The following is a 57,671-nucleotide window of genomic DNA, read 5'->3' as shown; positions in this document are numbered from 1 at the left end:
TCAACGACATCAAGCAGGAACTGGTCGACAAGGGCCTGGCCGCTTACAAGGAAGCCGGCATCGACGCTCACGGCTATGTCTGCGACGTCACCGATGAGGACGCCGTCAACGCCTTCATCAAGAAGGTCACCGAGGAAGTCGGCCACATCAACATCCTGGTCAACAACGCCGGTATCATCAAGCGCATTCCCATGTGCGACATGACCGCCGCGCAGTTCCGTCAGGTCATCGACGTTGACCTGAACGCCCCCTTCATCGTCTCCAAGGCCGTCATCCCCGATATGATCGAGCAGGGCGGCGGCAAGATCATCAACATCTGCTCCATGATGAGCGAGCTGGGCCGCGAGACCGTCTCCGCCTACGCTGCTGCCAAGGGCGGCCTGAAGATGCTGACCAAGAACATCGCTTCCGAGTACGGCGCTTACAACATCCAGTGCAACGGCATCGGACCCGGCTACATCGCCACCCCGCAGACCGCTCCGCTGCGTGAGATCCAGCCCGACGGTTCTCGTCATCCCTTCGACCAGTTCATCGTCTCCAAGACGCCGGCCGGCCGCTGGGGCGAAGCCGAAGACCTGGGCGGCCCCGCCGTCTTCCTGGCTTCCGATGCTTCCAACTTCGTCAACGGCCTGGTCCTGTACGTCGACGGCGGCATCCTGGCCTACATCGGCAAGCAGCCCGGCTGATCCTTTTCCCTCTCTTCTGTCTGACACAAAAACAGCCGTTCCCCGCCGGGAACGGCTGTTTTTTATTGTATGCCTGCCAGTATGGTGCACACATCCTCCGGGTTGACCCCGAAATAGTCTGCCACATAATAATAGTCGGCGGTGGGCCAGGCCACCACGCTGCCCTCTTTCAGGGCGTCGGGGGTCAGGTCGTCGGCGCTGTCCAGCACCACATAGTCCCCCATCACCTGTTCCACCGGGTCCAGGTCTTCGGGCAGTGTTCCGCCCACCTTCTCGATCTTATACCCTTGCCCGCAGTCCAGGGCGTACTTCCACACCACCAGCCGGTGCTCCCTGTCGGGGGCGTCGATGGTCACCGAGGCCCATCGGTCCCCGGGGTCGGAATGGCTCTCCACAATGGCGTACCCTTCCGGCAGCGCGGCAAAGGTGATGCCGGTCACCGGCGGGGCGGTTTCTGCGGGTTCCTCCACCTCCAGGGCAAAGGAGTTCCGGCCGGTGCGTTTCAGTTCCAGTTTGGGCCACACCGCCGCCACCCCCAAAACCAGCAGTCCGGCACACACGGCGGCAATGAGCGCCGCCCGCAGAATCTTGCGGGGGAGGAGAATCATCCCGGCGGCCCGGACTTCCGCCTCACTCTGGCGCAGGCAGGCGGTTTGCAGCAGCGCGTCAAATTCACGGTCGGTCATGGTATCCCTCCTGTTCCATCCATTGCCGCAGCCGTTTCCGGGCCCGGTGGGCCCGCTGGCGCACCGCCCCTTCGCTCATGTCCAGCAGGGCGGCGGTTTCGGCGGCGGAAAAGCCGTACCCGTACCGCAGCAGCAACAGATCGTGGTCCACAGCGGGCAGGGTCTGCAGCCCCCGCTGCAACACCGCCACCGCATCGGCCCGCTCGGCGGCTTCGGCGGGGCCGGGAGCCGGGTCGGGCAGAACCGCCCAGCCCTCCTCCGGCAGGGTCAGTTCCCGGCTGTCCCGACGCAGGTTGCGGGCGGCGTTGCGCACCGTCACCAGCAAAAGCCCCCGCAGCCGGGTTTCGTCCTCCGTCTCGATGCGTTCCCGCACCCCGGGGGCGCTGAGCCGCAGCCAGGCATTCTGCACCGCGTCCTGGGCCAGGGCTTTGTCCCCGCCCAGCACAGCGGCAGCCACCGCACACAGCCGGCGGTACTGCCGGTGGTACAGCCGGGCCAGGGTCTGTTCCCGGGCATCACGGCCAAACATGGTCAGCCCTCCTTTCCTCGGTTTTGAGGTTCCTCACCTGCTGTACACCCGAACCTGCCTTTTTGTGACAGGATTTTGCCGAAAAAACGGCCGCCTTCCGCGGGCTGGACCCCGGAAAGCGGCCGTTTTGGCATTGTTTTATTCTTCTGTCTGGGTGAGGATGCCGCTGTCGGCGATGGCCTGCACCGCCTGACGGATGACCTCCTCGGTGAGGGTCAGGGCAAAGCGGACGTAGCCTTCCCCCGACGGCCCGAAGCTGGAACCCGGGGTGCAGATGACACCGGCTTCCTGGATGAGGGCCATGCAGAAATCCATGCTGCTGTGCCAGCCGGAAGGCAGCGGCGCCCAGACGAACATGCTGCCGTGGCTGTCCGGCACCGGCCAGCCGATGGACCGCAGCCCGCCGCACAAGGCGTCCCGCCGGGCCTGGTAGACGGCGCACTGGGCTTTCACCCCGTCCAGGGGGCCTTCCAGGGCCGCCACGGCGGCTTTCTGGATGGGGGCAAACATGCCGAAGTCGATCTGGGTGCGCAGCTTCTTGCAGGCGGCCACCACGTCCGGCCGCCCCACCAGGAAGCTGATGCGGGCGCCGGTGACGTTGAAGCTCTTGCTCAAAGAGAAGAACTCCACCGCCACATCCTCGGCGCCGGGGGTGTTGAAGACGCTGTGACCTTCCGCCCCGTCGAAGATAATATCGCTGTAGGCGTTGTCGTGCACCAGCAAAATGTTGTAGGTGCGGCAGAAATCCACGATTTCCCGGTACAGTTCCGGGGTACCGATGCTGCCCACCGGGTTGGCCGGCAGAGAAACGATCATCAGCTTGGCCTTGCGGGCCACCTCCTCGGGGATGCTGTGCACGTCGGGCAGGAAGTGATTCTCCGCTGTCAGGTGGTAGAACCAGGGCACGCCCCCGCCCAGCCGCATGCCGGTCATGAAGACGGGATAGCAGGGGTCGGGCAGCAGCACAGTGTCGCCGTCGTTGAGCAGGGCCAGGCCCAGGTGGCCGATGCCGTCCTGGCTGCCGGAAAAGCTCATGACCTTGTCCGGGGTGATGTCCTTGACCCCGAACCGCCGCTCATAGTAGTGGCCCACGGCTTCCAGCATCTCGGGCAGGTCACGCAGGGTGTACTTCCAGTTTTCGTCCTGGGCGGCCGCGTCCAGCAGGGCCTGCTTGATGTGGGGTGCCGGGGGAAAATCCGGCGTGCCCACCGACAGGTTGTACAGGGTGCGCCCTTCGGCTTCCAGCGCAATTTTTTTGTCGTTCAGTGCCGCAAAGATTTCCGGACCGAACAGGTCCAGCCGCTTGGAGAATTCCATCTGCATGGTCTCCATGATACAAAAGCCCCCTCGTTGCCTTTTCAGGAAAAATTTGTCGATTGCTTTATTGTAGCACTCTCACCCCCGCCATGCAAGGGCGGCGGGTAGGCAGAGGCGGGTATCCGTGGTATAATAAGGTACAATTCCAAAAATGGGGAGGTGTTTGCCGTGGTACAGGTGACATTGCTGGGCAGCGGGGCCACAAGACCCCTGCCCCACCGTGCCCTGGCGGCCCTGTGGCTGCAGGTGGGCGGCCGGGGTCTGCTCTTTGACTGCGGGGAGGGCACCCAGGTATCGGCCCAGCGGTTCGGGGCCAGTCTGTACAAGCTGGACACTTTGCTGCTCACCCACTACCACGGGGACCATCTCTTCGGGCTGCCGGGGCTTTTGCAGTCCATGGCCGCCCTGGGCCGCACCGAACCCGTGACCGTGGCCGGGCCTCCGGGTCTGGACGGGGTGCTGGACGCGGTGCTGACCCTGGCCGGACCGTTGCCCTTCGCCCTTTGCCGTCACACCTTCGGGGACTGTCGGGGCAGCCTGGCGCTGCCGTCGGGCGCGGTGGTCACCGCCTTTCCCGCCCGGCACCGGGTGCCCTGCTGCTCTTATCTCTACACCTTACCCCGGGCCGGGCGTTTCGACCCGGACAAGGCCAAGGCCCTGGGCATTCCGGTGGCTTTGTGGCGCAGTTTGCAGGCGGGGCAGCCCGCCGGGGGCTTTACCCCCGACCAGGTGCTGGGCCCCGCCCGCCGGGGGCTGCGCCTCCTCTACGCCACCGACACCGAGCCCACCGCCGAGCTGGCCGAACTGGCCCGGGGGGCGGACCTGCTTTGCATGGACGCCACCTACGCCGACGACGCCGACGCCCCCAAGGCCCGACTGTACGGCCACGCCACCTGCGCCGAGGCCGGGGCCCTGGCCGCCGAAGCGGGGGTGCGCCGGCTGTGGCTGACCCATTACAGCGCCGCCGTTACCGACCCGGAGGCGGGTCTTGCGGCCGCCCGGCGGCAGTTCCCGGCGGCGGAAGCGGGGTTTGACGGCAAGACCCTGACCCTGACCTTTGACGATTCCCGAAAGGACACCCCATGAAACCATCCACCAAGCAAAATCTGATTTTTCTGGCCGTGGTGCTGGTCGTCATCGGCGGGCTGCTGGTCTGGCGGTATGCCGGGCGGCAGACCGCAGGCACCGAGGCGGTGCTGCAATACGGCGACCCCGCCCAGGAGATGCGCATCCCGCTGGACAAGGACGCCGTCTACGACATCGACACCGGCTTTTACACCATCCATCTGCAGGTGCAGGACGGGGGCATCGCCTTCATTGACAGCCCCTGCCCCGACCATCTGTGCGAAGGGTTCGGCACCCTGCGCAAGGTGGGGGACTGGGCGGCGTGCCTGCCCGCCCGGGCCAGCCTGACCATCGTTGACTGAACAAGAAAGGACCAACCATGAACGCCACCTACAAACAAGTGACCAAAGCCCGCTACATCCGCCAGGTCAGCGACCTGGCCCGGGAGATCTTTGTGCAGCATTACACCAAACTGACCCCCAAGGTTGCGGCCCAGCTGGCCGAGGCCTGGCAGAACGAGGACCTGACCGACGACGAGATCCACTGCGGGGCGGTGAACTACTTCCTCATCTACCTGGGCAGCGAGGCGGTGGGCTATTTTGCCCTGGATCTGCGCCCGGTGGGGGCGGTGTGCATCAGCCGGCTGTTCCTGCTGGAAAAAGCCCGGGGCCGGGGCATCGGCCGCAGCGTGGTGGCCTATGCCCAAAAGCTGGCTGAGGGCGACGGCCGCAGCCGCCTGTTCCTGCAGGTGTGGGCCAAGGACCTGAAGGCCGAGGGCTTCTGCAAACGGTGCCGGTTCCGTCCCGCCGGGGTGGAGCCGGTGGAGGTACTGCCCGGGGTGACCCTGGACATCAAGACATGGGAGAAACTGTGGCGATGAAACTGCTGCATCTGGGGGACCTGCACCTGGGCAAGCGGGTGAACGGGTTTGATTTTCTGGAGGACCAGCGGTTCATTCTGGACCAGGTCCTGGCTTTGTGTGAGGAACACGGGGTGCAGGGGGTCATTCTGGCCGGGGACATCTACGACGCCCCGGTGCCCCCTGCCGCCGCCGTGACCCTGCTGGACTGGTTCCTGACCCGGCTCACCGGCCGGCACATCCGGGTGCTGGCGGTGGCGGGCAACCACGACAGCGCCGACCGCCTGGACTACGCCGCCGCCCTGCTGGCCCGGCAGGGGGTGCATATTGCGGGGCGGTTCACCGGGGAAATCCGGGTGGCCCGGTTGGAGGGGGATCTACCGGTGGAAGTGTGTCTTCTGCCCTTTGTGCGCCCGGCCACCGTGCGGCATTTTCTGCCCGACACCCCCATCACCGACCAGGACACCGCGGTGGCGGCGGCCCTTTCCACCCTGCCGCCCCGGCAGGACGGCGTGGCCCGGATTCTGGTGACCCACCAGACGGTGCTGGGCGGCGGGGCGCTGCCCCAGTGCGCGGGCAGCGAGAGCATTGCCCCCGATCTTGTGAACGCCGGGGCCGGTGTGAACATCGGCACGGTGGACGCGGTGAACGCCGCCCGCTTTTCGGAAAACGGGGGTTTCGATTATGTGGCCCTGGGCCACATCCACCGCCCCCAGACCGCCGGGGCGCCCCACATCCGGTATGCCGGGGCGCCCTTGTGTTACAGCCTGGACGAGGCCGGGGCCCAGAAGAGCGCCGTGCTGCTGATCCTGACCCCCGCCGGGGCGTACACCGAACTTTTGCCCCTGCATCCCCGCCGGGCCATGCGGCACCTGACCGGGCCGCTGGCCGAACTCACCGACCCCGCCCGGGTCACCGAGGCGGAGGATTACATCTGGGCCACCCTCACCGACGACACCCCCCAGCCCGACGCCATGGCGGTGCTGCGGGCGGCCTACCCCAACGCCATGCGGCTGGACTACGCCCCCCGGGGCACCGGCCCCGACTGGCAGACCGAAACCGCCGAGGCGGTGCGGAAGAAGAGCTTTGACGAACTGTTTTCCGCCTTTTTTGCCCAGATGCACGGCCGTGACCTGACCGAGGAGGAGCAGACCGTCCTGGCCGAGATGAAGGAGGAGGTGGATTGCCCGTGAAACCCTTGCGGCTGACCCTGTGCGCCTTCGGGCCCTATGCCGGGCGCAGCACCCTGGACCTGACCGGTTTCGGCCAGGGCGGGCTCTTCCTCATCAGCGGCGACACCGGCGCGGGCAAGACCGCCCTGTTTGACGCCATCACCTTTGCGCTGTACGGCGAGGCCACCGGGGCTTATCGCTCCCCGGACATGCTGCGCAGCGACTTTGCCGATCCCAAGGACGAGACCGCCGTGGAGCTGGTCTTTTTCCACCGGGGCCGGACATACACCGTGACCCGCTCTCCCGAACAGACCCGCAAAAAGCAGCGGGGGGAGGGCTTTACCACCATTCCCGCCAAGGCCACCCTGGTGCGGGAACCGGAAGAACCGGTGACCGGCAGCAAGGCGGTGACCGCGGCGGTGAACCAGCTGCTGGGCATCGACGCCAAACAGTTTGCCCAGATCTCCATGATTGCCCAGAACGACTTTGCCCGGCTGCTCAACGCTTCCAGCGCCGACCGGGCGGAGATTCTGCGCCAGGTCTTTGACACCGGCGCCTACCAGAAGCTGGGGGCCGCCGCCCGCACCCGGGCCGCCGAGGCCGCCCACCGGGCGGACACCGCCGCCGAGACGGTGCTGCTCCAGCTGGGGCGGCTGCAGCCGGTGCCCGATGCCCCCGAGAGCGCGGCCCTCACCGACCTGCAGGCCGCCCGCGACCCCTACAAGGCCGCGGGAGCCCCCGCCCTGGCCCGGGCGCTGATTGCCGCCGACGAGACCGCCAGCACCGCCGGGGAGGCGGAGCTGGTCCAGCGGGACGCCGCCGTGACCGCGGCCGCCGCCAAGGCCGAGACCGCCCGCAGTGCCGCGGCCCTGCAGGGGCGCCTGCAACAGGCCCGCACCGACGCCAGGACCCTGCTGGAGAGCGCCCCTGCCCGGCGGCAGGACTGGGATAAAACCGAGGCCCGCCGCCCCGAGCTGGAGACGCTGGCCGCCCGGCTGGCCGCCCTGGAGGAGCTGGCACCCAAGTACGCGGCCCTGACCGATGCCGAAACCGCCGTCCGCACTGCCCAAAAAGCCCTGGCCAAAGCCCAGGCCGATGAGGCCAAGGCCCGGCAGGCCGTGCAGGACTGGGAGCAGCGCAAAGCGGACACCGACAAGGCCCTGGCCGCCTGCGAGGCGCCGGAGGCGGAAGCGGCCCGGGCCCAGGCCATGGAGCAGACCGCCGAAGGGCTGCGCCGGGACTGCGACGCCCTGCTCACCGACTGGAACGTGTGGCAGCGGGCGGAAGCCGCCCGGGCCGACCGCCAGGCCGCCTACTTAGAAAAGCAGCGCACCGCCGACGAAACCGCCGCCCGCAGCGCCGCCCTGCAAAAGCAGCTCAACGCCGCCCGGGCGGGGCTGCTGGCCCAGACCCTCACCGAAGGGGCCCCCTGCCCCGTCTGCGGCGCCACCCATCACCCGGCGCCGGCCACCCTGGAACCCGGCCATGTGACCGAGGCGGACTGCGACGCCGCCGCCACCCTGGCCGCCCAGGCCGCCCGCACCGCCACCGACGCCAGCGTGCAGGCCGGGCAGGCCACCGCCCGGTGCAAGGCGCTGCGTGACAACCTGTACAAATCCGCCGATGCCTTTTTGGGCAAACGGCGAAAAGTCTACACCGGCGCCCCGGCGGCCGAGCTGGACGCCGATGCCCTGCGGGCGGTGCTCAGCGACCAGGCCGCTGCCCTGCAAGCCGGTCTGGCCAAGGTGCGCACCGCCCTGCAGGATGCCAAGGCCCGGGCCGACCGCAAGGCCGACCTGTCCAGACAGGCCGCCGCCCTGCAGGGCAAGGGTCCGGCGCTGAACCAGGCCCTGCAAACCGCCCAGACCGCCGCCGCCAAGGCCCAGGCCGACCTGGCCGGGGCCGAAGCCCGGCGGGAAGCCTTGCTCAAAGACCTGCCCTACCCCGACGCCGCCGCCCTGAACGCCCAGCGGCAGGAAGTGGCCGCCCGGCGGGACGCCCTGGCCAAAGCCCTGCAGGCGGCCGCCCGGGAGCGCAGCGAATTTGAAGCCAAACTCAGCGAGGCCCAGGGCCGGGCCGCCGCCCTGGAAAAGGAAGCGGCCGCCGCCCCGGGCGCCCCGGCTCCCGAGGCCGCCGAAGCGGCCCTGCAGACCGCCCAGACCGCCCGGGACGAACTGCGCCGGGCCTTGCAGGCCACCCATCTGCGGCTGAAAACCAACCGGGACGCCCTGGCCGCCCTGGAAAAGGCCCTGGCCGATTCCGAACACATCCGGACCCGCAGCGCCATGCTGGATAACCTGTCCCGCACCATCAACGGCAATCTGTCCGGCAAGCCCAAGCTGCCCTTTGAGCAGTACGTGCAGGCCTTCTACTTTGACGGGGTGGTGGCGGCGGCCAACCGCCGGTTCCACCGCATGACCGCCGGGCAGTACCGCCTTTTGCGCCGCAGCGACGGGGGCATTGCCGCCAAGACCGCCCTGGACCTGGATGTGTTCGACGCCTACACCGGCAAGACCCGCCCGGTGGGCAGCCTTTCGGGCGGGGAGAGCTTTCTGGCCGCCCTGAGCCTGGCTCTCGGCATCAGCGACACCATCCAGCAGAGCGCCGGAGGCGTGCAGGTGGACACCCTGTTTGTGGACGAAGGCTTCGGTACCCTGGACGCCGAGGCCCTGGAAAAAGCCATCGAGACCCTCACCGCCCTGGCGGGGTCGGACAAGCTGGTGGGCATCATCAGCCACGTGGAAGCCTTACAGGACCGGGTGCGCCGGAAGATTTTGGTGCACAAGACCCGCCGGGGCAGCACCGCCGAGATTCTCACCGAGTAAAAAGGAGACTTTGTATGTCCCGTTCTCTTTTGCAGCAGCAGCTGGAAGCCTGCGCCGCCGCCCGGTATCCCCTGCACATGCCGGGGCACAAGCGGCGGTGTCTGCCCGCCCCGGGGCTGGCCTGCGCCGCCTGGGACACCACCGAGGTGCCCGGCACCGACGACCTGCACGACGCTGACGGCATTCTGGCCCAGGCCATGGCCCGGGCCGCCGCTTTGTGGGGGTCCCGGCGGTGCTGGTTCCTGGTGGGGGGCAGCACCTGCGGGCTGCTGGCCGCGGTGCGCGCCGCCGCGCCCTGGGGCAGCGAGATTCTCTGCGCCCGCAACTGCCACAAATCCATCTACCACGCCATCGAATTGTGCGACCTGCGCCCGGTCTGGCTCACCCCGCCGGTGGACGAAGCCTTCGGGGTGTACGGCAGCGTCTCCCCCGCCGCCGTGGCCGAAGCCCTGGACGCCCACCCCGACGCCGCCTGTCTGGTGCTCACCAGCCCTACCTACGAGGGGGTGCTCAGCGACATCGCCGCCATGGCCCACCTCTGCCACGCCCGGGGCATCCCCCTGGTGGTGGACGAGGCCCACGGCGCCCACTACCTGCCCGCCGCCGAGCCTTACGGCTGGCAGGGCGGGGCGGTGGCCGCCGGGGCGGACCTGGTCATCCAGAGCGCCCACAAAACCCTGCCCAGCCTGACCCAGACTGCCCTTTTGCACCTGAACGGGGAGCTCATCGACCCCGACGAGGTGGAGCGCCAGCTGGATGTTTTCGAGACCAGCTCCCCCTCCTACCCTTTAATGGTCAGCCTGGACGGTTGCTGCGCCCAGCTGGCCCAGGAGGCCCCTGCCCTCTTTGCCGGGTGGCGGCAGCGGCTGGACCGGTTTTCCGCCGCCGTGGTGCCGCTGCAGCACCTGCGGGTGCTCTGTTACGGGACGGACCGCCTTGCCGACCATCCCGGCTTTTTTGCCCATGACAGCGGCAAAATCCTGGTGAACGGGGCAGCCGCCGGGCTGACCGGCACCGAGATGGCCCGCCTGCTGCGGGAGGGCTACGGCTTTGAAACCGAGATGGCCTGCGGAACCAATCTGCTGGCCATGACCAGCGTCTGTGATGCCGAGGACGCCCTGGACCGGCTGGCCGAAGCCCTGCTGGCTCTGGACGCCGACGCCCGTCCCGCCGTGGCGGCACCCAGGGCCACCCTCTGCCCGCCGGGGGAGGCGGTGTGCACCATCGCCCGGGCGGTGCGGCTGCCCCGCCGGGAACTGTCCCTGGCCGAAGCGGTGGGCACCGCCTGTGCCGAGTACGTCTGGGCCTACCCGCCGGGGGTGCCCCTGATCACCCCCGGGGAGCGGGTGACCCCGGCCTTTGCGGCGGCCTGCGCTGCCCTGGAAGCGGCCGGCACCGCCCTGCACCACACGGTGGCAAAAACGCCGGGCAAGCTGGCGGTGTGCGGGGATTCCAAGCCTTGACAACCCTGCCTGCCCCGTGTACAATAAAACCATACCAATATAAAAGGGGTGACTGTTTTATGAAGCACATCCAGACTCTGAACACCCGTGACATGGCCAAGAGCCTGCAGAACGGCGGTTGCGGCGAATGCCAGACTTCCTGCCAGAGCGCCTGCAAGACCAGCTGCGGCATTGCCAACCAGCCCTGCGAAAAGAAGTAATCTTTTTTCTGGCTTGTCTGCCGGGACATCCCCCTGCTTTTGCGCGGGGTTGTTCCGGCATTTTGTTGTGAATACGCCTTTTTTGCGTTTTTGAAAAAGTAAGGGGTTTCTATGATCCATCAGTACAAATTGAACGGCTACAACATCGTGGTGGACGTGTACAGCGGCAGCGTGCACGCGGTGGACGACGTGGCCTATGACGCCATCGCCCTTGTGGACGCCGGGGTGGCCCGGGAGGCAGCCATCGACCAGCTGGCCGCCAAGTACGCCGACCACCCGGAAGTGACCCGGGCGGACATCGAGGACTGCTTTGCGGACATCGACGAGCTCACCGCCGCCGGGCAGTTGTTTGCCCCGGACATCTACGCCGACCACGCCTTCGACTTCAAGAACCGGTCCACGGTGGTGAAGGCGCTGTGCCTGCATGTGGCCCACACCTGCAACCTGAACTGCGAATACTGCTTTGCGGCCCAGGGCAAGTTCCACGGCGAGGCGGGCCTGATGAGCTTCGAGACCGGCAAGCGGGCGCTGGATTTCCTCATCGAGCATTCCGGCACCCGCCACAACCTGGAAGTGGACTTCTTCGGCGGCGAACCGCTGATGAACTTCGAGGTGTGCAAGCAGCTGGTGGCCTACGCCCGCAGCATCGAGAAGGAAAAGGGCAAGAATTTCCGCTTTACCCTGACCACCAACGGCATCGGCATCACCGACGAGGTCATCGAGTGGGCCAACAAGGAATGCTACAACGTGGTTTTGTCCCTGGACGGCCGCAAGGAGGTCAACGACCGGTTCCGCAAGGACCTGGCGGGCAACGGCAGCTATGACCGCATCGTGCCCAAGTTCCAGCGCCTGGTCAAGGCCCGGGGCGGCAAGGGCTACTACATGCGGGGCACCTTCACCCACTACAACACCGATTTCACCAACGATCTGTTCCACATGGCGGACGACCTGGGCTTCTCCGAGCTGTCCATGGAACCGGTGGTGGCCAAGCCCGGCGACCCGGAGGCCCTGACCGAGGCCGATCTGCCGGTGCTGTTTGACCAGTACGAGCTGCTGGCCAAGGACATGCTCCGCCGGGAAAAGGCGGGCAAGCCCATCACCTTCTATCATTACATTCTGGACCTGGAGCACGGCCCCTGCATCTACAAGCGGATTTCGGGCTGCGGTTCCGGCACCGAGTACATGGCCGTGACCCCCTGGGGCGACCTGTATCCCTGCCACCAGTTTGTGGGCGACCCGGCGTACAAGCTGGGCGACATCTGGAACGGGGTGACCAACACCGCCCTGCGGGACGAGTTCAAGATGTGCAACGTCTACGCCCGCCCCGACTGCAAGGATTGCTGGGCCCGGCTGTACTGCGCCGGCGGCTGTGCCGCCAACGCCCTGCACGCCACCGGGGACATCCACGGCGTGTATGAGTACGGCTGCCAGGTCTTCCGCAAGCGCATCGAGTGCGCTTTGATGATCAAGGTGGCGGAGAACCTGGACCCCGAGCTGGCCAAGAACGCCGCCCCCGCCCCGGCCCAGGACGACTGCGACGGGTGCAGCAGCTGCGCGGACTGATTGTTTCCTGATAGTATAAAAAGAGGCTTCCTCGGTGGAGGGAGCCTCTTTTATTTTAAGTTGCCTGGTTTTTGGCGGACGGCAGTCTGCGGGAGTGTCCTTCCTTTTGTGACCAAAAGGAAGCGAAAAGTCCCACCGTTTCGACGCGGTGGACGCCGACCAGGGCTGCGGCCCTGGACCCGGGGTGTGCGGCCACCTACCGACGGCCTATTCACCGGCCTGGGGGCCGGTGAACAAGGAATGGTTTTAATACCATTGCCCGGTAACGGCTGCTTAGCAGAGACTTTCCCTTATGGTTTTTAATTTTCTTCCTTGCTCAGGTCCCCCAGGACCTGAGTAGGCCGTCCCGGAGGGGTGGCCGCATACGGGTCCAGGGTTGAAAACCCTGGTCGGCGTCCACCGCCTCGAAACGGTGGCGGTTTTTCCGTCGCTTTTTGGCGGCAAAAAGCGACAACTCCACGGCTGCCTGCCGTTTCCCCCAAAATCGCAAACAAAAAATCCGGCAGAAAAGCACTGCCGGATCGTTTGTTTTATTTGCTGCGGGCCAGCGCCGGGCGCAGGCGGCGGGTGCGGGTGTAGACCATCTCTTCCACCGCGCACATCTTGTCGGCCAGGCAGACCAGCCAGGCTTCGGTGCAGGCCGGGGGCACCGGGGTCAAGGGAAACATGTGGCGCAGAATCACATTCTGTTCCACCGCGTCCAGGTCCCAGTCCTCCATGGCGTTGCGCAGGGCGGTGCGGGGATGGGTGAACCCGTGCAGACGGTGACTGTCGTCCTTTTCGTGCCAGTCATACAGGAAGTAATCGTGGAGCAGGGCGCCCCGGATCAGGGAATCCCGGTCCACATCCACCCCGAAGGCGTCGGCCAGGCGGCAACTGAGGGCTGCCACCCGGACACAGTGTTCGTACACGCTCACCCCGCCGTGCTGCACAAAGTCGTGGGTGCGGGCGTAGCGGCCCTCGCGCTCCAGGCGCTTGGCCACAGCGGCAATCTCGAAAGCCAGGTCGGTCACCTGCATCGGCGTTCCTCCTTTTAAGGTACGTCATCGGGAAAAGCCTACGTTCATTCCATTAGCTATTATACAGCACCCCGACGCCTTTGCAAGCACACAACTGTAAAATGTTTGTTAAAACGGCGTTTTTCTCCAAATCAGCTGAACATGACCACATCTTCCACCGGCTTTTCGGCAGGTTCGACGGAAACCGCCGTCAGCACCGGCCCGGTGGAATCGGGGGTCTGGCCCTTGTAGATGGGATGGAACTTGACCCCCACCTTGGCGGTCAGGGTGATCCAGTCCCGCTGTTTCAGGGTCTTGTAGGCATCGTACTTGCAGGGGAAGCCCACAAACTGGATGTCCTGCACGCAGCAGGTCATGGCGAACCGCCCGGGCACAAAGGAATCCTTGCCCGCCCGGGAAGTCTGGCATACCTGGGCCAAAAACTTCACCGTCTTGCCGTTGTATTTGTCCGGCTCGTCCATGCAGTCCATATACCAGATGCCGAAAAATTCCGGCGGAATCTCGATGACCGGGGCGTTCACGTCAAAGGGCAGCGGGTCGGGAATGTCGTCGTAGGCCACCGACCCGTCCTTGAACTCGTAGGCGATGTCGCACCGGCGGCTGGCCTGACGCACCAACTTATGGACGAGCTGGCGGCTCTCGTCGTCGTTCACCGCCTCGGCCCGGTTGACCACCAGCAGTTCGCTGGTGCGCAGCTTGTCCAGCAGCAGCGACCGCATGGCGTTGTCCCCGGCGTAGGTCTTGATGGTGGTGCCGTCGGCGGTGGCCAGGCACTGGTAGATCACCCAGTTGGCGGGCAGGGCATCCGCCAGGTCCTGGATCAGCCACATGCCGTTGTACTCGATGATCACCCGGCCGCAGCCGCTCTTGGCAGCCAGGCGGGTCAGGTTCTGCACGTTCAGCTCCGACTTGTCGTTCAGGTATTCCACCGTCACGCCGCCGAAGGCAAACCGGTCGGGGTCGTATTCTTCCTCGCCGTCCTCACAGATGAGCAGCAGGGTCTTGTCGCCGGAATCAAACTGCTCGTCCTCCATGGTCTCCTGGATGAACTTGGTCTTGCCGCTTTCCAGCATGCCCACAAAAAGATAAACGGGGATCTGTTTGCTTGCCATGGTGTACCTCTTTCGTCATTACAGGCCGAACAGTTCCGCCAGGCCGTGCTCGTCCAGGCCGGAGCCGATGACGCACAGCTTGCCGGTGACGTCGGGGCTGCCGGTGCGGATTTCGTGCTCGCCGGGAACCATGTCGAACTCGTACCAGGTGCTGCCGCCGTCCACAATGCCCTTGGCACGCAGCACGGCGCCGTACTTGCCGCTGTCCAGGGCGGTCAGGGCCGCGTCCAGCTCCTCCTTGGTGTAGTGGCGGGCGGTCTCCCGGCCCCAGCTCACAAACACCTCGTCGGCGTCGTGGTCGTGGTGATGGCCGCAGCTGCACACGCCGTTCTCGTCGTAATGATGCTCGTGATGCTCGTGGTCATGATGGCAGCAGTGGCCTTCCTCATGATCATGGTCATGATGGTGGCAGCACTCGTGGTCGTGCTCCTCCTCATGGTCGTGGTGGCAGCACTCGCCTTCCTCATGGTCGTGGTCATGGTGGTGGCAGCATTCGTGGTCGTGCTCCTCCTCATGGTCATGGTGGTGGCAGCACTCGTGATCCTCGCCGTCATGATGATGGTGATGATGGTGCTCGTCCTCCCCGGCATGTGCCACGTTGGCGGCCTGGGCCTGCTGGATCAGCTCGGCCACCAGGTCCCGCTTGCCGTCCATGACCGCCACGATCTGCTTGCCGTTCAGGGCAGACCAGTCGGTGGTGACGATGGTGGCGGTGGGGTTCTTTTCCTGCAGCAGGGCCACGGCCTTGGCCACCTTGGCTTCGTCGGCGTTGCCGGTGCGGCTGAGGATCAGGCAGGAAGCATGGCTGACCTGGTCGTCATAGAACTCGCCGAAGTTCTTCATATACATCTTGACCTTGTTCACGTCGGCCACCGTGACAAAGCTGTTCAGGGTGACGGGCAGGGTTTCGGCCACGCCCTCCACGGCGCGGGTCACGTCGGACAGCTTGCCCACGCCGGAAGGCTCGATGAGGATGCGGTCGGGATGGTAGGTCTCCACCACCTTCTTCAGCGCTTCCCGGAAGTCGCCCACCAGACTGCAGCAGATGCAGCCGGAGTTCAGCTCGTTGACCTGGATGCCCGCTTCCCGCATGAAGCCGCCGTCGATGCCGATCTCACCGAATTCGTTCTCGATAAGCACCAGCTTTTCGCCGCCGAAGGCTTCCTGGATCAGCTTCTTGATCAGTGTGGTTTTGCCGGCGCCCAAAAAGCCGGAAAAAATATCAATCTTGGTCTTATTCATATTCATTCAACCTCTGTTTTCTGACGCATTCATAGACGCCCGGCCCGGCACTCCGGGCAGGCGTCTGCTAATTTCATTATACCAAACCCGTCAAGGGGCAAAGAGCACAATTTTCCGGCCCCGGGCGGGCGTTTTTTGCACGGTCTTGTGCCAAAATGCCCGGAGCTGGCTCGTAGTATGGGACAAAGGGGCATCTGCCCCGGTTTTGTGTCATACCGGGGCAGATGCCATCCGATGGGAGGGACCTTCTTGTACCGTATTCTGATCGTGGAGGACGACGAGACCATCGCCCGGGGCATTGCCCGGGTGCTGGCCGACCGGGGCTACACCCCCGCCGCCGTCCGGAATCTGCAGGACATTCTGCCCGAGTTCCGGGCCTTTGACCCCCAGCTGGTGATCCTGGACCTGTCCCTGCCCTACCACAACGGCTACCACTGGTGCCGGCGGCTGCGGGAGGTATCCGACCTGCCCATTCTGTTTTTGTCCTCGGCGGCGGACAACCTGAACCAGGTCACCGCCATGGACCTGGGGGCAGACGATTACATCGCCAAGCCCTTTGACGCCGAGCTGCTGGGGGCCCGGGTGCAGGCGCTGCTGCGCCGGGCCTACGCCTACCGCCGCACCCCCGAGGTGGCCGACTGCGGCGGGGTGCCCCTGGACCTGAGCGCCGGGGTGCTGCGGGGGGATGCCGGGCCGGTGGTGCTGACCCGCAACGAGCTGGGCATTCTGCGGGTGCTGCTGGAACGGCGGGGGCAGGTGGTGCGCCGGGCAGACCTGATGACCGCCCTGTGGGCCACCGACTGTTACGTGGATGAAAACACCCTGACGGTGAACGTGGCCCGGCTGCGCAAAAAACTGGAAGCCGCCGGGGTGGCGGGGCTTATCCGCACGGTGAAGGGGGAGGGATACACCATCCCATGAAAACGCTGCTGGCTTATCTGACCGAGCGGCGGCAGGTGCTGCTGAGCTGGGGCCTCTGTGCCGCGGTCTTTGCGCTGGTCACCGCCCTGTATGGTCTGCCCGCCGAGGGCGTGGCCTACGGGGCGGCGCTCTCCCTGGCGGGGTGCGCCGGGGTGCTGGGGGCCGGATGGCCGGGGTGGCACCGCCGGGTGCGGGCTGCCCGGCAGGCCGCCGCCGACCCTGACCGGGACCACATTTCCCTGCCCAACGCCCCCGCCGGCGGGCTGGAGGACGCCTACCGGCAGGCCCTGGAGGTCCAGACCGCCCGGGCCGCCGGGCTGCGCCGGGCCGGGCGGGCCCAGCGGGACGACCTGCTGGACTATTTTGCCGCCTGGGCCCACCAGGTCAAGACGCCCCTGGCGGCCATGCGGCTGCTGATGCAGAACCGGGCGGACCCCGCCGAGCTGGAACCGGAGCTTTTCCGCACCGAAGGGTATGTGGAGGCGGCCATGGGGTATCTGCGCCTGGGGGCGGACAGCCGGGACCTGGCCCTGCGGCCCACCGCCCTGGACCCGGTGGTGCGGCGCAGCCTGCGCCGGTATGCCCGGATGTTCATTCTGGGGCGGCTGCGGCTTTCCTACGATGGCGCCCCGGCGGCGGCCCGCCCGGTCACCGACGAAAAATGGGTGGGGTTCATCCTGGAACAGCTCTTATCCAACGCCGTGAAATACACCCCGCCCGGGGGCACCGTGACGGTACAGGCCGACGAGCATGCCCTGCAGGTGTCCGACACCGGGCCGGGTGTTTTGCCCTCCGACCTGCCCCGCCTGTTTGAGAAGGGCTACACCGGGGCCAACGGCCGGGCGGCGGGGGCGGTGTCCACCGGCATGGGGCTGTATCTGTGCGCCCGGGCGGCGGCCCGCATGGGCTGCACCCTGGATGCCGCCAACCGCCCCGGCGGGGGCTGCACCTTCACCCTGCACTTTCCCGGCCCGCAGGATCTGTACGAATGAGCCATGTGACAAAACCGTAAGACAGCGCCCCGCCATCGTAAGGCAAATCGATGGCAAAGGGGCCTGACGCGGGGGTATGCTGGAAACAGCAAGTCCCCCGCTCTTTTGGTTTTGGGCGCCGGACAGTCTGCACAAAGGAGAGAAAGACCCATGGCAAACAAGGAAACGCCGCTGCTGGCCATCACACATCTGGAAAAGGTATACACCACCCGGTTCGGGTCCCTGCGGGTGCAGGCCCTGGCCGACGTGAGCTTCACGGTGCCCAGGGGGGAGTACCTGGCCATCATGGGGGAATCGGGGGCGGGCAAAACCACCCTGCTGAACATTCTGGCCGCCTTGGACCGGCCCACCGGGGGCAGCGTCTGCCTGAACGGGCAGGATCTGACCCGGATCCCGGACAAGGACCTGGCGGAGTTCCGCCGGGACCATCTGGGGTTTGTGTTCCAGGACTTCAACCTGCTGGACACCCTGTCGGTGCGGGACAACATTCTGCTGCCCCTGGTGCTGGCGGACACCCCCTACGGCGAGATGGTCACCCGGCTGGAGCCGTTGGCCCTGCAGCTGGGCATTGCGGCTTTGCTGGACAAATACCCCTACGAGATTTCCGGCGGGCAGAAGCAGCGGGCCGCGGTGGCCCGGGCGCTGATCACCCGGCCGGAGCTGGTGCTGGCGGACGAGCCCACCGGCGCCCTGGATTCCCGGTCGGCGGACGGCCTGCTGGACCTGTTCGGGGCCATCAACGCCGGAGGGCAGACCATTCTGCTGGTCACCCACAGCGTGCGGGCGGCCAGCCACGCCCAGCGGGTGCTGTTTTTGCGGGACGGCCAGGTGTACCACCAGCTGTACCGGGGAAATCTGAGCCGTGAGGAGATGTTTGCCCGTATTTCGGACACCCTCACCGCCCTGGCGGGAGGTGCGGACCATGCATAAACTGGGGTTGTACCTGCGCATGGGCACCCGGGGGGTGCTGCGCAACCGGCAGCTGTACCTGCCCTTCACCCTGGCTGCCGCCGGATGCGTGGCCATGTGCTACATCCTGCGGTTCCTGACCTACAGCGAGCTGGTGGCCACCATGCGGGGCGGGGCCTATGTGAACATCATGCTCAATCTGGGCAGTTTTATCCTGGTGTTCCTGGTGGTGTGGATCCTGGTCTATGCCAACGGATTTGTGATGCGCCGCCGCACCCGGGAACTGGCCCTGTACAGCGTGCTGGGTCTGCGCCGCCGGGACGTGGGGGCTATCCACGGGGTGGAGACCCTGTGGGTGTATCTGGCGGGCACGGTGCTGGGCATCGGGGCCGGGGCCCTGCTGAGCAAGCTGGCCCTGGTGTTGCTTTTGCGTCTGATGCAGCTGGCGGTGCCCCTGGGCTTTTCCTTCTGCGCCCCCGGTGCCGCCGAGAGCGCCGCCGCCTTTGCCCTGCTTTTTCTGGGGCTGTACCTGTGGGACCTGGGGCGCATCCGCCGTGCCAGACCCATCGAGCTGCTCCACGCCGGGCAGATGGGCGAACGGGAACCCCGCAGCCGGGTTCTGCTGGCCCTGCTGGGGGTGGTGTGCCTGGGCGGCGGATACGCCATCTCCTTCTTCACCACCGACTTTCTGTACGTGATCCTGCTGTTTTTCGCGGCGGTGGCCCTGGTCATTGTGGGCACCCACTGTCTGTTCGGGGCAGGCAGTGTGGTGCTGCTCAAGGCTTTGCGCCGCAACAAGAATTTTTACTACCATCCCCGCCGGTTCATTGCGGTATCGGGGTTGATCTACCGCATGAACCAGAACGCCAAAGGCCTGGCCAACATCTGCATTCTGGTGACCACGGTGCTGGTCAGCGTAGCCACCACCGTCTGCCTGTACGCGGGCATCGAGACCACCCTGGACCGGAACTATCCCAACGAAATCATGGTGGCGGGCTACTGCGACACCGACGCCATGGCCGGGACCGACTACACCCCGCTGGACGATCTGGTCAACGAGGCCGCCGCCCCCTGGACCGACGTTCCCGCCCAAGGCTACACCTACTGTGCCCTGGGGGCCCGGGCCGGCGCGGCGGGGTATGTTTCCTGCAACACCAACGACCCCACCGGACTCACCTACCTGTATATGATCAGCGCTGAAGACTATACCGCCCTCACCGGCCAAACCGTCGACCTGCAACCCGGCACCGCCCTGGTTCTCTGGCCTCAGGGCGGGCAGGACGACCTGGTGCTGGACGGCGTTTGCTGGGAAAACGCCGGTGTGCCCCAATCCTGGCCCCTGCCCAACATCTTCGGCGCCGGCACCGACACCCCCACTGTGTTTGCGGTGCTGCCCGGGCGGGAGGACCTGGCCGGGGTCATCCGCACCGCCGAAGCGGCCGGCACCCGGGCCGGGGCCCGGTATGCCCTGCTGCTCAACCCCACCGGCCTAACCGAGGCCCAGCTGATGGACTGCGCCGTGGCCATCGACGCCGCACTGCCCCGGGATGGCAGTCTGGCGGGCATGGACGGCGGTGTGTATGTGTACAACCGGGCGGGCATGCGGCTGGAATACTATGCCATGAACGGCAGCTTTGTCTTTCTGGGGGTGTTCCTGGCCCTGATGTTCAGCCTGGCCACCGTGCTGATGATCTACTACAAGCAGCTCAGCGAAGGGTACGAGGACCGCAGCCGGTTCGTCATCCTGCAGCAGGTGGGGCTCAGCGCCGGAGAGGTGCGGGGCGCCATCCGCACCCAGGTGCTGGGGGTGTTCTTTCTGCCCCTGGCGGGGGCGGCGGTGCATCTGGGGGCCGCGGCGCCCATGCTCATGCGGATGATCGCGGTGTTCGGGCTGTCCGACCCGCCCCTGTTCTGGCTGTGCGCCGGGGGCACCCTGGGGGTGTTTGCCCTGTGCTACATCGGGGTGTATGCCCTGACCGCCCGGCAGTATTACCGCATTGTGCGCATGTGAGTTCCGATACGGAGGAGGCGGGGTTTGCCGTTGCTAACCCCGCCTCTTTACTATTTGGCAAAACGTGCTACAATACAAAGGTGACAACCCAAATTTTGTTCCTGTTTGTGGGATAGATAAAGGAGTGTTCAACTTTGACCGTAAACGAAAAGATTGCCGCCCTGCGGGCGGCCGCCCAGGCCAACGGTGCCGACGGCGTGCTGGTGATGACCAGCGACCCCCATTGCAGCGAATACCTGCCTGCCTATTACAACGCCCTGCCCTGGCTCACCGGCTTTATCGGTGAGAACGCCACCCTGGTGGTCACCGGCAGTGAGAGCGCTTTGTGGGTGGATGGCCGGTTCTATGTCCAGGCGGACAAGCAGCTGGCCGGCACCGAGATCCAGTCCATGCACGCCGGCGCCGCCGGGGTGCCCACGGTGGAGGAGTTCCTGACCGCCAAGTTCAGCGCCGGGCAGACCCTGCTGCTGGACGGCTCCTGCGTGCCCACCTCCACCGTCCGGGCCTATGCCAAGACGCTGGAAAAGGTGGGCGCCAGCCTGCGCAGCCTGGACGTGGTCAGCGGCATCTGGGGCGCCGAGCGCCCGGCCCGGCCCGACACTCCCTGCTTCCTTTTGAAGAAGGAGGTCACCGGCGCCGACGCCGCCGAGAAGATCGCCACCGTGCGGGCGGAGCTGGCCAAGGAGGGCGCCAACGCCCTGGTGGTTTCCGGCCTGGACTGCGTGGCCTGGCTGCTGAACATGCGCGCCCACGACCTGCCCTGCACCCCGCTGGCGGTGTCCTTTGCCTACATCAACGCCGACAGCTGCACCCTGTTTCTGGCGGACGGCCGTCTGAGCGCCGAGGATGCCGCCACCCTGGCGGCCCAGGGCGTGGCCCTGCGGGGCTATGACGAGCTGCTGGACTTTGTGCGCAGCCGCACTGACGAGGAGACCGTGCTGGTCAGCCCCGCCACCACCAACTACGACCTGTACAGCGCCATCGAGGCCAACCCCCACCTGACGGTGAAGGAGGGCGCCGATCCCATCATTGCCCTGAAGGGCGTGAAGAACCCGGTGGAGCTGGCCAACAGCCGGGAATGCCACATCCGGGACGGCGTGGCCCTGGTGCGGTTTGAGATGGACCTGGAGAAGGCCCTGGCCGAAGGCAAGCAGCTGATGGAGACCGACATCGAGGTCATGCTCCAGCGCCGCCGCAGCGAACAGCCCGGCTACATGGAGGACAGCTTCAACACCATCGCCGCCTACGGCCCCAACGCCGCCATGATGCACTATCACGCCGAAGGGGAGGTCAACAGCCCCATTGAGCGCAAGGGCTTTTTGCTCATTGACAACGGCGGTCAGTACGACTGCGGCACCACCGACATCACCCGCACCTATCCCATGGGCCCCCTGACCGAAAACGAGCGCAAGTACTACACCTGGACCCTGCAGAGCCACATTGACATGGCCCGCGCCGTCTTCCTGGATTACTGCACCGGCTTTGCCCTGGATACCTTTGCCCGGGCTCCGCTCTGGGCCCACAAGATCAACTACCGCTGCGGCACCGGCCACGGGGTGGGCTTCATTGCCAACGTGCACGAAGGCCCCCAGAGCCTGCGCCCCAACAACCCGGTGGTCTTCAAGCCCGGCATGACCATCACCGATGAGCCCGGCGTGTACGAGACCGACGAGGTAGGCATCCGCATCGAGAACGAGCTGGAATGCGTTTCCGCCGGCACCAACCAGTACGGCAACTGGCTGGCCTTTGAGCCCCTGACCGTGGTGCCCATCTCCACCGAGCCGGTGCTGGTGGACGAGCTGAGCCGTCCCCAGATCGACTGGCTGAACAACTACCACCAGCATGTGTACGAGACCCTGGCCCCCCGCCTGAACGAGGAGGAGAAGGCCTGGCTGAAGGCCAAGTGCGCCCCCATCGGCCGCTGAGCCCCTGACAGCTGAATAAAACACCGCCCCGCGGAAAACCCTTTTGCAGGTTTTCCACGGGGCGGCTTGTTTCTGTGGAAAGTTTTGCGATGGCTCAGTACAGAAATTCCCGGGCGGCGGCATATTTGCTGATGCTCATATTCTGGCCCTGCACGGCGGACAGCAGCCGGCGGATGTGCCCGGGCAGATAGTGGTCGTACTTGACCTCCAGGATCACCGCGCTGCCCGAATGCACCCCCACCATGGGCACCGCCCCATCAAAGAGGGCGCTGCTCTTGGCGGCGCGAACATGCTCGTCCAGGGTGATGCGCACCCGCTCCACCGGCATGGTCCAGGCGGTGCGCTCGTAGTCCACCAGCACCACCGGGCGCCGGGCTTCCTGCACCAGAAGGTTGCCCGCCCGCCGGGCAGCGGCATCAGAACGGGCCAGCAGAAAGTCCCGCTCCCCCGCAATCAGGGCTTCGGTCTCGGCCCGGGTCAGGGTGACGCCGGTCTTGTGGGAGTAAATGCCCTGTTTTTCCTTCAGTTCCAGCCGGGCGGTGGGGGCCGCATGGTCGTAGATGCGCAGCCGGACTTTCCGCCGGTCGCTGACCCCCAGCACCTTGTCGGCGTAGTCGTTGTCAAAGGGGGTGTCAAAGTAGAGGCTGCGGATGTAATAGGCCCCGGCTTCGGAATGCCGGTCCCGGTGCAGCGCCCCGTCCAGCAGCGCCCGGGCCAGGGCGGCCTCCCCGGGGTTGAGCAGGAATTTTTCCTCGTGCCGGTCCACGGCCAGGGCGGGGGTGTTTGTGGCTATCTTCATTGTCCGTCCGCCTCCATCAGGTATTGGTCCAGGTAGCCAAGCATCACGTCCGCCCGGTTGTCCAGGTATTCGTCCATAGTCCGGACCTGCTCTTCCCATTCCTCCATGGACATCTCCCAGCCGTTGAGCTGGCCGCCCCCCAGCAGGGGTACCAGCGACGCCAGGGGGGTGGTGTCCACCTTCAGCCGGTCCAGGTCCCGCGCCACCTCGGGGCGCAGCATCTCGGCCCAGTCCGCAAAGGCGGGGCGGATATTCTCGGGGGCGTAGGTGGTGGCCATCTCTTCCCGGAACACTTCCGCAAACCGGGTGCGGAAATCCGGGTCCTGCCACAGCTTCTGGAACAGGTTGTCCACCACCGAGTACCAGGGCGCGGTCTCGCAGTTTTCAAAGGAGAAATCATTCTCCAGCAGGTAGGCGAAGGGGTCCACCTGGTAGTCGATCATGGTGGCGTCCAGGTCGTTGAGCAAGAACCGCCACCGGCCGTCGGCGTAGGGGTTGCTCTCGTCTACCCAGGTACTCTTCCAAAGTACCGAGTTGTTGCCGCCGTTGTACAGGCCGTCGGCGTTGTAGGTATACATCTGGGCGATGACGTACCGGATGTACTCCTCCACATCCACGTTGGCCTCCACCCAGGCCTTGCCCTCGGGGGTAGTGGCGTCCAGAGCGTCCACCCCCAGGCCAAAAGCTACCTTCTCCGGCTGGGCGATCTCGTCGTCGGTGGTGCCGGGGCAGATGAGGTCCTTTTCCCCGATGCCGTAATGGCGCTCATAAAAATCGGCATTCTTGCTTTCCCGGATGGTGTACACACCCCAGTATTCGTCCTGCAGGAACAGGGTCACGGGTACATTGTACTGGCAGCCGATGTCCTGGTCATACAGGTAGTTGGACAGGAAGGCGTCCTGGTACAAAGCCGGGTAGACGGTGCCGTTGCCCAGTCCCCGCAGCACCAGAGTGTCCAGGGCGTCGCCCCCGGGGGCCTGGTCCAGAATGTCCGAGGTGGCGTCGTCCTGCAGTTTCAGGTGCAGGTTTTTCTGCTTGACGCCCTGGCGGCTCCAACCGCCGGAGATGCGCACAGTGGTCTCTCCCTGCCAGGCCTCGCTGCCGTCGGGGGCAAGGATCTGCAGCCGTCCGTCCACCTTTTCATTGCCGTTGAAGTTGCCCTGGGGGTTGTCCGACCCGTATTTGCGCATGGTGTAGTAGGTTTCCCCCGCCACATAGATGCCCTCGGGGCCGAAGAGGTCGTCCGCTTCACAGGTCAGGCTGACCACCGGCAGGCTGCCGGCGTCCACCCCCACCCAGTAGGTCTGGACGGCGATTTCCTCCCCCAACGTGCCGTCCTTCCACAGCCGGGCGGTGACGGTGGTGGCCTTGTCCACCGGGTCGGGGGCATAGCGGAAAGCATAGCCCATGAGCCAGCCGTCGTAGAGGACGGTGGGCAGGCTGACGTATTGGTTTTTCTCCCCGGCCCGGCTCTCGATGGCAATGGGCCCGGTGTACACCGGGGAATCGGTGTCCGGCACACTGCCGTCCAGGGTATACAGAATCACCGCGTCGGGGTCGTCGCAGGAGAGGGTCAGGGAGAACTCGTCCGCATAAAAGCCCGCCGGGGCGGAAAAATTCACCCCGCCCAGGTCGGCGGGCAGCACCGTCTCTTCCAGGAAATCCCGGCTGTTGGGGGTGCCGGGGGTGGGGTTTTTGAGCACCCCCACCCGGTCCACGCTGTCACACAGCCGCCCGTAGGTCAGGTCGTATTCCATGGCAGGGTATTCCAGCTCGTCCACGGTGGTGCCGTCGGGGGCGGTGAGCACCAGGGTTTCCCCCGTGCGGGAGAGGGAAAACTTGGTATGGAGGTTCCCCGCCGTGTCGTAGCCGTCCTGCCCGTCGGCAAAGATCAGCAGAATGTTGTTGGCCCCGCCCCCCAGGGTGGTACCTTCGGGGAAGGTCCAGCGGAAGGGGCGGTCGGGGTCGTCGCTGAGCCCCCAGCCGTCCAGGGCAATATCCTGTCCGGACAGGTTGATCAGCTCCACCCAGTCGGCGGTGTTGCCGTCGGCGTCGGTCAGGCCGGTGAGGTTCTTGGCGCACACCTCATTGATGAGCACCGTCCGGCCCCCGGTTTCGCCGGGGTCGGGGGCTTCGGCCAGGGAAAAGACCAGCGCCGCCCCCAGGGCCGCCACCAGCACCAGGGGCAGCACCACCCCCAGCACCCGCTTGTACACGCAGGGCGTCATCCGATGCTTTCCCCGCTGTAGCTCACCAGGTTCACGCTGTCCACACCGGCGCAGGCGCGCACCGCCTCCACCAGCTCGTGCTCGTACTTGCTTTTCAGCCGCAGTTCAAAGGTGACCTCGTCGCTGCCGGCGCTGCGGCTGCGCATGCGCAGTTTGGCGGTGCGGGTTCTGGCCTTCACGGCCGCCTGCACCCCGTCCAGGTCCAGGGCGCCTTCCTGCCCGCGGACCACCAAGAGAAAGCTCACCGAATCGTACAGGTCCAGGTTGGCCACCGCCAGCACCACCCCGATGAGCACACTGCCCAGCACCCCGGCCAGGTAGAACTCGCTGCCGCAGGCCAGGCCGATGCTCACCGCCCAGAAGAGGAAGGCGATGTCCCGGGGTTCCTTGATGGCGGTACGGAAACGGATGATGGACAAGCTGCCCACCATGCCCAGGCTCAGCGCCAGGTTGGTGCCGATGATCATCATGACCACGGTGGTGATCAGCACGATCAGGATCAGGGTGAGGTTGAAATTCTTGGAATACAGGGTGCCGCGGTAGGTAGCGCGGTAGATGATGTAGATAAAAATGCCCAGCACCAGGGCCATCAGCAGGGAGACGCACATCTGCGGCACCGACACGCTGGTGTTGGTTTCCAGCAGGTATTCCAGAATCTGCCGTTTGCTCATTTTGTCAAAGCTCCTTTTCCGCGCCGTACTCTGCGCGCTGTTGTGTCATAATTTGTTGTATTATAGCATCTTTACCTGCCTTTTACAATTCCTGTTCCTGTTTGCAGGGGCAAAGAAAAAGCGCTCTGCCGGGCAGAGCGCAAAAAAGGCAGGTTCAGGCGGCATGGTGACCCGGTGCACCGCCCCCGGGGCTGGGCAGGGGGCAGTGGGTCAGGTACCAGGCAAAAATCACCGTGGTCATGACCCAGGTGATGGGATAGGCCCAGAAGATGACCCCGATGTGGGGAATGAACCGCAGGGTCACGGTGATGTAGGTAATGCGGAAAGCACACCACACCATCAGCATGACGATCATGGGCACCATGGGCCGGCCCAGGCCCCGCAGGATGCCGGCGGAGCAGTGGCTGAAGGCCAGCACGCAGTAGAACAGGGATACGGTGCGGGCCTGGCGAACCCCGAAAGCGATGACTTCCGGTTCGGAGTTGAAGGCCCCGATGAGCCAGGGCGCCAGCAGGAACATGGCCACGCCCACGCCCTCGGCCAGCAGGGCGGAGGTGACAATGCCGAAGCGCATGCCGTGGCGCACCCGGTCCAGCTTTCCGGCACCGATGTTCTGGCTGATGAAGGTAGCCAGGGCCATGGCGAAGCAGGTCACGGGCAGGAAGGCAAAGCCTTCCACCTTGCTGTAGGCCCCGCAGCCGGCCATGGCCTGGGCGCCGAAGGAGTTGATGTTGGCCTGCACAATGACGTTGGCCAGGGAGATGACCGAGTTCTGCACCCCGGAAGGCACCCCCTGCACCACCACCGCCCGCAGGGTGGGGCCGTGGAACCGCACGTCCCGCCAGTGCACCCCGTAGGGGGCCTGGGTCATGCTCAGTTTGCGGAAGGCCAGCACGGCGCTGACCGTCTGGGAAATGATGGTGGCCAGGGCGGCGGCCCCCACCCCCATGCCCAGCCCGGCGATGAAGAAAAGGTCCAGGATCACGTTGAGCACCGACGCGGTGATCAGGTAGTACATGGGGCTGCGGCTGTCCCCCACCGATTGCAGGATGCTGGCCCCCACATTGTACATGACCACAGCCAAAGAGCCCAGGAAGTACATGCGGAAATAAGCCACCGAGTTGGGCATGACCTCGGCGGGGGTGCCCATCCAGCGAAGGATCTGGGGGGTGAGCAGCACGCCCACCACCGTGAGCACCAGCCCCGCCGTCAGGCCCAGGGCCACGGTGGTGTGCACCGCCCGGCGCAGGGCGGATTCGTCCTTGGCGCCGTAGTACCGGGCCACCAGCACTCCGGCGCCCAGGCTGACCCCGTTCACGAAGCCGGTGAGCAGAAAAATCAGGCTGCCGGAGGAGCCCACCGCCGCCAGGGCGTTCTCGCCCAGGAAGTTGCCCACGATCAGCGAGTCCACCGCGTTGTACAGCTGCTGGAACAGGTTACTGAAAAAGAGGGGCACCGCAAACACCAGCATTCCCCGGGCCACACTGCCCTCGGTCAGGGAAACAGATTTTTTATACACCTTTGTACCACACACCTTTATAAATATACACAGTCTGCCTTTAATCCTAGCGCGGCGGCCCGGGGTTGTCAAGGGAAGGCTTTGCCGCGCTTGTGATGCCCCGGCAAATGCGCTATAATGGCTGTATATTGCTGACATTGGGGAGATGTGTGCATGAATATCAAACTGATCGGCCTGACCAAGCGGTTCCCTGCCCGGAGCAAGGGGAGTTCCGGCGAGGTCACGGCGGTGGATTCGCTGAGTTTTACGGTGCCGGACGGCAAGCTGGTGGGGCTGCTGGGGCCTTCCGGCTGCGGCAAAAGCACCACTTTGAACATGATCTGCGGGCTGGAGACCCCCACCGCCGGGCAGATTTTTTTCGGGGAGGAGGATGTCACCGCCGCCCCGCCGGAGCTGCGGGGGGTGGGCATGGTGTTCCAGAACTACGCCCTGTACCCCCACCTGACGGTATTACAGAACATCACCTTTCCGCTGGAAAACCTGAAAGGGGACAAGAAGCTTTCCAAGGCGGAGATGCGCCGCCGGGCGGTGGAGACCGCTAAGCTGGTGCAGATCGAGGACCTGTTGGACCGCAAGCCCCGGGAACTGTCCGGCGGCCAGCAGCAGCGGGTGGCCATCGCCCGGGCCCTGGTCAAGACGCCCCGGGTGCTGCTGCTGGACGAGCCCTTGTCCAACCTGGACGCCCGGCTGCGGCTGCAGACCCGGGAGGAAATCTGCAAGATCCAGCGGGCCACCGGCATCACCACCATCTTTGTCACCCACGACCAGGAGGAGGCCATGAGCATCTCCGACCACATTGTGGTGATGAAAAACGGGGTGCTCATGCAGCAGGGGGAACCCCAGCAGGTGTACGACGACCCCGCCAACCTGTTTGTGGCCAAGTTCCTGGGCACCCCGCCCATCAACGTCTTTGACGGCAGCGTGAAGGACGGCAAACTGTACCTGACCGGTTCCGACGCCCCGGTGCTGGCCGTGCCCGGCGCCCCCGACGGGGCGGTGTGGGCGGGCGTGCGCCCCGAAGGCTTTGTGCCTGACGCCGCAGGCCCGGTGGCCTGCGCCCTGAGCCGGGTGGAGGTCCTGGGCCGGGATGTGAGCATCGTCTGCACCCATCCCGCCTGCCAGGCGGACCGGATCCGGGCCATCATCCCGTCCCGGAACCTGGTCAACGCCGCCGACCCCACCGTCCGCTTTGCCCTGAAACCGGACAAGGTCTTTCTGTTTGCCAAGACCGATGAGCGCCGCCTGCCCTTCGCCGTGCCCGGCGTCCGGCGCTGAAAGGGGGCCGACCCATGGACCGCTACTCCCGCAAGGCCTGGCTGTATCTGCTGCCGGCCGCCGCGCTGCTGGCCGTGTTTCTGGTCTACCCGGTCATCGACGTGCTGATCTATTCCTTTGAGGAAGGCTTCAACTTTGCCTCCCAGAGCTACTGGGGGGTGGGGCTGTACAACTATTCCTACGTCCTCCACGACCCCTACTTTTTGCAGGCGGTGCAGAACACCTTTGTGCTGGTCATCATCACGGTGCCCATCTCCACCGGGCTGGCCCTGGCCATCTCGGCGGCGCTGGCCTCCATCAGACCCCTGCGCAACCTCTACCAGACCATCTACTTTCTGCCCTACGTCACCAACACCCTGGCCGTGGGGCTGGTGTTCATGGTCCTGTTCCAGAAGACCGAGTACACCGACGGTCTGGTGAACCTGATGCTGGAATGGTTCGGCGCCGGGCCCATCGACTTCATCAACGGCCCCCACTGGGCTAAGATGTTCGTGCTCTGCTTCTACACCATCTGGGTGGTCATGCCCTTCAAGATCCTGGTGCTCACCGGGGCGCTGGCCTCGGTGAACCCCGACTACTACAAGGCCGCCCGGGTGGATGGTACCTCCCGCCGCCGCATCTTCTTCCGCATCACCCTGCCCATGATCTCCCCCATGCTGGTGTATCTGGTCATCACCGGCTTTATCGGTGCCTTCAAGGCCTACAGCGACGCGGTGGCCCTCTTCGGCACCGACCTGAACGCCGCGGGCATGAACACCATTGTGGGCTACGTCTACGACATGCTCTACGGGGACAGCGGCGGCTACCCCTCCTACGCGTCGGCGGCGGCCATCATCCTGTTTGTCATCGTGCTGACCATCACCTGCATCAACCTGCTCATCAGCCGCCGCGTTTCGGAAGGAGGTGTGCACATCCAATGACCCACACGGAATTTGAGGCCCGCCGCAAAGCCGCCGGGCGCAAGAACGGCGTCGGAAAGGCCCTGACCTACCTGGCCCTGAGCGTCTGGGCGGTGGTGGTGCTCTTCCCCTTCTACTGGATGGTGCTCACCTCCCTGAAAAGCTACGGCGCCTACAACTCGGAGCATGTGCCCGCCTTCTTCACCCTCTCCCCCACCCTGGAAAACTATGAGCAGGCCTTCACCGCCGTGCCTTTGGGCGGGTATCTGCTCAACACACTGATCTTTGCGGTCATCACCACCGCCGTCATGGTGGTGGTGAGCACCCTGGCCGCCTACGCCTTTGCCCGACTGCGATTCCGGGGGCGGGACCTGGTGTTCGGGCTGTTTCTGTCCATGATGATGATCCCCAACGAACTGGTGGTCATCACCAACTTTGTGACCATCACCAACCTGGATATGCGCAACAGTTTTCCCGGGTTGATTCTGCCCTCCATCACCTCGGTGTTCTACATCTACCTGCTGAAGGAAAACTTTGAGCAGGTGCCCGAGGAGCTGTACAAGGCCGCCAAGGTGGACGGCACCTCCGACCTGAAATATCTGTGGAAGGTCATGGTGCCCATCTGCCGCCCCACCATCGTCACCATCACCATCCTGAAACTCATCGAGTGCTGGAACTCCTACGTCTGGCCCCGGCTGATCACCGACGACCAGGCCTACTTCCTGGTGTCCAACGGCATCCAGCAGATCCGGGAAGAGGGCTTCGGCCGGGAGAACATCCCCGCCATGATGGCCGCCGTGGTGGTCATCTCGGTGCCGCTGGTGCTGTTATTCCTGGCCTTCCGCAACAAGATCATGGAAGGCGCTTCCAGAGGAGGGCTGAAAGGATGAACCATCGCATATTGCGCCCGCTGGCCGTCGCCTGCGCCGGGCTGCTCTGCGCCGGGATGCTGGCAGGCTGCCACGGCAGCCGGGAACAGGCCGCCTTCACGGTGCCGGAGTCCTTTGACGAGAGCCAGAATTACGAGATCACCTTCTGGGCCAAGAACGACACCAACAAGACCCAGACCGACATCTACAAAAAGGCCATCGAGGATTTCCAGACGCTGTATCCCAACATCACCGTGACCCTGCGGCTGTACACCGACTACGGGGACATCTACAACGACGTGATCACCAACATTTCCACCGGCACCACCCCCAATGTCTGCATCACCTACCCCGACCACATCGCCACCTACCTCACCGGCGACAACGTGGTGGTGCCCCTGGATGAGCTGGCCGCCGACCCGGCCTACGGCCTGGGGGGCAGCGAGCTGAAGTTCGACGGCCCCACCCAGGACGAGATCGTGCCCCAGTTCTGGCAGGAATGCCACCTGGGCGATACCTGCTACGCCCTGCCCTTCATGCGCTCCACCGAGGCCTGCTATGTGAACAAGACCTTTGTGGAGGACCTGGGCTACACCCTGCCCGACGTGCTGACCTGGGACTTTGTGTGGGAGGTGTCCGAGGCGGCGGCGAAGAAGAACGCCGACGGCACCTACGCCCTCAACGGCCAGAACGTCATGGTGCCCTTCCTGTACAAGTCCACCGACAACATGATGATCCAGATGCTCAAACAGAAAGGGGCGGGCTACTCCACCCAGAGCGGGGAGATCGAGCTGTTCAACGACGTGACCACCGACCTTCTGAAGGGCATTGCGGGGTACACGGCGGACGGCGCCTTCTCCACCTTCAAGATTTCGGGGTATCCGGCCAACTTCCTCAACGCCGGGCAGTGCGTCTTTGCGGTGGACTCCACTGCCGGGTCCACCTGGATGGGCAGCAACGCCCCCCTCATGGACATTGCCCAGGACGAGGTGGTGGACTTTGAGACCGCCGTGCGCATGGTGCCCCAGTTTGACCCCGACCACCCCCAGATGATCTCCCAGGGGCCGTCGGTGTGTATCTTCAACAAGGACGACCCCCAGGAGGTGCTGGCCTCCTGGCTGTTTGCCCAGTATTTGCTGACCAACGATGTGCAGATTGCCTACTCCGAGACCGAAGGCTATGTGCCGGTGACCACCAAGGCCCAGAACGACCCGGCCTACCAGGACTATCTGTCCCGGGCCGGGGAGGACGACGACACCCATTACGCCGTCAAGCTGGCGGCGGTGCAGCTGCTGCTGGACAACCTGGACAACACCTTTGTGACCCCGGTGTTCAACGGGTCCGCCTCCTTGCGGGACGCGGCGGGCTCGCTGATTGAGAGCGTGACCAAGAGCGTGCGCCGCAACCAGACGGTGGACGACGCCTACATCCAGAGCCTGTACAGCGACACGGTGGCGCTCTACCATCTGGACCAGACCTCCGCCATGGGCGGCAAGCAGGACCTGGGGCCCCTGCCGCCCACCGCCCTGGCCCTGCTGGGCGCCCTGGTGCTGGCCTGGGTGGGGATTCTTGTCTGTGTGGTTGTGCGCAGGGTGCGGGACCGCCGTGCCGGCCAAAAAGAGGCAAAAAGATGACAAGACTTGCCAACCGGTTGATTTTTCGGGCCTTTGGGCTATAATGGAACTGTCCGGGGCGTGAGGGATACGCCCCGGCCTACCATTAGGAGGGAATAAAAATGAAAAAGATTCTTAGCCTTCTGGTGGCCTTCGGCATGGTTGCTTCCATGACCGCCTGCGCCGCCCAGAGCTCTTCCGTCGCCGAATCCACCGCGCCGGAATCCGAGGCTTCTTCCGCTTCTTCCGAGGAAGCCGCCACCTCCGAGGCCGCCGCTGCCACCGCCGGCACCGTGCTGACCCATGACGAGTACATGGCTGCCGATGTGGACAGCGAAGTGACCATCGAGACCTACGTCCAGGCCAAGCAGTCCTGGTGGGAGGACAAGGCCACCGTCTACGGCCAGAGCCCCGACGGCGCCTACTTCATGTACGACATGGCCTGCTCCGAGGAAGATTACGACAAGCTGACCCCGGGCACCTGCATCCGCGTCACCGGCTACAAGAGCGAGTGGTCCGGCGAAATCGAGATCATGGACGGCACCTTTGAGATCGTGGAAGACGCCGAGCCCTTTGTGGCCGAGCCTCTGGACGTGACCGACCTGCTGGGCACCGATGAACTCATCGACCACCAGAACGAGCTGGTCAGCTTCAAGGGCCTGACTGTGGAGCCCTCCACCTTGGAAGGTTCCGACGAGGAGTACGCTTTCCTGTACAACTGGGACGGCTCCGGCACCGATGGTGACGACCTGTACTTCAACGCCTCCTACAACGGCCAGACCTACACCTTCACCATCGAGAGCTACCTGTGCGACAACACCACCGACGTGTATGCCGCCGTCAAGAACCTGCAGGTGGGCCAGACCATCGACATGGAAGGCTTCCTGTACTGGTACGAGGGCGTGAACCCCCACATCACCAGCGTGACCGTGGCGGGCTGAACCCCTTTTACCCCATAATCGGCACCCCAAACACCGGAATCCTGTAGGATTCCGGTGTTTGGGTTTGGGGCTTTCCTTGCCGCGCCCCGCCAAAAATCAAAATGATACTATCCGATTCCCCCCAAATGGAAAAAATCGCTGGGTTTTTGGGGGATTCGATGGTATGATATACATAATGACATTTTGCGGCTCCGCCCCCGGGGCGAACCCGCAAACGGGAGGAGTTTCATGTACAACATCGGCATCGATCTGGGCGGCACCAACATCGCCGCCGGGCTGGTGGACCGGGATCTGCACCTGGTGTGCCAGGTATCCCGCCCCACCGGCCTGCCCAAGACCCCCGAGCGCCTGGCCGACGACATCCACGACCTGGCTCTGGAACTGCTGGAGCAAAACGGCCTGGCCGAAGCCGACGTGGGCTGCGCGGGCATCGGCATTCCGGGCACCGTGAACCAGGCCGAAGGCACGGTGGAGTATGCCAACAACTTCGGGTTTGACAACGTCCCCTTTGTGCGGCTGCTGCGCCAGCGGTTTGCCTGCACCCTGCTGGCCGCCAACGACGCCGGCGCCGCCGCCTGGGGCGAATACCTGGCCGGCTGCGGCAAGGGCACCCGCAGCATGGTGGCCGTGACCCTGGGCACCGGCGTGGGCGGGGGGATCATCCTCAACGGCCGGTTGTGGGAGGGCTGCAACGCGGCCGCCGGGGAGCTGGGCCACATGGTCATCCACACCGGGGGGCGTCCCTGCACCTGCGGGCGGCGGGGCTGTCTGGAGGCCTACGCCTCCGCCACCGCCCTGATCCGCCGGGCGGAGGAGGCCCTGGCCGATACCCCCGAAAGCGCCCTGGCCCGGGGGCCCATCGACGGCCGGGCGGTGTTTGCCGCCGCCCGGGCCGGGGACGAGACCGCCGCCCGGGTGCTGGACGCCTTTGTGGCGGATCTGGCCGAGGGGGTGGCCAACGTCATCAACCTGCTGCAGCCCGAACTGCTGTGCATCGGCGGCGGGCTCAGCGGCGCCGGGGACCAATTGCTGGAACCCCTGCGCCGGAAGGTGGCACCCCTGATCTATTCCCGTTATTCGCGCCGAAACACCAGAGTGGAACTGGCCAGCCTGGGCAACGCCGCCGGCATCATCGGCGCAGCCGTCCTTGACCGTCAGGAGGATTTTTCATGATTCAATTTGGCATGCGGGCGCACGACGCCTACCATCCCGCGCCCATGACCGAAGCCCTGGACGCCATGCAGGCCCAGGGGCTCCAGCATCTGCAGCTGGCCTTTGAGAAGAGCTTTTCCGACTACGATTTCACCACCGGGCATTACTCGGCAGGGTTTGCCCACAAGATCGGCCGGGAACTGGCCAGGCGGGACCTGCATGTGGCGGTGCTGGGCTGCTACATCAACCCGGTGAACCCCGACCCCGACGCCCGGGCCGCCGAGGTGGCCCGCTTTGTGGAGCGGCTGCGCTACGCCCGGCACTGCGGCGCCGACATGGTGGGCACCGAGACCGGCCGGTACAGCGTGGACATGTCGGTGACCGACGCCACCCGCAGCGCCGAGTGCTACAGCAACCTGCTGGACAGCTTTTCCACCATCTTGGACGCCGCCGAGCGTCTGGGGGTCACCGTGGGGGTGGAAAGCGTGTACAGCCACACCCTGTGCTGCCCCGAGATGATGGACCGGTTCCTGAAAGACATCGCCTCCCCGGCGGTGGAGGTCATTCTGGACGCCGCCAACCTGGTGGCCCCCTGGGCCACCGGCGCCGAAGAACAGAATGCCATGATCAACAAGGCCTTCGACCTGTACGGGGACCGGATCTCGGTGCTGCACCTGAAGGACTGCGTCTTTGACGAGAACGGACAGCAGAAATGCGTGCGCCCCGGCACCGGTCTGGTGGCCTACGACGCCCTGATGGCCAACGTGAAGGCCGCCAAGCCGGAGATCATCGGCCTGCTGGAGGAATCCGACCCCGACCATTTTGCCGCCGACTGCGAATTCTTCGCCGCCCGGCTGGAAGAAGCCTGAATTTTGCGCCCCGCTCCCCGTGAGCGGGGCTTTTTTGCACGCCCCCTTGCGCCCGGCCTTCCATCCGGGTACAATAGGGGCGAACCACGGCGAAAGGAGCCTATGACCTATGAAAGTATACGGAGCGCCCATCTGCATCGACTGCCGCAACTACAAAGCCCTGCAGGAATCCCGGGGCTTTGCGGCGGAGTACGTGGACATCACCGAAAGCACCGCCAATCTGAAGGAATTTCTGGCCCTGCGGGACCATGACCCCATCTTTGCCCCGGTGCGGGAGCGCGGCGGCATCGGCATCCCCCTGTTTGTGCGGGAGGACGGCGAGAAAACCTTTGACCTGGACACCGCCCTGGCCTGGCTGGGCCAGCCCCCGGTGCGGGAAGAGGAGATTGCCGAACATCGCAGCTGCGACATCAACGGCTGCCGGTAACCCCGGCCCTGTCAGGACCGCGACCCCACCCGGGCCGCGGCCTTTTTCTTTGCCGGGGCTTTCCTTTTATAATAGGGCCGCGGTTGAAATCGGCCCCCGAATGGGGTATACTGATTTCGAGTAAATTTGCATCGCCCCGCCCACCCCCGGTCCCGCCGGGCCGCGGGCCGGGGCGTTTTCGTTTTCCAAAATTCCACACAGAAAGGGGGCCCGCCCATGGCCTGGGCTTCACTGTCGGGGCTGCTGCTCATGCTGCTGGCCCTGTTCGGGCTCAGCACCCTTCTGGTGCGCCGCACCGGCATGGGGCCTGCCGCCGCCCCGCTGGGGGCGTTGTCCCTGGTGGCCCTTGTGCTGCTGGCGGGGGGACTGCTGGGGGTGCTGCCCCTGGCGGCCCTGGTCCTGCTGCTGGGCGGGGTGGGAGGCCTTTTCGCGGAAGGCGCCCTGGCCCGGCGTGCCCGCCGCCCCGACCCGGTCCGGGAGGCCCTGGGCCACCCCGCCGCCCGGGTGTTCTGGGCGCTGGCGGTGGTGCTGGCGGTGTACTTTGCCCGGCTGCAGCCGGACTTTCTCAACTTTGACGAATACTCCTTCTGGGGCACCGCCGCCAAGCTCATGGCCGACAACGACCGGTTGTACACCCTGTGCGACGCCGGGCTTCCCTGGCAGATGACCGAGCTGCCCGCCCTGCCCCTGCTCAGCTACTTTTTCCAGTTCTACGGCGCCTTCGCCCCCTGGCGGGCCATCTACGCGGCGGACCTGGCCATGCTGGCCGCGGCTGCCGCCGTGGGCGGCTGCGCCCGAAAGGCCCGGGTGGCCCTGCCGGTACTGCTGGGCGCGGCTCTGGTGCCCACCCTGCTTTCGGTGGCGGGGCACACCGCCCTGCTCAGCACCGCCTGGCTGGAATTTCTGGGGGACATGCCCGCCGGGATGCTCTTCGGCGGGGCGGTGGCCTTCTGGCTTGCGGTGCGCCGCGGCCCCCTGCCCGCCCGGGTTATGGTGCTGCCGGTACTCCTGCTGGCCGCCAACGTCAAGAGCAACACCCTGGTGCTGGCCCTGGCCGCCGCCGGGCTCATCGCCCTGGACTGCCTCTTTTTCCCCGCGCCCGGTTCCCGCCGCGGCATCAAAGCCCTGGCGGCCCGGGCGGGCTTTGCCCTGGTCTGTCTGGCGGCCCCCCTGGTGCAGTACATGGCCTGGAGCCGCCACATCGCGGTGCTGGTGCAGCGCAACGCCGCTTCCGGCGGCATGGGGGACACGGCGGGGGCATCCCTGCCGGAGGTGGCCGTCAACGGCGTCAAGCTGCTGCTGGGCCTGCCGGTGACCGACTACTTCGAGGCCCGCCGCACCCTTTTTGCGGACTACGGCACCGCCCTGCAATCCGCCTTCTGCACCCGCAACGTCTCCATGCTGGGCACCGGCCTGGCGGTGACCGCCCTGGTGGGGGTGCTGTTTGTGCTGGCCTTGCTGCTGGGGCCGAACGCCCGGGCCCGTGTGCGCACCCTGGTGCTGGGGGCGGGCAGCGGTGTGTGTTTTCTGGGATACTGGCTCATGCTCTGGCTGAGCTATGCCTTTTTGCTGAAGGATTCCACCCCCGAAGCCCCCGCCAGCTACGCCCGGTACTTCGGGTCCTACTACGGGGGCTGGCTGCTCATTGCCCTGGCGGTGCTGGCCCTGGCCTGCGACGCCGCCCCCAAGGCCCTGTGGGGCCGGGCGGCGGCCCTGGCCACCGGGGCGGTGTTTGCCTGCGTCTTCGGGGTGCAGGCGGAACCCCAGTTCACCCTGCTGGGGGTGCGCCGGGGAGAATACGCCGCCGTGCGCGCCGAGCGCGCCGTGGCCCAGGCCGCCGCGGCTTCCATCGCCCCGGGGGAGCGGGTGTTCCTCATCCGCCAGGGGGACGAGGGGTTTTACTGGTTCCTGTATAATCAGACGATGCGGCCTCTGGACCTGGTGTACGGGGAGGGAGGCGCCACCTACGGCGACCCCGCCCTGACTGACGGGGCCGATGACCCCTATTTCGCCCCCTACACGGCGGCGGAATTTGCCGCCATGCTGCAAAAGGAAGATGTACAGTGGCTGGTGGTGGCCCGGGTGGACGAAACCTTTGTGGCCAGCTACCAAAGCCTGTTCACCGACGGCCTGGCCGCCGCCGAAGAGTGCCCGACGCTGTATGAGGTCACCGACGGGGGCTTTGTGCCCGCCGGGGCGCTGGAAAAGGAGGCGGGCGCATGAAGGCAAAAGAGCTGATTTCCGCCGCCCGCCGCCGTCCCTTCCGGGCGCTGTACCTGCTGGGGGTGGTGCTGCTGTTCCTGTCCATGGCGGGCAACTTCGCACTGGACGGAGTACTCTACGCCCTGGGTGTCTACGAGCAAAAAACCGTGACCCTGGCCGACACCGACCAGTACACCCTGGTGAACATGGAAGAAACCGAACCCGGGGTGCTGGTGAGCACCACCGGGGACGCCCAGCTGCTGCTGACCCCCGGCACCCTGGTGCGGCGGCTGCGGCTGGTGGCCGTGTACTCCGGCGACGGGGGCGAGAAGGATTTATACTATCATCTGCCGGGCATGGGCTACACCCCCCGGCTGCGGGTGTGGCCCGCGGTGGACCCGGACGGCACAAGCTGGACCTACACCCTGCCCCGGGTGGCAGGGCAGAACCTGCGCCTGGACCTGGCGGACACCGCCGGGGTGCAGGTACAGGTGACGGCGCTGGTGCTCAACGAGCGCCCGGCCTGGTACACCTATTTCATCCCGGGGGGCTGGCAGCTGTTCTGGCTGGCGGTGCTGCCTGGGCTGGCGGGCTGTGCCCTGACCCTGAAGCGGGAGGATGCCCGCTGAACACCCACACAGGGAGAGTTTTTGTATGGAATTGATCTTGAGTCTGGTTTCGCTGGCGGCGCTGGCAGGGTTTGCCCTGCTGCTGGCCCGGCGCACCGCCCTGCCCGCCCCCTCGGCCCCCTTCGTGGCTTTGTGCGGCACCATGCTGTGGTTTGCCGCGGCGGGCATGCTGGGGGTGCTGGTGCCCGCCGGGTGGGTGTATTTCGGGCTGGCGGCGGCGGCCTGGGGGCTTTCCTTTGCCCCCGTGGGCCGCAAAAATCCCCTGTCGGCCCTGAACGTGCCCGGCTTCACCGCCTTCTGGGTGCTGGCGGCGGCGCTGCTGGCCTTTTTTGCCTGGCGGCAGCCCATGTTCTCCACCTGGGACGAGTTCTCCTTCTGGGGCACCGCCGCCAAGATCGTCAAGACCTCGGGGGATCTGTATGTCAACGCCGAGATCGGCTGGGCCTGGGTGGGCACCCATCGGCCCGCCCTCATCGTGCTGGGGTATTTCTTCCAGTTCTTCGGCCCCTACGCCGAATGGCGGGTGCTGGCCGGGTATGACATCCTGCTGCTCTCCCTGTTTGCCGTGCTGACGGCGGGGGTGCCCAAGGGCGCCTGGCGGCGGGCGGTGCCGGCCCTGGGCTTCGGGTTTTTGCTGCCCTTCCTCATCACCCTGTACGGCAACGTCACCCGCACCACCGACCTCTACGCCTCCAGCCTGTCGGATATCCCCCTGGGCCTGACCTTCGGCGGCGCCATGGCGGTGTATTACAGCAACAAGCGCCGGGCCCTGTGGCCCACCGCCCTGGCCCTGGCCACCCTCTGCCTGGAAAAGGACACCGGCTTTGCCATGGCCCTGGTGGCGGCGGGCATTATTGCCGTGGACGCGGTGGTCTCCGCTTTGGCGGAAAAAGCCCCCGCCCCCCTGCTGGGCAGGACCCTGGCCAAGGCCGCGGGGCTGTTTGTGGCCTGCGGAGTGTCCTTTTTGTCCTGGCAGATGTACCTGTCCGCCGCCAGCACCGCCGACACCTCCAACGTGGGCGGCACCCAGCAGATGGGCATGGCGGAAATGGTCATCACCGGCTGCAAGGAGCTGGTGGGCATCGGCCGGACCGAAAAGTTTTCCACGATTATGGGCGGAATGGTGCAAAACCTGTTTACCTCCACCACCACCATGGTCGGGCCTTTCGGGGTGGTGGTGGCCCTTACGGTGGTTCTGGCCCTGGCCGCCGCCCTCTTCACCCGGGAAAAGCCTTTGCGCCGCCAGGCCGGGGTGTTCACCGTTCTGGGGCTGGGGGGCTTTGCGGCCTACTTCTTCTTCATCGGGCTGACCTACGTGTACGTCTTCCGGGACGAGGTGTCCGACGGTCTGGTGGGCTTTGAGCGGTACATGTACCCCTACCTGCTGGGCTGGCTGCTGGCCGCGGGGGCGCTGGTGCTCCGGGCTATGGAGGAAGAACGCCCCGCCGGGCTGCTGCAGACCGGCTTTGCCGTCTTTGTGCTGGGCCTGGCCGGGCTGGTGTGGCTGCGGGTTCCCTTCACCCTCACCGTCTTCGGCTGCGGGGACAGCGCCTACGCCGAACGCCGCCAGACCCGCGCCGTGGCCGAAGAGGTGCAGGCCGTGGTGCCGGAAGATGCCCACATCTTTTTTGTGAGCCAGGGGGACGACGGCAGCCGGTGGTTCCTGTACACCTATGAGCTGTACCCCTGGTACCTGGATTACAGCGGCACCACCAACATGGGCGGCGGCGGCACCTTTGCCCTGCCGGGAGCCCTGGCGGAGGATACCCTCTACTACCACCCCTACACCGCCGACGAACTCCACGACTGCATCCTGGACAGCGGATGCAGCTATCTCTTCATCGAACAGTCCGACGACCTCTTTGCCGAGGGCTACGCAAGCCTGTTCAGCGACGGGCTGGCGGGCTGCGAGGCGGGTTCGGCGGTGTATGAATACAACGCCGGCACCGACCGGTTTGATTTTGTCTGCAATGTGGGAGGGGCGGCATGAAACAGAAACTTTCCCGGCTGAACCGCCACAAGATGATCACCATGTACGCCCTGGCCCTGGTGCTGTGGGCGCTGTACGCCCTGGGCTGTGCCGGGTGGGACGCCCTGGGCTTTGCCACCGGGCGGCTGCACACCGAGACCCTGGCCCTGTCCGACCTTTCCATGCAGGACGTGGTGCAGGACGGGGACGGCCGCTGGGTCACCGCCGGGGGCGACCCCCAGCTGCAGCTGGACCCCGGCCAGGAGGTGCGCTCCGTGACCTTTGCCACTGACGCCCCGGCTTCCGGCTTTGAGGGGTATTACGGCAAGGCCGGGCAGGACGCCAGCCTGCGCCGCCGGGTGTGGGCCTATGGCTCCGGCGAAGGACAGGTGACCCTGGTCTTTCCCCAGGGGTGTGCCGATGTGCGCATCGACCCCGCCGGGGGCGAAGGGGTGGTGCTGGGGGATGCCGACGCCGCCCTGACCCTCAACGCGCCTTTGCCCCTGTGGCGGTACTTCCTGCCCTTGGGCGAGCAGGGCCTGGCCCTGGCGGTGCTGCCCGGCGTTCTGGCGGCCCTGTGGGACCTGCTGGCATACTGGGCCGGGCGGCTGCGCCGCTGAATTTTTTGCTGGATGGAGAGACACACCATGGCACATCTGACCCGAAAACCGAACCACCGCGCTTTGCTCTGCCTGCTGACGGCGGCGGGCATGGCGGTGATTCTGGGGGTGGTGTACGCCCTGTGCGGGTACTGGCCTTTCGGGCCCAACTCGGTGATGACCGGGGACCTGAACAGCCAGTACATCCCCTTTTACGCCCATTTTTATGATGCCGCCCGCAGCGGCACCGGCAGCCTGACCTACGCCGGGGATATGGGGCTGGGGAACGGCAGCTTTGCCCTGTTTGCCTACTACTTTGCCAGCCCCTTCGCCTGGCTGTACCTTTTTTTTGCCCCCGAAACCTACGGCTGGCTGTGCTGTGTGGTCTGGGCGCTGAAAATTCTGCTGGCCAGCGTGGTGTTTGTGTGGTATCTGGACCGGCACTGGGGCCGCTGTGCCCTCTTTGTGCCTCTGGGCTGGTGCTACGGCCTGATGGGCTATTCGGTGGCCTACGCCCAGAACGTCCTCTGGCTGGATTCGGTACTTCTTTTGCCGCTGGTGGCCGCCGGGCTGGATGACCTGGCGGCGGGACGGCGGGGTCTGCGCTTTCCCCTGGCCCTGGCCGCCGCCATCTTCACCAATTTCTACATGGGGTATATGCTTTGCATATTCTCCGTATTGTATATTCTGGTGCAGCTGGCCGTCCGTCCCCTGGCGGGACAAAGGCTGAAACGCTTCGGCCGGTTCGCCCTGTACGGGGTGGCCGGGGCCGCCCTGGCCGGGGTGGTGCTGGTCCCCGCCGTGGCCCAGATCCTGACGGTGAAAAACACCGGCCTGGACGGGGGCTGGGGGGTGCAGTTCGCCCTGCCCGACCTGATCCAGAAATTCTTTACCGGCAACTTTGTGTGGGCGGACGTGCAGACCGGCCTGCCCCCGGTGTACTGCGGCATGCTGGGGCTGGCGGGGGCGCTGCTTTACGCCGTGAGCCCCCGGCCCAAGCGGGAGAAGACGGCTTGTGCCCTGCTCACCGCCCTGCTGGTGCTCAGCCTGTGGTGGCGGCCGCTGGACCTTCTCTGGCACGGCTTTGCCGCCCCCAACTGGTTCCCCTACCGGGAAAGCTTCCTGCTGGTTTTCTGGCTGCTGAGCCTGGGGGCGGGGGCGCTGGTTGCCCCGCTCACACGCCGCCGGGTGTTCACTGCGGGCGGGCTGGCCCTGGTGCTGGCGGCGGCGGTGTTCCTCACCCGGTCGGAAACCTACGGCCGGCGGCGCTGGGCTCTGGCCTGCCTGCTGCTGGGGGCGGCCCTGGTGCTGGCCTGGCTGTGGGGCCGCAGCGCGGGACGGCGGCGCCAGCTGTGCGCCTGTGCCCTGGCGGTGCTGACGGCGGGGGAACTGTCCCTCAACGCCGTGTGGGCCCTGCGGCAGTTTGAAGTCTACTCTGTAGCCGACTACCGGACCTATGTGTCCGACGGGCGGGCCACGGTGCAGGCGGTGGAAGACCGCAATCCCGACAATCTGCGGGTAGAGAAAACCTTTTTCCGCACCCTCAACGACCCCATGCTGCTGGGGTTTGAGGGGCTGACCCATTTCAGCAGCGTGCAGGACGGCACCGGCACCCTGCTGCTCATGGCCCTGGGCTACCGCAGCTACGGGGCCAGCTACGGGTATCTGGGGGGCAGCACCGCCGCGGCGGACAGCTTGCTCTCCATCGGGTATTTTCTGGACCGGGACGGCGGCCGGGTGCCCACCCACTTTACCGCCACCGACCTGGACACCCCCTGGCAGGTGTACGAGAACGAAAACGCCCTGCCCCGGGCCCTGTGGAGTCCGGGCAGCGCCGGGGATTTTGTGCTGGCGGAGGAGGTGGACCCCTTCACCGCCGCCGAGACCCTCTATTCCGCCCTGCTGGGACAGGACACGCCCCTGTTCACCCGGCAGGAGGCGGGCGCGGGCGACGCCTACACCTTTACAGCCCAACATGACGGCATTCTCTACGCCGTCTTTACCGGCACGGGGGCGGACGTGCCCCTGACGGTGGACGGCAATGACGCAGGCACGGTGCTCAGCCTGGAACGGTCTTCCGGGGCAGTCATCGACCTGGGCCGGGTGACGGCGGGGCAGACGGTGGAGATTGCCCTGGGGGAACAGGTGGATTCCGCCCTCTTCGGAGTGCTGGATGAGCAGGCTCTGCAAACCGCCTGCGACGCCCTGCGCGCCGCCCCCACCGTGACCGGCTGGCGGGACGGGGCCGTCACCCTGCAGACCGACAAGGAAACCGACGGCCTGGCGGTGCTGACCCTGCCCTACGACGAAAACTGGCGGGCCACCCTGGACGGGGATCCGGTGAAGGTGGAGGCCGCTGGGTATCTGGTGGGGGTGCAGACGCCCGCCGGGACCCACACCCTGACCCTGACCTACACCCAGCCCGGCACCGCCGCCGGGGGGCTGTGCACCGTCGCAGGGCTGGTCCTGCTGCTGGGGCTGGGGTGGCGAAAAAAACACGGTTAAACGAAAACCACCGGACGGAAAAAACCGTCCGGTGGTTTTGTTTGGGCACATTTATTGCAGCATGTACTGTTTCAGGTCCTGGCGGTGGGTGATGTTCAGCTTCTGCATCACGTGGGACAGATACCGCTTAACCGTGTGGGAGGACATGTTCATGTGGGCGGCGATTTCCTGGTTGGTCCAGCCCCGGGCCGCCAGCATGGCCATGGCGAACTCGGTGGTGCTCAGGTTGTCGGCCACCCGGTCCCCGGTGTCGGGGTTGTGGATCTTGCGCCACCCCGCCGAAAAGCGGTAGGTGATCTCGATGATGCGCTTGAAATCCTCCGGCCACTGGGGCTTGATCGCCGCTTCCAGCATGCCGCCCAGCAGTCCGTGGTGTTCCCCGAACCCTTCGATCAGGTCGTCGGGGCGGGCCAGGTCCCAGGCTGCCAGCAGATGTTTCTGGGCCTGTTCGGGGCAGCGCAGGCTCATGTAATCCATCACCGCCACCAGATGCAGGTAGATGGCCGGGATGGGATAGCTTTCCGCCCCCATGGCCAGGGTGGCTTCCACCATGCCGATGCTCTTCTGGTATTCCTCCCGCAGGTAGAGGTAGTGGGCCTGCACATACAAAGCAAAGGCCCGCAGCCCCGGGGGCAGCAGGGGCAGGAAGTCCCGGGCGGGGGGCGTCCCGTCGGGCAGAGGCAGGTGCAGCAGCACCGACGCCGTGGCCGCCACAAAGGGGGCGGCGGCGTTGCGCCCAGGTTCGGGGTCTTCGGCCAGGGTTTTCTGGACCTCGGCCAGGGCACGGCGCGCCTGGGGAATACACCCGCCGGACAAACTGGCAAAGGCGTACAAAAGACAGGCGGACAGCCGGGTGTCCCGGCTGCGGGAGGTGAGATACCGCTCCAACCGGCAGACGGCCTGCTCCGCCCGGCCGCTGAAGTAGAGGTATTCGGCGGTGGCGATCTCCTTGGCCGGGCCGTCGGGCACCTCCTCCAGCAACTGCCGGCATTCCCCCGGCCGGAAGGGGGTGTTCATCAGGGGCATGAGGGTGGCGTTGGACGGGATGCGGGACCGGCCGGCCTTTCCCTTGGCACGGGGCGGGGCCGGGCGGCGGGCGTCCTCCGGCTTGGGGGCGTTGGCGGGAATCTGCCAGGACCGGCCGAACCTGCGCGCCCCCGCAATCCGGCCTTCGGTGCAGTATTTCTGCACCCGGCGTTCGGTGATGCTCCAGGCAAGGGCCGCCTGCTGCACCGTGATGTAGGTCATGGCTCTCTCCTCTTTCCCTGTCCGTTTGTTTCTATTGTACCCCCTTTGGTGCACGCTGGCAAGAAAATACACAAAGAGACCCGCCCCCTTGCGGGGACGGGTCTCTTTGTTGTATGGGCACAGGGGAAACCGGTGGGGCGGGCGCTGCCGGGAATCTTCAAAGCCGGCGGCTTACCCGAAAAAGGATGTCCGTTCCGGTCAGACAAGCCCTTTTTCCGCCGCCATTTTCAGCAGCACATCCCGGATGCGTGTAAACCGCCGGGCGGCCTCCTCATCCGAGGCAAAGCAGGCGGTGACGATGCGGATGTGGCCTTTGCCCTGACTGCCGTACGGGGAACCCTGGTTGACCAGGATGCGTGCCTCCTCCTGCAGGCGGGTGCACACCTCCTCGTCGGTACCCAGGCGGGAAACGTTCAGCCAGGAGAGAATGCCGCTTTCGGACATCTTCATGGTCACGCCGGGCACGTCGTGCAGGATATCATAGGCCTGCCGGCGGCGGCGTTCCAGCCGGGTGTACACGTCCGCCAGGTGCTGGCGGTCCTTGAGGGCGGCAATGGCCCCGATGGAGGACAGGGTGCAGGGGGCGCCCAGCACGTTCACCGCACCGCCGTACAGGGTGTCCATGATCACATCGTTGGCATAGATGTACCCGATGCGGAACCCGGACAGCCCGATGCCCTTGGAGATGGAGCAGACCGTGAGGGTGCGCTCCCACATGCCCGGCAGGGTGGCGGGATGGACGAACTCGATGTCGTCGAAGATATGGTCCTGGAAGGCCTGGTCACTGACCAGGATCAGGTCATTTTCCACGATGAACCGGCACAGTTCTTCCATGGCCTGACGGCGGAAGACGGTGGTGGTGGGGTTGTTGGGATGGGTGATGAGCACCATCTTGGTTTTGGGGGTAAGGCGCTTGCGGAATTCCTCAATTTCAGGCTGATAGTTGTTTTCTTCCCGCAGCGGTACCGGCACCGGCACCGCTCCCAGCAGCGCCGGGTCCAGGAAATTGGAGGGATAGCTGGGGTCCGGAACCAGCACCGCATCCCCCGCTTCCAGGAAGGGCATCATGGCGTAGAGCAGCCCGCTGTCCGAACCGGGGGTGACGATCACATTCCGGCTGGGGTCAATGGGCAGGCCGGTGGTTTCGGTGATATGTTCCGCCAGGGCCTGGCGCAGTTCCAGCATGCCGATGGGCATGGTGTAGTGGGCGGGGATGCCGCTCTCCAGCGCCTGGCGCATGGCTTCCTTCACCGATTCGGGAATGCTGGGGTCTGGGTAGAAGGGATCGGCCCAGGCCATGACGTCGCCGCCGGCTTTCTGGAAGTTGCCGGTGCCTTCACCCACGTCCGCCTTGGTCACGTTGAGGAACAACCCGCCCTGCAGCGGGGCAAACCGGGAATTGAGTTTTTCTCGGATGCCCATCTCAGTCCACCACCGCAACACATTCCACTTCCACCAGCACGTTCTTGGGCAGGGTGCGCACCGCCACGCAGCTGCGGGCGGGTTTCTGGGTGAAGTATTCGGCATAGACGTCGTTGAAGGCGGCAAAGTTGCCCATATCGCTCAAAAAGCAGGTGGTCTTGATCACCTTGTCCATGCCGGAACCGGCAGCGGCCAGCACGGCGCTGAGGTTCTCGCACACCTGGCGGCTCTGCTGTTCGATGGTGCCCCCGCCACGCTGCCGGTGGCCGGGTCCAGCGGGACCTGACCGGAGGTGAACACCAGACCGTTGTGCACAACAGCCTGGCAGTAAGGACCGATGGCGGCGGGGGCTTTGCTGGTAGAAACTTGATTCATGATAGTTGTCTCCTTAAACTCTAGATGGAATGTGGGTGTCTTCGACCACGGCCGGATTCATCCCGGGATACAAAGAGGCTGTTACCGTTTTCACGCAACAGCCTCTTCGATTTCACGCCATGGGAAAATGGGGATCAGGCGATATCCGCCCACTTATAATCGCAGCGCAGACCCACGCCGTTGCGGACGATGCCGGTGACGTTGTCCTTGCAAACCCAGCTGCGGGTCTGGAAGAAGGTGGGGCCGATGGCGGCGTCGTCGGAAACCAGCAGCTTTTCGGCCTGCTGCATCAGGGCGATGCGGTCGTCACCGGTGCTGTTGGAGGCTTCTTCCATCAGCTTGTCGTATTCAGGGTTGGAGTAATGGCAGTCGTTGTAGGTGTTTCCGGTCTCAAACAGCTCCAGGAAGCTCTGGGCATCGTTGTAGTCGGCGCCCCAGCCTTTCATCGTCCATTCATCCTTGTATTATAGAGTAGTAGTTTTTAGAGCCCCTCTCCAAGGGCTGTGCTACACTGTAAGGGATGTTGTGGATCGGTGCATTACTCCTACCACAAGATGGTTCAAGAAAGGTTCCAACCACAGCCCCTTACAATTTTGTTAATCAGTTAAATACCGCCAGACGGTTTATGTGGAACAAGGCTACAAAAGTAAGGCGCGCTTGTGGATACTCGCCTTTTTCAGAACAGAATCAACCAGATCGTTTACATCCCACTCACCATTCAGCAACCTTTGACAGTTCCGCGTCACTTCCGACGTAACCGGGAAACCTTCCATCGCAGAAGATGCCAACGCGCTTTTCAGGGCTTGCTCTTTGGTAACAGGTGCCATTTCTGCCTCCTAAAAAACAGGAGGCAAGGACGTTTCCGTCCTTGCCTCCCCATTTGGCGGAGATGGTGGGAGTCGAACCCACGCGCCTCTCTCGAGACCTAAAGCATTTCGAGTTTTGTCACCCCAATGCCGTCTGTGCTCCCCCAGGGTCAAAACAGGCCGTTTCGTCCGGCCCATTTTGACCACACCACGCAGATTCCCGGCACATTCGCTCAGAAAACCGCGTGGGTACAAGTAAAAGTATAGTACCGCCCTTTGGGGCGAAAAGCAACGCCTTCCGGGAAAAATGCAAGATGCCGTGCAAGATAACCGGCAGGGCATCCGGCCCGCCGGGGCAGGTTCTGGCCGGTTTGTCCCGGCGCAGAATTTCCCCGCAGGCGAGAAAATCGCCCCAAAATTCAAGAATCTTGTCGTACAGATACGGTTTCTCCGGGTCCGAATATCATCAAAGGAGAATCCGACCATGAACGAACAAACTATTTCTCAAGACCGGCTGGCAAAGGAGATCGACGCGCTGCTGGCGCCCTATCCCGATCCCATGAGCCGCAACGACTTCCGCATTGCCTGCCACATCGGCACCCGCACCTCGCTCTACCTACTCCAGAACGGGCTGGTGCCCTGCCTCCACACCGGCAAGCGCACCCGCTGCTACAAGATCGCCAAGGCGGACGTGGCCGCTTACCTGCGGCGCTGTCAACGGCTGAGTCGTTACCCGCCCCACAACAAAGCGGCACACCGCTGTGGCAGTGTGCCGTTTCGTTTGGTCCATCCGTTTTATCTTTTACCCACAGTTTTCCAGAGCCGGAAGACCTGTTCCGCTGTATCGGTCAGGTTCCGCCGGGCATTGTCGGGGGCCATGGCCTCTTCCAGTGTACTGACCCCACGCAGGATAGGGAAAAAGGCATCGATCCCCGCCCCGTTGCAGGCAACGGCGTCCGGGGTCACACTGCCCGCAAAAGCAACCACCGGCTTGCCGTACTGCTTGGCCAGCCGGGCCACCCCCACCGGAGCTTTTCCCATGGCGGACTGGCCATCCAGGCGCCCTTCCCCGGTAACCACCAGATCGGCGTCGCGGACATAAGAGGCCAGGTCTGTTTCTGCCAGAACGATGTCGATGCCCGACTCCAGAACTGCGTTGGTAAAAGCCAAAAAAGCAAAGCCCATGCCGCCCGCCGCGCCGGCGCCGGGATGGTCCGGGTCTGCCTTGCCTGGGCACAGCCGGGCGGCCAGAACGGCATACCGGTTCAGCCAGTCGTCCATCTTCTTGATCATAGCCGGGGTGGCTCCTTTCTGAGGCCCGTACACCGCACTGCATCCTTGGGGACCGCACAGGGGGTTGACGACGTCACAGGCAATCTTGAAGCTGCACTGGGCCAGCTGGGGCAGCACATGGTCCGTCCGGATGGTGCACAGCTCCGCCAACCCGGCCGCACCGGGGGCGATGGGCTGACCGGATTCGTCCAGAAACTCATACCCCAAAGCCTGCAGCATGCCCACACCGCCGTCATTGGTAGCGCTGCCACCGATGCCCACAAGGAAACGACTGCAGCCACGGCCGATTGCATCCCGCAGCACCTCGCCCACCCCATAGGTGGTCGCCCGCATCGGGTCCCGCCGGTCCGGGTCTACCAGGGTAATGCCCGCCGCGCCGGCCATCTCCACCACAGCGGTCTGTCCGTCCGGCAGGATGCCGTATGTACATTCCACCGGCTCACCCATGGGGCCGGTCACGAGAACCTGACACCGGGTGCCGTTCATCCCGGCGACCAGGGCTTCCACCGTTCCCTCTCCCCCATCGGCCAGCGGGCGCACCACTACTTCCGCCTGGGGATCGGCCCGCAGAGCCCCTTCCCGAATGGCCTGCCCGGCTTCCAGAGAGGAAAGGCTCCCTTTCAGAGAATCAATGGCAACCACAATCTTCATAGGACATGCTCCTTTTCCGTTTGTTTGCCTTCAGTATAGTGCAATTTCCCTTCCTCCGCCATGTTCCTCATACCATATTTTTCGGATATTTTTTTCTTCTTTTGGCATAGATAACAATTCGTGGTAAAATAGAAAAAAGCAACGGATGAAAGGGAAAAGAAATGACGCATGAGATTAACCCATTGTTGGCCCAGCAGATTGTGGATACGGTTCAGAATATCTGCGGCCAGGACGTGAACTTTATCCGCCGGGACGGCATTATCCTGGCCAGTTCCCGGCCGGAACGCATCGGGACCCTGCATGAGGCCGGACGTGCCGCGGCCAGGAGTCTGACCGTGCAGGAAGTCACCCGGACCCGTGGCGCAAGCCAGCCCGGCATCAATCTCCCGGTTTTGTACCAAGGGCAGCTGGTGGCCGTCATCGGCATCACCGGCCAGCCGGAAAAAGTACGGCAATACGCCCATCTGGCCGAGCGGATCACCCTGCTTCTGGTGCGGGAGCAGGAATTGAACGAATACGGCCGCACCCAGGCGGACAAGCGCCGGTACGCCCTAGACGCACTGATCCATCCGGGAACGGCCAATCCCGCTTATCTGGAAGATCTGCTGCGGGAATTCGGGGTGGACCCCACCACCCCCAAACGTCTTATGCTGCTGCTCCTGTATCCGGAGGAAGGCCAGCCGCTGACCCGGCTGCTGGAAAAAGCCGAGGCTGTATGCCGGAACGCAGGCGCAAAACTGTACCACTTTTCTTACCCGAATGAGCTGGTCGCCGCCCTGGACGCAGAAGATTTTGCCCGTTCCGCTTCCTCCCTGCAGGGATTTGCCCGCACGGAACAAGGCCGCTGCCGCATCGGTGTGGGGAAAGTTGTCCCGCTGGGAGAATTGGCCGCCTCTCTGACTTCGGCGCGCACCGCCTGCCACAGCCTGTCCCCGGACCGGGAACCCTATGCCCTGTTTGATGAGCTGACCTGGGAGCTGGTTCTGGCCGACCTTCACCCGGACACCCGCAAGGCACTGCTGCACAAGACCCTGGCACCGCTGTCCACGCAGGACAAGGAAGTTCTGCGCGCCTATTTTTCCCAGGACAGGTCCCTGCAGAAAACCTGCGCCGCTCTGTTTATCCACAAAAACACCCTGCAGTACCGCCTGAACCACATCCGTGACTGCTGCGGGCTGGACCCGCGGAGCTTCCAGGATGCCGCCCTGCTGTACCTGGCCTTGCAGGCTGACGATGCCGGGGAAACGCGTTGACTTTTCACCATGGATACGATACACTGATTTTAACGATTGCAAGACAAATTACAGGAAAAGAAGGTGCCGGCATGACCTTTGACGAGCGGGTCCAGGCGGTGGAAGACTCTCTGAATGAAACCGACGACACACTACTGCTGTACATCCGGGAACATCGGGAGGAAGTTCTGACTCTGACCATCCAGAAGATGTCCCAGCGGCTGTTCGTTGCCCCCAATTCCATTATGCGTTTTGCCAAAAAGCTTGGCTACAGCGGCTTTGCCGAATTGAAATTTTCCATTCAGAGCGAACTGCATCCCCGGGAAGAAACCCTCGGCCGCCAGATGATGGACATGCTGCCCAACAGCGTGGTCAAAACGCTGGACCTGATCGACACCAACCAGTTGCAGGTAGCCGCAGAGCTCATCCACCAGGCCCGGAGCTGTATTCTGGCCGGCGTGGGGGATTCCAACATCTACTGTGAACTCCTGGGGAAAAATCTGCGTTGCGTGGACTGCAACGTTCAGTACTACACCCAGATTCACGATATGATCTATGCGGTGGACCATGCCGACGCCCGGGACCTGCTGGTGGTCATCAGCGCCCGGGGTGAAAACCCGCGTCTGGTGGATATGGCGAAAAACGCCAAGTCCCGGGGCCTTTCCACCATCAGCATCACCCATATGAAAAACAACCCGCTGGTTTCTGTCTGTGACTGCAACCTCTATTTCTGGGGAGAGCACCGCATGATGCAGGGGTACAACGTGACCGACCGCATCGGCTTGATGCTGGTGATCCGCCTGCTGAGCGAAACCTATTGGAAAAACTACAGTTTTTCCTGACTTGCGGCGCTCATAAGCCCTATATAGCGGTCTTTATATCTCCAAAGCCCCCGGTTTTCTTGGTGAGAAAGCCGGGGGCTTTGGTTTTTTCGTGTAATTTTTTCAAACTTTTGGAAAACATTGTGTACATTTCTCCAAATCACCTTCTCTGACGAAAAGCCATGCTATACTGCAAATACAAAGTAGCTGATCAGAACTTTTGGGGCCGCAACATCTTTTGAGTGTGATTGAAAGGGTGTATAGGAAAATGGATCTGAAACAGATCACCAACGAACATTTGATCGTTCTGGACTGCGAGCTGGAACACAAACTGGATGTGATCCGCCTGCTGGTGGACCGCCTGTATGAAGAAGGAAAGATTTCCGACAAGGAACAATTCTGGAAGGATGTCATGGCGCGGGAAGCTTTGTCTGAGACCGGCATTTCTGACGGCGTGGCCATCCCCCACGGAAAAAGCGACGCGGTCAAAGAGGCCAGTTTCGCTTTTGCCCGGCTGAAGAAGCCGGCGCAGGACTGGGAAAGCATGGAAGAGGACAACCAGGTCACTCTGGTGTTTTTGCTGGCCATCCCCACGGCGGAAGCCGGCAGCACACACCTGGATGTCCTGGCTGCCCTGATGACCCGCACCCAGGACGAAGAATTCCTGAACATGCTGCGCAGCGCCAAGACCCCCGCCGAAATTTATAACAATTTGAACATGCAGAAAGAACCTTCCAAGCCGGACGACAACAAGGTCTACACCCACACCATCGTGGCCGTGACCGCCTGCCCGGCCGGCATCGCCCACACCTACATGGCTGCCGACGCCCTGGAAAAGGCCGGCGAGGAGATGGGCGTGAAAGTCTATGTGGAAAAGCAGGGTGCCAATGGCGTGGAAGGCCGCCAGACTCCTGAACATCTGCGGGATGCGGATGCCGCCATCTTTGCTGTGGATGTTGCCGTGAAGGAGAGCGAGCGGTTTGCCCATCTGCCCACCTACAAGACCCGTGTGGCCGCCCCTATCAAGGATGCCCAAGGCGTGATCCGCGCCGCCCTGGAACTGGCTAAAACCTCCGCCAAGGGCGAATACAAGGGTGAAACCGCCCCCGCTGCCGGCGGCAAGGGCAGCTTTTTGAGCGATGTGAAGAGTGCGGTACTCACCGGCATCTCCTACATCATCCCCATCATCGTGGCCGGCGGCATGATCAACGCCTTCGCCGTACTGATCGCCCAGGGCTTCGGGCTGCAGGACTTTGCCGCCACCGAAGGCACCTGGATGTACTACTTCAAACAGATGGGCAGCGGTATGCTGGGCACCATCATGATTCCGGTTCTGGCCGCGTACATGGCCTACTCTCTGGGCGATAAGACCGCCCTGGCTCCCGGCTTTGCAGCCGGTATTGCCGCCAACCTCATCGGTGGCGGTTTCCTGTGCGGCATGCTGGGCGGCCTGGTGGCCGGGTACTCGGTGCGCGGGCTGCGCAAGGTCATTCCCGCCAAGGGCACCCTGGCCGGTTTCGTGTCTTTCTGGGTTTATCCGGTCCTGAGCACCATCATGGTCGGCATTGCCATTTTCCTTGTCCTGGGCAAACCGGTGGCCGCCATCAACACCGCCCTGATCAACATGCTGGGCTCCATGAGCGGCTCCAACGGCGCGCTGCTGGGCGCGATCCTGGGTATCATGGTTTCCTTTGACCTGGGCGGTCCCGTGAACAAAGCAGCCTACACCTTCTGTGTGGGCGCCATGGCCGAAGGCATCCTGATGCCCTACGCCGCCTTCGCCTCCGTCAAGATGGTTTCCGGCTTCGCCGTCACCGCTGCCACCAAACTGTTCGGCGGCCTGTTCACCAAGGAAGAAAAGGAAGCCGGCAATTCCACCTGGCTGCTGGTCCTGGCCGGCATCACCGAAGGTGCCATCCCCTTCATGATGGCTGATCCTCTGCGGGTCATTCCCTCGCTGTGCATCGGTTCCGCGGTCACCGGCGCCATCATCGGCAGCTGTGGCATTGGTCTGGACGTGCCGGGTGCGGGCATCTTCTCCATGTTCCTGCTCAAGGACGGCCTTGGCATCCTGCCCAACGCCCTCATCTGGTTCTTTGCCGCTGTGGCAGGTGCCGCCGTTTCTACCCTGTTGCTGGTGATTCTGCGCAAAGCCAAGCTGGCCAAAGCCCATCACTGATTATTCTCTGACAACCACAAGGAGCATTCTATGGCATCGCAAATTCATGTGGTCCCCCACTTCCACTGGGACCGTGAGTGGTACTTCACCGCAGAAGAATCCAAGATCCTGCTGGTGAATGATATGGAAGAAGTCCTGACCAGGCTGGAACAGGACCCGGACTATCCCTGCTTTGTGCTGGACGGCCAGACCGCCGTGCTGGAAGATTATCTCAGCGTCTGCCCCGAAAACCGGGCACGCATCGAGGCCCTGGTCCGGGCCGGCAAGCTGATCATCGGCCCCTGGTATACCCAGACGGATGAGATGGTGGTGGGCGGTGAGTCCATCCTGCGCAATCTTCTGTACGGCAAGCTGGACTGCGAACCCTTCGGCGACCGGATGATGATCGGGTATCTGCCGGACTCCTTCGGCCAGACAGCCCGTCTGCCCCAGATTCTCAACGGCTTCGGCATCACCCGGTGTATGTTCTGGCGGGGTACCTCCGAGCGGATGGGCTCCGACAAGACGGAGTTTATCTGGGAAGGGGATGACCATGCCCGCCTGACTGTGCAGCTGCTGCCCCTGGGATACGCCATCGGCAAGTATCTGCCCACCGAACCGCAGGCCCTGCGGGACCGCATGGACAAGTATCTGCCGGTGCTGGACCGGGGCGCTACCACCGATCACATTCTGCTGCCCAACGGTCATGACCAGATGCCCCTGCAGAAAAACATTACCGAGGTGATGAAGCAGATCGAAGCCTGCTACCCCGGCCGCACCACCAGATTGGGCCGGTACGAGGAGGTCTTCGAGGAGGTGGAGAAAAATCCTTCCCTGGACACTTTGCGGGGGGAATTCCTGGACGGAAAATACATGCGGGTACACCGCAGCATCTATTCCACCCGCGCCGATCTGAAATCTGCCAACACCCGCATTGAGAACAAAATCACCAACATTCTGGAACCGCTGGCTTCCATCGCCTACAGTCTGGGATTTGAGTACCACCACGGACTGATCGAAGCCATCTGGAAAGAGATTCTCAAGAACCATGCCCACGATTCCATGGGCTGCTGTTGTTCCGATAAGGTCCACCGCGCTATCGCCGACCGCTTTTTCCTGGCGGAGGAGCGCACTGACCGGCTCATCGACTTCTACAAGCGCAAAATCGTGGATGCCATGGATATGGAACACGGCTTGGACAAATTCACCGCTTTCAATACTCTACCCTACCCCCGCTCGGGTGTAGTGACCGGGTCGGTCATCACCCGTATGAAGCAGTTTGCCCTGCGGGATGAGGACGGCCGGGAGCATCCATACGAGATCCGCCACAGCGAGGTGGTGGATGCAGGCCTCATCGACCGTCAGATCGTCCATTACGGCAACTATGCCCCCTTTGTGCGGTATGACATCGCCATGGAGGCCGACCTGCCTTCCATGGGATACCGCACCTGGTTTGTCCAGCCCTGCGAGGCCCCGGTTCTGCTGGAGCCCGCTGCTCCGGCTGACTGCCTGGAAAACGAATACTACCACATCACCATTGTTCCCAACGGCACCCTGACCGTCACAGACAAAACCGACGGTACCGTTTACGACAATGTACTCCTTGTGGAGGACGGCAGCGACGACGGCGACGAGTACGATTACTCCCCCCTGCCCGAGGACTGGGTCCTGACCAGCGTCGATGCCGCGGCACAGCATACCGTGACCCGCCACGCCCTGCTGGACGAGGCCGCGATTGCCCTGCATCTGCCGGTGCCTGCCAATCTGGATTCCCGCCGGGCGAAAGTATGTGACGGTGCGGTGGACTTCACCATCCATGTCGTACTGCGCGCCCATTCCCGGAATATTGAACTGCACATCACCGCCGATAACCAGGCCGATGATCACAGAGTACGTCTGCTGATTCCCAACCGCCTGGCCGCCCGCTGTTCGGTCAGCGACAACCAGTTTGGTTCCATCACCCGGGCTGCCCGGGACGACGCCATGGATGTTTGGGAAGCCGAGCACTGGTCCGAGCGCCCTGATGCCATTTATCCTTTCCTGAGCTATGTGGCCCAGGACAGCGGCAAAGGCCTGTGTGTGCTGACCAACTCTGTGCGGGAGTATGAGTTGGTGGGCGAAGAGTATTCCACCATCGCCGTGACCCTGTTCCGCTGCGTGGGCCTGCTGGGCAAGGAAGAATTGTACCGCCGACCCGGCCGCCCCTCCGGCATCCGGATGAAAACCCCTGCTTCCCAGATGCACGGGGTACAGACCTACGAATTGGCTCTGACCGCCGACCGGGCCCATGTGCAGCAGATGGCTAAGGAGTATACCACCCCGGTGGTCACCTACAACAAGATGCCCTACAACGCCATGAAGCTGAACACCCCCACCCAGTCCACCCCCTACACCTACAGCCTGCTTGCCCTGGACAACGATCAGCTGACCATGAGCACGATGAAAAAGGAAGAACAAGGGAACCATCTGCTTCTGCGGTGCTACAATAGCACGGCCGCCGAACAGTCCGCCGCCCTTACCGGCGGCTGGGCTCTAGCGGGGGAAGCCCAGCTGGATGAAACGCCTTTGCCCGGCCCCCTGCCGGAAGGACGGATCTCTCTGGTCCCCAACCAGACCCGAACCCTGCGCCTGACTCGCCCGCAAACCGCTTGCAGCGACCTCTAAGGGTTCCACCCCCACCCACTCTGTCACACGCAGAGCGGGTGGGGTTTTGTTTGCCACCCTTTCCCGCCAAAAGTCATCAACAAAAGACCGCCCCGGGAGAATTCACTCTCCCAAAGGCGGTCTCTTGGTTGGGCAGGTGTGGCCCGCCGAATCATGTGATCGGGGCGGGGTTGAAGATGCACAGGTCATTATGGAAACCATACTGGTCGCTGTACGGCTTGCGCACCCCGCTGGCCACATCCAGGATCATATCAAAAATTTCATGTCCCACCTGGGCAATAGTACTGCGCCCGGTGGCAACGCCTCCAGCCGAAATGTCAATCATATCGAACCAGAAATCCTTCATTTCGTCCCGGCTGCACACCTTGATGACCGGGGCAATGTCCAGCCCGTAGGGGGTACCGCGTCCGGTCATGAACACCTGCAGGCCGATGCCGGAAGCCAACTGGCAGGGTCCGCACACGATATCGCTGGCAGGGGTAGCGGCATAGATCAGTCCGTGGGCGGTGGGCTTCTCAGCCGGGCTCAGGACCTCCACAATGGGGCTGGTGCCGCTTTTGGCAATGCTGCCCATGGCCTTTTCCACAATATTGGCCAGGCCGCCTTTCTTGTTACCGGGGGTGGGATTGGCATCTCGATCCACCCCGCCGGCGGCCAGGTAATCGTCATACCACTGCATTTCCGCCACCAGGCGGTCCCGGGTGTGCGCATCCGGGCAGCGTGCTGCCAGAAACTGCACCCCGTCCCGCACTTCGGTCACCTCGCTGAACAGCACGGTGGCCCCGCCCTTGACCAGCATATCGGCGGCATACCCGGCGCTGGGGTTGGCGGTCAGCCCACTGAAGGCGTCGCTGCCGCCGCACTGCATGCCGATGACCAGTTCGCTCAGGGGCAGTTCCTCCCGCCGGCGCTGTTCCAGCCGCTGCAGTTTGCGGTCAGCCATGTCCAGAATGGCCTGCATCATGGCATCATGGCCATGGCAGTCCTGCAGGGTCAGGACGTTTTCCGGGTTGATCTCTTCCGGTTCCAGCAGCCGGTCATAGGTCAGCTTTTCGCAGCCCAGCCCGATGACCATGATTTCCCCGCCGAAGTTGGGGTGGCGCACCAGATTGCGCACCGCCCGGATAGGAATTTTGGCCATGGGCGCATTGATGGCCACCCCGCATCCGTAGGGATGGGTCACGGCCACTACGTCATCCACATGGGGGTAGCGGGGCAGCAGTTCCCGCCGGATTCGCTCCACCGCCACCTTTACTACCCCAGCACAGCATTGTACCGTGGTGACGATGCCCAGCAGGTTGCGGGTACCGGCAGGGCCGGTGCGGTTGCGGTAACCCAT

General features: G+C 64.4%; 47 protein-coding genes, 1 tRNA gene and 1 pseudogene (2 of these 49 running past the window's edge). 31 read left to right on the top strand and 18 right to left on the bottom strand.

Translation table 11 applies throughout. From position 1 onward, the window contains the following. Positions 1-686: the 3' portion of a gluconate 5-dehydrogenase gene (locus H6B15_RS01770; RefSeq protein WP_204645412.1), read on the top strand. Its footprint begins 124 nt before the window's first position; 686 of the gene's 810 nt are visible here — the last part of the coding sequence; the start codon falls outside the window, past its left edge; its stop codon occupies positions 684-686. Positions 687-748: 62 nt separating this feature from the next. Here H6B15_RS01770 and H6B15_RS01765 read toward each other — a convergent pair whose 3' ends face one another. From H6B15_RS01765 to H6B15_RS01755, 3 genes are all read right to left on the bottom strand, one after another. Next, the gene (locus H6B15_RS01765; protein WP_204645411.1) at positions 749-1,372 is read right to left on the bottom strand and encodes a hypothetical protein; all 624 of its coding nucleotides are present in this window, start codon (positions 1,370-1,372) and stop codon (positions 749-751) included. Next, complete coding sequence (locus H6B15_RS01760; protein WP_204645409.1) at positions 1,359-1,901, bottom strand: RNA polymerase sigma factor; 543 nt, start codon at positions 1,899-1,901, stop codon at positions 1,359-1,361. The genes H6B15_RS01765 and H6B15_RS01760 overlap by 14 nt, the downstream gene beginning before the upstream one ends. Positions 1,902-2,039: 138 nt before the next feature. After that, a complete protein-coding gene (locus tag H6B15_RS01755; RefSeq protein WP_430661822.1) occupies positions 2,040-3,233 on the bottom strand; it encodes a pyridoxal phosphate-dependent aminotransferase in 1,194 nt (397 codons plus the stop codon). A gap of 153 nt (positions 3,234-3,386) precedes the next feature. Here H6B15_RS01755 and H6B15_RS01750 point away from each other — a divergent pair, with 153 nt between their 5' ends. From H6B15_RS01750 to scfB, 8 genes are all read left to right on the top strand, one after another. After that, the gene (locus H6B15_RS01750; protein ID WP_204645407.1) at positions 3,387-4,304 is read left to right on the top strand and encodes a ribonuclease Z; all 918 of its coding nucleotides are present in this window, start codon (positions 3,387-3,389) and stop codon (positions 4,302-4,304) included. Then, positions 4,301-4,645 (top strand): NusG domain II-containing protein, encoded by a 345-nt coding sequence (locus H6B15_RS01745; protein WP_204645405.1) that lies wholly within the window; start codon positions 4,301-4,303, stop codon positions 4,643-4,645. The genes H6B15_RS01750 and H6B15_RS01745 overlap by 4 nt, the downstream gene beginning before the upstream one ends. A gap of 17 nt (positions 4,646-4,662) precedes the next feature. After that, positions 4,663-5,163: a GNAT family N-acetyltransferase gene (locus tag H6B15_RS01740; RefSeq protein ID WP_204645403.1), complete on the top strand. Its 501-nt coding sequence runs from the start codon at positions 4,663-4,665 to the stop codon at positions 5,161-5,163. Next, entirely contained in the window at positions 5,160-6,335 is a 1,176-nt protein-coding gene (locus H6B15_RS01735) for an exonuclease SbcCD subunit D (protein WP_204645401.1), read from the top strand. The genes H6B15_RS01740 and H6B15_RS01735 overlap by 4 nt, the downstream gene beginning before the upstream one ends. Next, on the top strand, positions 6,332-9,139 hold the full coding sequence (locus H6B15_RS01730) for an SMC family ATPase (protein ID WP_345941910.1): 2,808 nt from the start codon (positions 6,332-6,334) through the stop codon (positions 9,137-9,139). Before H6B15_RS01735 ends, H6B15_RS01730 begins: the two co-directional genes overlap by 4 nt. Before the next feature lie 14 nt (positions 9,140-9,153). Beyond that, on the top strand, positions 9,154-10,602 hold the full coding sequence (locus tag H6B15_RS01725; protein WP_204645397.1) for an aminotransferase class I/II-fold pyridoxal phosphate-dependent enzyme: 1,449 nt from the start codon (positions 9,154-9,156) through the stop codon (positions 10,600-10,602). A gap of 59 nt (positions 10,603-10,661) precedes the next feature. After that, positions 10,662-10,802 (top strand): six-cysteine ranthipeptide SCIFF, encoded by a 141-nt coding sequence (gene scfA, locus H6B15_RS01720; RefSeq protein ID WP_114000791.1) that lies wholly within the window; start codon positions 10,662-10,664, stop codon positions 10,800-10,802. 111 nt (positions 10,803-10,913) lie between these two features. Further along, positions 10,914-12,365 carry a thioether cross-link-forming SCIFF peptide maturase gene (gene scfB, locus H6B15_RS01715; protein WP_204645395.1) on the top strand — a complete coding sequence of 484 codons (1,452 nt, stop codon included), beginning with the start codon at positions 10,914-10,916 and terminating at the stop codon, positions 12,363-12,365. Positions 12,366-12,895: 530 nt separating this feature from the next. Here the strand turns inward: scfB and H6B15_RS01710 are convergent. From H6B15_RS01710 to H6B15_RS01700, 3 genes are all read right to left on the bottom strand, one after another. Then, positions 12,896-13,384 (bottom strand): HD domain-containing protein, encoded by a 489-nt coding sequence (locus tag H6B15_RS01710; protein ID WP_204645394.1) that lies wholly within the window; start codon positions 13,382-13,384, stop codon positions 12,896-12,898. Between the two features lie 131 nt (positions 13,385-13,515). After that, on the bottom strand, positions 13,516-14,496 hold the full coding sequence (locus H6B15_RS01705) for a TIGR03943 family putative permease subunit (RefSeq protein ID WP_204645392.1): 981 nt from the start codon (positions 14,494-14,496) through the stop codon (positions 13,516-13,518). 18 nt (positions 14,497-14,514) lie between these two features. Further along, positions 14,515-15,738, bottom strand: a complete 1,224-nt coding sequence (locus H6B15_RS01700) for a CobW family GTP-binding protein (protein WP_204645390.1) — start codon at positions 15,736-15,738, stop codon at positions 14,515-14,517. Positions 15,739-15,987: 249 nt separating this feature from the next. Here H6B15_RS01700 and H6B15_RS01695 point away from each other — a divergent pair, with 249 nt between their 5' ends. The 5 genes from H6B15_RS01695 to H6B15_RS01675 all read left to right on the top strand — a co-directional run bounded on the left by H6B15_RS01695 (position 15,988) and on the right by H6B15_RS01675 (position 22,496). After that, positions 15,988-16,659 carry a response regulator transcription factor gene (locus H6B15_RS01695; protein ID WP_204645389.1) on the top strand — a complete coding sequence of 224 codons (672 nt, stop codon included), beginning with the start codon at positions 15,988-15,990 and terminating at the stop codon, positions 16,657-16,659. Further along, positions 16,656-17,651 carry a sensor histidine kinase gene (locus H6B15_RS01690; RefSeq protein WP_204645388.1) on the top strand — a complete coding sequence of 332 codons (996 nt, stop codon included), beginning with the start codon at positions 16,656-16,658 and terminating at the stop codon, positions 17,649-17,651. Before H6B15_RS01695 ends, H6B15_RS01690 begins: the two co-directional genes overlap by 4 nt. Before the next feature lie 150 nt (positions 17,652-17,801). Continuing rightward, positions 17,802-18,581, top strand: coding sequence for an ABC transporter ATP-binding protein (locus H6B15_RS01685; protein ID WP_204645387.1), 780 nt, complete (start codon positions 17,802-17,804; stop codon positions 18,579-18,581). Then, entirely contained in the window at positions 18,574-20,571 is a 1,998-nt protein-coding gene (locus tag H6B15_RS01680) for an FtsX-like permease family protein (RefSeq protein WP_204645386.1), read from the top strand. Before H6B15_RS01685 ends, H6B15_RS01680 begins: the two co-directional genes overlap by 8 nt. Positions 20,572-20,705: 134 nt before the next feature. After that, positions 20,706-22,496 (top strand): aminopeptidase P family protein, encoded by a 1,791-nt coding sequence (locus H6B15_RS01675; protein WP_243424223.1) that lies wholly within the window; start codon positions 20,706-20,708, stop codon positions 22,494-22,496. A gap of 94 nt (positions 22,497-22,590) precedes the next feature. On the opposite strand, the gene H6B15_RS01670 is transcribed toward H6B15_RS01675, so the two are convergent. From H6B15_RS01670 to H6B15_RS01655, 4 genes are all read right to left on the bottom strand, one after another. Then, entirely contained in the window at positions 22,591-23,295 is a 705-nt protein-coding gene (locus tag H6B15_RS01670) for a polyphosphate polymerase domain-containing protein (RefSeq protein ID WP_204645385.1), read from the bottom strand. Beyond that, on the bottom strand, positions 23,292-25,523 hold the full coding sequence (locus H6B15_RS01665; RefSeq protein WP_204645384.1) for a CotH kinase family protein: 2,232 nt from the start codon (positions 25,521-25,523) through the stop codon (positions 23,292-23,294). Before H6B15_RS01665 ends, H6B15_RS01670 begins: the two co-directional genes overlap by 4 nt. Next, positions 25,520-26,194 carry a DUF4956 domain-containing protein gene (locus H6B15_RS01660; protein ID WP_204645376.1) on the bottom strand — a complete coding sequence of 225 codons (675 nt, stop codon included), beginning with the start codon at positions 26,192-26,194 and terminating at the stop codon, positions 25,520-25,522. The genes H6B15_RS01665 and H6B15_RS01660 overlap by 4 nt, the downstream gene beginning before the upstream one ends. A gap of 154 nt (positions 26,195-26,348) precedes the next feature. Continuing rightward, complete coding sequence (locus H6B15_RS01655; protein ID WP_345941907.1) at positions 26,349-27,728, bottom strand: MATE family efflux transporter; 1,380 nt, start codon at positions 27,726-27,728, stop codon at positions 26,349-26,351. 138 nt (positions 27,729-27,866) lie between these two features. On the opposite strand from H6B15_RS01655, the gene H6B15_RS01650 reads away from it, so the two are divergent. The 13 genes from H6B15_RS01650 to H6B15_RS01590 all read left to right on the top strand — a co-directional run bounded on the left by H6B15_RS01650 (position 27,867) and on the right by H6B15_RS01590 (position 43,662). Next, positions 27,867-28,988 carry an ABC transporter ATP-binding protein gene (locus tag H6B15_RS01650; RefSeq protein WP_204645372.1) on the top strand — a complete coding sequence of 374 codons (1,122 nt, stop codon included), beginning with the start codon at positions 27,867-27,869 and terminating at the stop codon, positions 28,986-28,988. Positions 28,989-29,002: 14 nt separating this feature from the next. Beyond that, positions 29,003-29,908 carry a carbohydrate ABC transporter permease gene (locus H6B15_RS01645; RefSeq protein ID WP_204645370.1) on the top strand — a complete coding sequence of 302 codons (906 nt, stop codon included), beginning with the start codon at positions 29,003-29,005 and terminating at the stop codon, positions 29,906-29,908. Then, positions 29,905-30,777, top strand: coding sequence for a carbohydrate ABC transporter permease (locus H6B15_RS01640; protein ID WP_204645368.1), 873 nt, complete (start codon positions 29,905-29,907; stop codon positions 30,775-30,777). Before H6B15_RS01645 ends, H6B15_RS01640 begins: the two co-directional genes overlap by 4 nt. Next, a complete protein-coding gene (locus H6B15_RS01635) occupies positions 30,774-32,390 on the top strand; it encodes an ABC transporter substrate-binding protein (RefSeq protein WP_204645366.1) in 1,617 nt (538 codons plus the stop codon). The genes H6B15_RS01640 and H6B15_RS01635 overlap by 4 nt, the downstream gene beginning before the upstream one ends. 101 nt (positions 32,391-32,491) lie before the next feature. Then, the gene (locus H6B15_RS01630) at positions 32,492-33,310 is read left to right on the top strand and encodes a hypothetical protein (protein ID WP_204645364.1); all 819 of its coding nucleotides are present in this window, start codon (positions 32,492-32,494) and stop codon (positions 33,308-33,310) included. 228 nt (positions 33,311-33,538) lie between these two features. Then, the gene (locus tag H6B15_RS01625; protein ID WP_204645362.1) at positions 33,539-34,483 is read left to right on the top strand and encodes an ROK family protein; all 945 of its coding nucleotides are present in this window, start codon (positions 33,539-33,541) and stop codon (positions 34,481-34,483) included. Further along, positions 34,480-35,331: a sugar phosphate isomerase/epimerase family protein gene (locus H6B15_RS01620; RefSeq protein ID WP_243424222.1), complete on the top strand. Its 852-nt coding sequence runs from the start codon at positions 34,480-34,482 to the stop codon at positions 35,329-35,331. The genes H6B15_RS01625 and H6B15_RS01620 overlap by 4 nt, the downstream gene beginning before the upstream one ends. A 109-nt stretch (positions 35,332-35,440) precedes the next feature. Then, positions 35,441-35,758 carry a hypothetical protein gene (locus H6B15_RS01615; protein WP_204645361.1) on the top strand — a complete coding sequence of 106 codons (318 nt, stop codon included), beginning with the start codon at positions 35,441-35,443 and terminating at the stop codon, positions 35,756-35,758. A 216-nt stretch (positions 35,759-35,974) separates the two neighbouring features. Further along, a complete protein-coding gene (locus H6B15_RS01610) occupies positions 35,975-37,981 on the top strand; it encodes a hypothetical protein (RefSeq protein ID WP_204645359.1) in 2,007 nt (668 codons plus the stop codon). Beyond that, a complete protein-coding gene (locus H6B15_RS01605; RefSeq protein ID WP_204645357.1) occupies positions 37,978-38,589 on the top strand; it encodes a hypothetical protein in 612 nt (203 codons plus the stop codon). Before H6B15_RS01610 ends, H6B15_RS01605 begins: the two co-directional genes overlap by 4 nt. A 25-nt stretch (positions 38,590-38,614) precedes the next feature. Beyond that, positions 38,615-40,579 carry a hypothetical protein gene (locus H6B15_RS01600; RefSeq protein WP_204645355.1) on the top strand — a complete coding sequence of 655 codons (1,965 nt, stop codon included), beginning with the start codon at positions 38,615-38,617 and terminating at the stop codon, positions 40,577-40,579. Further along, entirely contained in the window at positions 40,576-41,178 is a 603-nt protein-coding gene (locus tag H6B15_RS01595) for a hypothetical protein (protein WP_204645352.1), read from the top strand. Before H6B15_RS01600 ends, H6B15_RS01595 begins: the two co-directional genes overlap by 4 nt. A gap of 12 nt (positions 41,179-41,190) precedes the next feature. Beyond that, positions 41,191-43,662, top strand: a complete 2,472-nt coding sequence (locus H6B15_RS01590; protein ID WP_430661821.1) for a YfhO family protein — start codon at positions 41,191-41,193, stop codon at positions 43,660-43,662. A gap of 51 nt (positions 43,663-43,713) precedes the next feature. Here the strand turns inward: H6B15_RS01590 and H6B15_RS01585 are convergent, their stop codons facing one another. The 7 genes and pseudogenes from H6B15_RS01585 to H6B15_RS01555 form a co-directional block, all read right to left on the bottom strand. Next, the gene (locus H6B15_RS01585; RefSeq protein ID WP_204645350.1) at positions 43,714-44,910 is read right to left on the bottom strand and encodes a helix-turn-helix domain-containing protein; all 1,197 of its coding nucleotides are present in this window, start codon (positions 44,908-44,910) and stop codon (positions 43,714-43,716) included. Positions 44,911-45,108: 198 nt separating this feature from the next. Further along, positions 45,109-46,332 (bottom strand): pyridoxal phosphate-dependent aminotransferase, encoded by a 1,224-nt coding sequence (locus H6B15_RS01580; protein ID WP_204645349.1) that lies wholly within the window; start codon positions 46,330-46,332, stop codon positions 45,109-45,111. A 1-nt stretch (position 46,333) separates the two neighbouring features. Next, a pseudogene (locus tag H6B15_RS01575) lies at positions 46,334-46,707 on the bottom strand (RidA family protein). 134 nt (positions 46,708-46,841) lie between these two features. Next, a complete protein-coding gene (locus tag H6B15_RS01570; RefSeq protein ID WP_204645348.1) occupies positions 46,842-47,153 on the bottom strand; it encodes a hypothetical protein in 312 nt (103 codons plus the stop codon). Between the two features lie 192 nt (positions 47,154-47,345). Then, on the bottom strand, positions 47,346-47,534 hold the full coding sequence (locus H6B15_RS01565) for an antitoxin VbhA family protein (RefSeq protein WP_204645346.1): 189 nt from the start codon (positions 47,532-47,534) through the stop codon (positions 47,346-47,348). Between the two features lie 54 nt (positions 47,535-47,588). After that, a tRNA-Phe gene (locus H6B15_RS01560) sits at positions 47,589-47,679 on the bottom strand. A 629-nt stretch (positions 47,680-48,308) separates the two neighbouring features. Next, on the bottom strand, positions 48,309-49,457 hold the full coding sequence (locus tag H6B15_RS01555) for a glycerate kinase family protein (RefSeq protein ID WP_204645344.1): 1,149 nt from the start codon (positions 49,455-49,457) through the stop codon (positions 48,309-48,311). A 161-nt stretch (positions 49,458-49,618) separates the two neighbouring features. On the opposite strand from H6B15_RS01555, the gene H6B15_RS01550 reads away from it, so the two are divergent. From H6B15_RS01550 to mngB, 4 genes are all read left to right on the top strand, one after another. Beyond that, the gene (locus tag H6B15_RS01550; protein ID WP_204645342.1) at positions 49,619-50,710 is read left to right on the top strand and encodes a CdaR family transcriptional regulator; all 1,092 of its coding nucleotides are present in this window, start codon (positions 49,619-49,621) and stop codon (positions 50,708-50,710) included. 71 nt (positions 50,711-50,781) lie between these two features. After that, on the top strand, positions 50,782-51,531 hold the full coding sequence (locus tag H6B15_RS01545) for a MurR/RpiR family transcriptional regulator (protein ID WP_204645341.1): 750 nt from the start codon (positions 50,782-50,784) through the stop codon (positions 51,529-51,531). Between the two features lie 247 nt (positions 51,532-51,778). Then, positions 51,779-53,689 carry a PTS 2-O-a-mannosyl-D-glycerate transporter subunit IIABC gene (gene mngA, locus H6B15_RS01540; RefSeq protein WP_204645340.1) on the top strand — a complete coding sequence of 637 codons (1,911 nt, stop codon included), beginning with the start codon at positions 51,779-51,781 and terminating at the stop codon, positions 53,687-53,689. A 30-nt stretch (positions 53,690-53,719) separates the two neighbouring features. Then, the gene (gene mngB, locus H6B15_RS01535; protein WP_204645339.1) at positions 53,720-56,332 is read left to right on the top strand and encodes a mannosylglycerate hydrolase; all 2,613 of its coding nucleotides are present in this window, start codon (positions 53,720-53,722) and stop codon (positions 56,330-56,332) included. Between the two features lie 151 nt (positions 56,333-56,483). On the opposite strand, the gene garD is transcribed toward mngB, so the two are convergent. Further along, on the bottom strand, positions 56,484-57,671 hold the 3' portion of the coding sequence (gene garD, locus H6B15_RS01530) for a galactarate dehydratase (protein WP_243424221.1). The gene runs 342 nt beyond the window's last position; only the last 1,188 of its 1,530 coding nucleotides appear in the window; its start codon lies off the right edge, out of view — the gene reads right to left on this strand; the stop codon is at positions 56,484-56,486.

The sequence above is a fragment of the Gemmiger formicilis genome (assembly GCF_016900095.1).
Classification (GTDB): Bacteria; Bacillota; Clostridia; order Oscillospirales; family Ruminococcaceae; genus Gemmiger; species Gemmiger formicilis_A.
The sequence above is the reverse complement of the archived record's forward strand: the minus strand, read 5'-3'. Positions and strand labels throughout refer to the sequence as shown.

Coding starts and splice junctions, on each gene's coding strand:
- H6B15_RS01550 (WP_204645342.1), top strand. CDS start 49,619: ATGACGCATGAGATTAACCCATTGTTGGCCCAGCAGATTGTGGATACG.
- H6B15_RS01590 (WP_430661821.1), top strand. CDS start 41,191: ATGGAGAGACACACCATGGCACATCTGACCCGAAAACCGAACCACCGC.
- H6B15_RS01755 (WP_430661822.1), bottom strand. CDS start 3,233: ATGGAGACCATGCAGATGGAATTCTCCAAGCGGCTGGACCTGTTCGGT.
- H6B15_RS01670 (WP_204645385.1), bottom strand. CDS start 23,295: ATGAAGATAGCCACAAACACCCCCGCCCTGGCCGTGGACCGGCACGAG.
- H6B15_RS01555 (WP_204645344.1), bottom strand. CDS start 49,457: ATGAAGATTGTGGTTGCCATTGATTCTCTGAAAGGGAGCCTTTCCTCT.
- H6B15_RS01580 (WP_204645349.1), bottom strand. CDS start 46,332: ATGGGCATCCGAGAAAAACTCAATTCCCGGTTTGCCCCGCTGCAGGGC.
- H6B15_RS01710 (WP_204645394.1), bottom strand. CDS start 13,384: ATGCAGGTGACCGACCTGGCTTTCGAGATTGCCGCTGTGGCCAAGCGC.
- H6B15_RS01765 (WP_204645411.1), bottom strand. CDS start 1,372: ATGACCGACCGTGAATTTGACGCGCTGCTGCAAACCGCCTGCCTGCGC.
- H6B15_RS01760 (WP_204645409.1), bottom strand. CDS start 1,901: ATGTTTGGCCGTGATGCCCGGGAACAGACCCTGGCCCGGCTGTACCAC.
- H6B15_RS01665 (WP_204645384.1), bottom strand. CDS start 25,523: ATGACGCCCTGCGTGTACAAGCGGGTGCTGGGGGTGGTGCTGCCCCTG.
- H6B15_RS01605 (WP_204645357.1), top strand. CDS start 37,978: ATGAAGGCAAAAGAGCTGATTTCCGCCGCCCGCCGCCGTCCCTTCCGG.
- H6B15_RS01680 (WP_204645386.1), top strand. CDS start 18,574: ATGCATAAACTGGGGTTGTACCTGCGCATGGGCACCCGGGGGGTGCTG.
- H6B15_RS01705 (WP_204645392.1), bottom strand. CDS start 14,496: ATGGCAAGCAAACAGATCCCCGTTTATCTTTTTGTGGGCATGCTGGAA.
- scfA (WP_114000791.1), top strand. CDS start 10,662: ATGAAGCACATCCAGACTCTGAACACCCGTGACATGGCCAAGAGCCTG.
- H6B15_RS01625 (WP_204645362.1), top strand. CDS start 33,539: ATGTACAACATCGGCATCGATCTGGGCGGCACCAACATCGCCGCCGGG.
- H6B15_RS01620 (WP_243424222.1), top strand. CDS start 34,480: ATGATTCAATTTGGCATGCGGGCGCACGACGCCTACCATCCCGCGCCC.
- H6B15_RS01595 (WP_204645352.1), top strand. CDS start 40,576: ATGAAACAGAAACTTTCCCGGCTGAACCGCCACAAGATGATCACCATG.
- H6B15_RS01600 (WP_204645355.1), top strand. CDS start 38,615: ATGGAATTGATCTTGAGTCTGGTTTCGCTGGCGGCGCTGGCAGGGTTT.
- H6B15_RS01640 (WP_204645368.1), top strand. CDS start 29,905: ATGACCCACACGGAATTTGAGGCCCGCCGCAAAGCCGCCGGGCGCAAG.
- H6B15_RS01615 (WP_204645361.1), top strand. CDS start 35,441: ATGAAAGTATACGGAGCGCCCATCTGCATCGACTGCCGCAACTACAAA.
- H6B15_RS01700 (WP_204645390.1), bottom strand. CDS start 15,738: ATGAATAAGACCAAGATTGATATTTTTTCCGGCTTTTTGGGCGCCGGC.
- H6B15_RS01690 (WP_204645388.1), top strand. CDS start 16,656: ATGAAAACGCTGCTGGCTTATCTGACCGAGCGGCGGCAGGTGCTGCTG.
- H6B15_RS01685 (WP_204645387.1), top strand. CDS start 17,802: ATGGCAAACAAGGAAACGCCGCTGCTGGCCATCACACATCTGGAAAAG.
- mngB (WP_204645339.1), top strand. CDS start 53,720: ATGGCATCGCAAATTCATGTGGTCCCCCACTTCCACTGGGACCGTGAG.
- H6B15_RS01745 (WP_204645405.1), top strand. CDS start 4,301: ATGAAACCATCCACCAAGCAAAATCTGATTTTTCTGGCCGTGGTGCTG.
- H6B15_RS01630 (WP_204645364.1), top strand. CDS start 32,492: ATGAAAAAGATTCTTAGCCTTCTGGTGGCCTTCGGCATGGTTGCTTCC.
- scfB (WP_204645395.1), top strand. CDS start 10,914: ATGATCCATCAGTACAAATTGAACGGCTACAACATCGTGGTGGACGTG.
- H6B15_RS01645 (WP_204645370.1), top strand. CDS start 29,003: ATGGACCGCTACTCCCGCAAGGCCTGGCTGTATCTGCTGCCGGCCGCC.
- H6B15_RS01635 (WP_204645366.1), top strand. CDS start 30,774: ATGAACCATCGCATATTGCGCCCGCTGGCCGTCGCCTGCGCCGGGCTG.
- mngA (WP_204645340.1), top strand. CDS start 51,779: ATGGATCTGAAACAGATCACCAACGAACATTTGATCGTTCTGGACTGC.
- H6B15_RS01565 (WP_204645346.1), bottom strand. CDS start 47,534: ATGGCACCTGTTACCAAAGAGCAAGCCCTGAAAAGCGCGTTGGCATCT.
- H6B15_RS01735 (WP_204645401.1), top strand. CDS start 5,160: ATGAAACTGCTGCATCTGGGGGACCTGCACCTGGGCAAGCGGGTGAAC.
- H6B15_RS01610 (WP_204645359.1), top strand. CDS start 35,975: ATGGCCTGGGCTTCACTGTCGGGGCTGCTGCTCATGCTGCTGGCCCTG.
- H6B15_RS01545 (WP_204645341.1), top strand. CDS start 50,782: ATGACCTTTGACGAGCGGGTCCAGGCGGTGGAAGACTCTCTGAATGAA.
- H6B15_RS01650 (WP_204645372.1), top strand. CDS start 27,867: ATGAATATCAAACTGATCGGCCTGACCAAGCGGTTCCCTGCCCGGAGC.
- H6B15_RS01725 (WP_204645397.1), top strand. CDS start 9,154: ATGTCCCGTTCTCTTTTGCAGCAGCAGCTGGAAGCCTGCGCCGCCGCC.
- H6B15_RS01660 (WP_204645376.1), bottom strand. CDS start 26,194: ATGAGCAAACGGCAGATTCTGGAATACCTGCTGGAAACCAACACCAGC.
- H6B15_RS01740 (WP_204645403.1), top strand. CDS start 4,663: ATGAACGCCACCTACAAACAAGTGACCAAAGCCCGCTACATCCGCCAG.
- H6B15_RS01585 (WP_204645350.1), bottom strand. CDS start 44,910: ATGACCTACATCACGGTGCAGCAGGCGGCCCTTGCCTGGAGCATCACC.
- H6B15_RS01570 (WP_204645348.1), bottom strand. CDS start 47,153: ATGAAAGGCTGGGGCGCCGACTACAACGATGCCCAGAGCTTCCTGGAG.